The sequence below is a fragment of the Nocardioides sambongensis genome (assembly GCF_006494815.1).
Lineage (GTDB): Bacteria > Actinomycetota > Actinomycetes > Propionibacteriales > Nocardioidaceae > Nocardioides > Nocardioides sambongensis.
This window is the reverse complement of record NZ_CP041091.1, coordinates 1,262,501-1,320,171: the sequence shown is the minus strand read 5'-3', so window position 1 is coordinate 1,320,171 and position 57,671 is coordinate 1,262,501. Positions and strand designations below refer to the sequence as shown.

Below are 57,671 nucleotides of genomic sequence, written 5' to 3'. Positions count from 1 at the left end.
TGGGTGCGTTCGTCCGCTCCCAGGGCGACGCCCATTTCGACGTCCTCGCCTCCGACGAGCGCCCGGACGTCACCGGGGTGATCCACGCCAAGGACTTCGCCGAGGTGCATCAGCTGCTGGAGCGCTTCTACCGGGTGATCCTGGTCGACACCGGCAACAACATGCGCGCCGAGAACTGGCTCGCGGCGGCCGAGGCCGCCGACCTGCTGGTGGTGACCAGCACCGTGCGCGAGGACACCGGCTACAGCGGGCTGTGGATGCTCGACGCGCTGCAGGACGCCGGCTACGCGAACCTGAAGTACAAGACGATCACGGTGCTGTCCGACCCGAGCGACAAGGTGGACCCCCGGCTCGCCCAGGACCTCACCCAGGTCTACGAGCAGCGCACCCGCGGGGTCTACCGGGTGCCCTACGACCCGGTGCTGGTCGCCGGCTCCGTGGTGCCCTACCACCAGCTCTCGGCGGAGACGACCCGGTCCTGGCTCCGCGCCTGCGCCGGGATGGCCGCCGCCCTCTGAGGGCGCGCCCGGTTGCACCACGGTGCCGGTGAACAGGTAGGCTTCGCTGCAGTTTCGGACATCCTTTAACGAGCCGTCCCGTGAGGCGGAGAAGGAGGTCAGGCAGGCCCATGCCTACCCAGCCGCAGGTGCACGATCCCGGTCGCGTCGTTCTCGACGCCGGTGACATCCATCGGGCCCTGACCCGCATCTCGCACGAGATCCTCGAGCACAACAAGGGCGCCGACGACCTTCTGCTGCTCGGCCTGCACACCCGCGGCGTGCCGCTCGCGCACCGCCTCGCCGAGAAGATCGCCGAGGTCGAGGGGCGCGGCGTCGACACCGGCTCGCTCGACGTCACGATGTACCGCGACGACCTGCGCTCGCACCCCACCCGCGCTCCGCACAAGACGTCGCTGCCCGCCTCCGGCATCGACGGCAAGACGGTGGTGCTGGTCGACGACGTGCTCTACTCCGGCCGGACCATCCGCGCGGCGCTGGACGCGCTCTCCGACCTCGGGCGCCCCGCCGTGGTCCGCCTGGCCGTCCTGGTCGACCGTGGGCACCGCGAGCTCCCGATCCGCGCCGACCACGTCGGCAAGAACCTGCCCACCGCCCGCAGCGAGCGCGTCAGCGTCCGGCTCGCCGAGACCGACGGCGCCGACGAGGTACGGATCGGGGACCAGCCCGACCCGCCCGCACGCGTGGCACGCCGCGACCCGGAGGTGAAGGCATGACCCGCCACCTGCTCAGCATCGACGACCTCGACGCCGCGGACATCGCCGAGATCTTCGACACCGCGGCCGAGATGCACGACGTCCAGCGGCGCGCCGTGAAGAAGCTCCCGGCGCTGCGCGGGCGCACCGTGATCAACCTCTTCTTCGAGGACTCCACCCGGACCCGCTCCAGCTTCGAGATCGCGGGCAAGTGGCTCTCCGCCGACGTGATCAACCTGTCCGCCAAGGGTAGCAGCGCGAGCAAGGGCGAGAGCCTGCGCGACACCGTGCTGACCGTGACCGCGATGGGGGTGGACGGCCTCGTGGTGCGGCACGGTGCCAGTGGCGCCGCGCACCAGATCAGCCAGTGGGTCGACGTACCGGTGGTCAATGCCGGCGACGGGATGCACGAGCACCCGACCCAGGCTCTGCTGGACGCCTACACCCTCACCCGGCGGCTCGGGTCCCTGGAGGGCAAGCACGTCGCCATCGTCGGCGACCTGACGCACAGCCGGGTCTTCCGCTCCAACATCAAGTGCCTGCTCGCGCTCGGTGCCTCGGTGACCGCGGTGGCCCCGCCCACGCTGATGCCCGCCGGCGCCGGCGAGTGGGCCAAGTCGGCCGGCTTCGCCACCTCCTACGAGCTGGACCCCGTGCTGCCCGACGCCGATGCGGTGATGATGCTGCGGGTGCAGCGCGAGCGGATGAGCGGCGGCTACTTCCCGACCGCCCGCGAGTACACCGTCGGCTACGGGCTCACCCGCGACCGACTCGGCCTGCTCGGTGCCGACACCCCGATCCTGCACCCCGGCCCGATGAACCGCGGCCTGGAGATCTCCGCCGACGCCGCCGACTCCGTGGACCGCTCGGTGGTCCTCGACCAGGTCTCGGCCGGTGTCGCCGTCCGCATGTCCGTGCTCTACCACCTGCTCGCCGGGGAGGAGACCCGATGACCGACCCGACCGGCACCGCACCGGGCACCGTGCTGATCAAGGGAGCCAGCCTGCTCGGCGAGGCCACCGCCGACGTCCTCGTCGCCGAGGGCCGGATCCAGGAGGTCGGTACGACGCCGGGCGCGACCTCCGCCGCCGACCGCACGATCGACGCCGACGGCCTGGTCCTGCTCCCCGGTCTGGTCGACCTGCACACGCACCTGCGCGAGCCGGGGCGCGAGGATGCCGAGACCGTGCTGACGGGCTCCCGCGCCGCAGCCGTGGGCGGCTTCACCGCCGTCCTCGCCATGGCCAACACCAGCCCGGTGACCGACACCGCCGAGGCCGCCGAGCGGGTCCTCGACCTGGGTCGTGCGGCCGGGCTGGTCGACGTGCAGCCGGTCGGTGCGGTGACCAAGGCGCTGGCCGGCGCCGAGCTGGCCGAGCTCGGCCTGATGGCGCGCTCCCGCGCCCGGGTCCGGGTCTTCTCCGACGACGGCAGGTGCGTCCACGACGCCCGGGTGATGCGCCGGGCGCTGGAGTACGTGAAGACCTTCGGCGGCGTGATCAGCCAGCACAGCCAGGACCCGGCGCTGGCCGGACCGACCGCCTGCTGCCACGAGGGCGAGCTCTCCGGCCGCCTCGGCCTGCCCGGATGGCCCGGTGTCGCCGAGGAGGTCATCGTGGCCCGCGACGTGATGCTCGCCCGGCACACCGGCAGCCGGGTGCACGTCGCGCACGTCTCCACCGCGGGCAGCGTGGAGATGATCCGCTGGGCGAAGGCGCAGGGCATCGACGTGACCGCCGAGGTCACCCCGCACCACCTGCTGCTCACCACGGACCTGCTCGCCTCGGAGAACGGCGGCTACGACCCGACGTACAAGGTGAACCCACCGCTGCGACCGGTGGAGGACGTGGAGGCGCTGCGCGCCGCGCTCGCCGACGGCACCATCGACGCCGTCGCCACCGACCACGCCCCGCACGCGCGGCACGACAAGGAGCACGCCTTCGTGGACGCCGCGTTCGGCATGCTCGGCCTGGAGACCGCGCTGCCGCTGGTCGCGACCGTGATGGTCGGGTCCGGGCTGATGGACTGGGCCGGTGTCGCCCGGGTGATGAGCGCGGACCCCGCCCGGATCGCCGGCCTGAGCGAGCACGGACGGCCGCTGGCCGTCGGTGAGCCGGCCAACCTCACCCTGGTGGACCCGGCCGCCACGGTGACCATCGACCGCGAGGACTCGGTGTCGCTGTCCCGCAACAACCCCTGGCACGGACGGGCGCTGACCGGCGCCGTCCGCGCCACCCTGCTGCGCGGCCGTCCGACCGTGCTGGAAGGAGCACTCCAGTGAGCACCCCACGACCCGCTCTGCTCGTCCTCGAGGACGGCCGGGTCTTCCACGGCGACGCCTACGGCGCGGAGGGCCAGACCTTCGGCGAGGCCGTCTTCAACACCGGCATGACCGGCTACCAGGAGACGCTCACCGACCCCTCCTACCACCGCCAGATCGTGGTGATGACCGCGCCGCACGTCGGCAACACCGGCATGAACGACGAGGATCCGGAGTCGCGCCGGATCTGGGTCGCCGGCTACGTGGTGCGCGATCCCGCCCGACGCGCCAGCAACTGGCGTTCGCTGCGCAGCCTCGACGACGAGCTGCGCGAGCAGGGCGTGGTCGGGATCAGCGGCATCGACACCCGGGCGCTGACCCGGCACCTGCGCGAGCGGGGTGCGATGCGCGCGGCGATCTCCAGCACGGAGACCGACCCGCAGGCGCTGCTGGGCCGGGTGCGCGCCTCCGCCGAGATGGCCGGGGCCGACCTGGCCGCCGCGGTGACCACCGAGCAGGCCTACGTGGTGCCGGCCCGCGGCACCAAGCGCTTCACCGTCGCGGCCGTCGACCTCGGCATCAAGACGATGACGCCCCACCGGATGGCCGAGCGGGGCATCGAGGTGCACGTGCTGCCCGCCACCGCCTCGCTGGCCGACCTGCAGGCCGTCGGCGACGACGGCCCCGACGGCCTCTTCTTCTCCAATGGCCCGGGCGACCCGGCCGCCACCACCGGTCAGGTGGAGCTGCTGCAGGCGGCGTTGGCCGAGGGCATCCCCTACTTCGGCATCTGCTTCGGCAACCAGTTGTTCGGCCGGGCGCTCGGCTTCGGCACCTACAAGCTCAAGTACGGCCACCGTGGCATCAACCAGCCGGTGATGGACCGCACCACCGGCAAGGTCGAGGTGACCGCGCACAACCACGGCTTCGCCGTCGACGCCCCCCTCGACGGTCCCACCAGCACGCCGTACGGCGAGGCGAGCGTCAGCCACGTCTGCCTCAACGACGACGTGGTCGAGGGACTCGAGCTGCGGGAGGCCGGTGGCCGGCTCAAGGCGTTCTCCGTCCAGTACCACCCCGAGGCCGCCGCCGGCCCCCACGACGCGGCGTACCTCTTCGATCGGTTCGTCGACCTGATGGCGGCCCAGAAGGAAGGCCAGGCCTGACATGCCCAAGCGCGAGGACATCCGGTCCGTCCTGGTGATCGGCTCCGGCCCGATCGTCATCGGACAGGCGTGCGAGTTCGACTACTCCGGCACCCAGGCGTGCCGGGTCCTCAAGGAGGAGGGCCTGCGCGTGGTCCTGGTCAACTCCAACCCGGCCACGATCATGACCGACCCCGAGTTCGCCGACGCCACCTACGTCGAGCCGATCACCCTGGAGTTCGTGGAGAAGGTGATCGCCAAGGAGCGCCCCGACGCGCTGCTGGCGACGCTGGGCGGCCAGACCGCCCTGAACTGCGCGGTCGAGCTGGACGCCGCGGGCGTCCTGGACAAGTACGGCGTGGAGCTGATCGGCGCGTCGATCGAGGCGATCGACCGCGGCGAGAACCGTGAGCAGTTCAAGAAGATCGTCGCCGAGCTCGGCGGCGAGTCGGCCAAGTCGGTCATCTGCCACACCATCGACGACCTGCTCGCCGGGGCCGAGCAGCTCGGCTACCCGCTGGTCGTCCGCCCCTCGTTCACGATGGGCGGGCGCGGCTCGGGCTTCGCCTACGACGAGGACGACCTGCGGCGCATCGGCGGCGCCGGCCTGGACGCCAGCCCGACCACCGAGGTGCTCCTGGAGGAGTCGATCCTCGGCTGGAAGGAGTACGAGCTGGAGGTGATGCGGGACAAGGCCGACAACACCGTCATCGTCTGCTCGATCGAGAACCTCGACCCGATGGGCGTGCACACCGGCGACTCGATCACCGTCGCACCCGCGATGACCCTGACCGACCGCGAGTACCAGAAGCTGCGTGACCTGGCGATCGGCATCATCCGCGCGGTCGGCGTGGACACCGGCGGCTGCAACATCCAGTACGCGGTGAACCCCGCCGACGGCCGGATCATCGTCATCGAGATGAACCCGCGGGTCTCCCGCTCCAGCGCGCTCGCCTCCAAGGCGACCGGCTTCCCGATCGCCAAGATCGCGGCCAAGGTCGCCATCGGCTACACCCTGGACGAGATCCAGAACGACATCACCGAGGAGACCCCCGCCTCCTTCGAGCCGACCCTGGACTACGTCGTGGTGAAGGTGCCCCGGTTCGCCTTCGAGAAGTTCCCGGGCGCCGACAAGGTGCTGACCACCCACATGAAGTCGGTCGGCGAGGCCATGGCGATCGGTCGGAACTTCACCGAGGCGCTGCAGAAGGCGTTGCGCTCGCTGGAGTCGAAGTCCGCGCCGTTCGACTGGGACAAGGACTTCGTGGAGCTGGACAAGGCCGCGCTGCTGGAGGAGATCCGGGTCCCCACCGACGGTCGCCTCAAGCGGGTGATGGACGCCATCCGTGCCGGCGCCACGCCCGAGGAGATCCACGACGTCACCGGCATCGACCCCTGGTTCGTCGACCAGCTGATGCTGATCAACGAGGTCGCCGGCGAGCTCATCGCGGCCGCCGAGCTCTCCCCGGCGCTGCTCCGCAAGGCCAAGCGGCACGGCTTCTCCGACGTCCAGATCGGCAAGATGCGCGGGATGACCGCCGACGTGGTCCGCGGCGTGCGGCACGCGCTCGGCGTCCGGCCGGTCTACAAGACCGTCGACACCTGCGCGGCCGAGTTCGCCGCGCGGACGCCGTACCACTACTCCTCCTACGACGAGGAGACCGAGGTGGCGCCGCGCGAGCGGCCGGCCGTGATCATCCTGGGCTCGGGCCCGAACCGGATCGGCCAGGGCATCGAGTTCGACTACTCCTGCGTGCACGCCTGCCTGACCCTGTCCGAGGCCGGCTACGACACGATCATGGTCAACTGCAACCCGGAGACGGTCTCCACCGACTACGACACCTCCGACCGGCTCTACTTCGAGCCGCTCACCCTGGAGGACGTGCTCGAGATCGTGCACGCCGAGCAGCAGGCCGGCCCGGTCGCCGGAGTCATCTGCCAGCTGGGCGGGCAGACCCCGCTCGGTCTGGCCCAGGGGCTCAAGGACAACGGCGTGCAGGTCGTCGGCACCAGCCCCGAGGCGATCCACCTCGCCGAGGAGCGCGGCGCGTTCGGCCGGGTGCTGGCCGAGGCCGGCCTGGTCGCGCCGCAGCACGGCATGGCCACCTCGTTCGCGGAGGCCCGCGAGATCGCCTCCCGGATCGGCTACCCGGTCCTGGTGCGCCCCTCCTACGTGCTCGGCGGCCGCGGCATGGAGATCGTGTACGACGACGCCTCGCTGTCGGACTACATCTCCCGCGCCACCGAGGTCACCCCGGACCACCCGGTGCTCGTCGACCGCTTCGTGGACGACGCCGTGGAGATCGACGTGGACGCGCTCTACGACGGCACCGAGCTCTTCCTCGGCGGCGTGATGGAGCACATCGAGGAGGCCGGCATCCACTCCGGCGACTCCTCCTGTGCGCTCCCGCCGATCACCCTCGGCGAGCACGAGATCGGCCGGATCCGCGCGGCCACCGAGGCGATCGCCGAGGGCGTCGGCGTGCGCGGCCTGATCAACATCCAGTTCGCGCTCGGCTCGGACGTGCTCTACGTCATCGAGGCCAACCCGCGGGCCAGCCGCACGGTCCCGTTCGTCTCGAAGGCCACCGCCACCCCGCTGGCCAAGGCGTGCGCCCGGGTGATGCTGGGGGAGTCGATCGCCGAGCTGCGTGCGGCCGGCCTGCTGCCCGCCACCGGCGACGGTGGCCACCTGCCGCCGGAGCAGCCGATCGCGGTCAAGGAGGCCGTGATGCCGTTCAACCGGTTCCGTACCCCGGACGGCCAGCAGGTCGACACGGTGCTGGGCCCGGAGATGAAGTCGACCGGCGAGGTGATGGGCCTGGACGGTGACTTCGGTGCCGCCTTCGCCAAGGCCCAGGCCGGCGCCTTCGGATCGCTGCCGCTGGCCTCCCAGGAGGGTGGCGCCCGGGTCTTCGTCTCGATGGCCAACCGCGACAAGCGGCACATGATCTTCCCGATCAAGGTGCTCGCCGACCACGGCTTCGAGATCCTGGCCACCGCGGGCACCGCGGAGGTGCTGCGGCGCAACGGCGTGCGGGCCCGGGTCGTGCGCAAGCACTTCGAGGGCCCCGGCCCGGACGGCGAGCGGACCACCGTCGACCTGATCCTCGACGGCGAGGTCGACCTGGTGATCAACACCCCGCACGGCACCACCAGCGGCGGCTCGGCGCGGCTCGACGGCTACGAGATCCGGACCGCGGCGGTGCGCGGGAACATCCCGTGCATCACCACCGTCCAGGGCCTCGGCGCGGCGGTGCAGGGCATCGAGGCGATGGAGAAGGGTGAGATCGGGGTGCGCTCGCTGCAGGACTGGGCCCGCGCGCTCGAGGGCACGCGGTGACCGCTGCCGGTCCGGGACCGGGCGAGCGCGCCTACGACGCGCTCTTCCGGCACGTCCTGGTCCGGGTGGACCCGGAGCGGGCGCACCACCTGGCGTTCGCGGCGATCAGGGCGGCCGGCCCGCTGCTGCGGCGCCGCAGCCTGCCCGGCACGCCGGTCAGCGCGCTCGGGCTGACGTTCCCCAACGCGTTCGGGCTCGCCGCCGGGTTCGACAAGCAGGCCGTCGGGTACGACTCCCTCGCCGGCCTCGGCTTCGGCCATGTGGAGATCGGGACGGTGACCGGCCGCGCCCAGCCCGGCAACCCGGCCCCGCGCCTGTTCCGGCTGCCCGAGGACCGGGCCGTGGTCAACCGGATGGGCTTCAACAACGACGGCGCCCCCGCGGTCGCCCGTCGGCTGGCCGCCGCCGGCGCTGCCGACCGGGGCCCCGCCGACGGGACCCGGCCGGTGCTCGGCATCAACATCGGCAAGTCCAAGGTCGTCCCCGACGAGGACCAGTCCGCGGTCGAGGCCGACTACGAGACCTCCACCCGACTGCTCGCCCCGTTCGCCGACTACCTGGTGGTCAACGTCAGCTCTCCGAACACCCCCGGGCTGCGCAACCTGCAGGCGGTGGAGAAACTGGCGCCGCTGCTGCGCCACGTGCGCTCCGTGGCCGACGGTGTCGCGGTCCGGCGCCGGGTGCCGCTGCTGGTGAAGATCGCCCCGGACCTGGCCGACGAGGACGTGCGCGACGTGGCGGCGATGGCCACCGAGCTCCGCCTCGACGGTGTCATCGCGACCAACACCACGATCGGTCGTGACGGACTGCGCACGCCGCCCGCAACGGTGCGCGCGGCCGGCGCGGGCGGCCTCTCCGGCGCCCCCGTCCGCGACCGCGCCACCGCCGTGCTGCGGCTGTTGCGCGACGCGGTCGGGCCCGACCTGACCCTGGTCGGCGTCGGTGGGATCAGCACGGTCGAGGACGCCCGGGACCGTCTGGCCGCCGGCGCCACCCTGCTCCAGGCCTACACCGGGTTCATCTACGGTGGGGCCGGCTGGCCGGCCCGGATCGTCCGGGGATTGTGAGAGGAGCGCGCGATGGCGTTCGGTGACTACCAGATCGAGCTCTACCTCGGCGCCCTCGGCGGTGTGCTGCCCGCGCATCCGTTCGACCACGCCGAGCTGGAGCGCAACGCGCTGGCCGCGCTGCCCCCGGAGCTGCGTACCTATGTCGCCGGCGGCGCCGGGGACGAGAGCACGCAGCGGGCCAACGTGGAGGCTTTCTCCCGCTACGCACTGGTGCCGCGGATGCTGCGTGCCAGCGCCGAGCGCGACCTGTCCGTGGAGCTCTTCGGGCGCCGACTGGAGAGTCCGCTGCTGATGGCGCCGGTGGGCGTGATCGGGCTGTGCACCCCCGACCAGCACGGCGACGTGCATGCCGCCGAGGTCGCGGCCGCGACCGGGGTGCCGCTGATCGGCTCCACGTTGATGAGCGACCCGCTGGAGGAGGTGGCCGCCGCCACCGGCGAGACGCCGGCCTGGTTCCAGCTCTACACCCCGAAGAACCGCGAGCTCGCTGCCAGCCTGGTCCGCCGCGCCGAGCAGGCCGGCTACGAGGCGATCGTGGTCACCCTGGACACCTGGGTCCCCGGCTGGCGTCCGCGCGACCTGGCCTCCGGCAACTTCCCGCAGCTGCGGGGCAAGGCGTTGGCCAACTACACCTCCGACCCGGTGTTCGCCGAGATGACCGGGCCCGACCCCGACCCGGGCACCGTGGTGATGACCTGGGTCGGCACGTTCGGACACCCGGTCACCTGGGACGACCTGCCGTGGCTGCGGTCGCTGACCGACCTGCCGATCGTGCTCAAGGGCATCTGCCACCCCGACGACGCACGTCGCGCCCTGGACGCCGGCGCCGACGGCATCTACTGCTCCAACCACGGCGGCCGCCAGGCCAACGGCGGGGGAGCGGCCCTGGACTGGCTGCCGGAGGTCGTCGCCGCCGTCGACGACCGCGCCCCGGTCGTCTTCGACTCCGGTGTCCGCACCGGCGCGGACGTGGTCAAGGCACTGGCACTGGGCGCCACGGCGGTCGCCGTCGGCCGTCCCTACACCTACGCGCTCGCTCTGGGTGGAGTGCCGGGCGCGACCCACCTGCTGCGCAGCCTCCAGGCCGAGGCGGACCTGACCATGGCCGTGGACGGCTACCCGACGATCGCCGACCTGCGTCGCGACGCGCTGCGCCGCCTGAGCTGACCCCTGCCGAGAGGAACGACCGATGACCTTCGGAGCCCGCTACGACGCCGCCCTCCTCGACCGCGGCCGGCTCTGCGTCGGGGTCGACCCGCACGCCACGCTGCTGCGCGAGTGGGGCTACGGCGACGACGTCGCCGGCCTGGAGCGTTTCGCACGGGGTGCGGTGGAGGCGGTCGCACCCCTTGTCAGCGTGATCAAGCCGCAGTCCGCGTTCTACGAGCGGTTCGGCAGCGGTGGCGTGGCGGTGCTCGAGCGGGTGATCGCTGACGCCCGGGCGGCCGGCGCCCTGGTGCTGCTGGACGTGAAGCGCGGTGACATCGGCTCCACCTCCCAGGCCTACGCGGACGCCTACCTGGACCCGGCGTCCCCGCTGGCGGCCGACGCGATCACGGTGAGCCCCTACCTCGGCTTCGGGTCGCTGCAGCCCTTCGTGGAGACCGCCCGCCGCCACGATGCCGGGCTGTTCGTGCTCGCCGCGACCTCCAACAAGGAGGGCCCGGAGTTCCAGGAGGCGGTCACCACCGCCGAGTACGGCGGTCGCCCGGTCGCTGCGACCGTGCTGGACCACCTGCGTCGGCTCAACGACGGGGCCGCCCCGCTCGGCTCGTTCGGCGCGGTGGTCGGTGCCACCATCGACGGCTCCGGACTGGACTTCGACGTCAACGGTCCGATCCTGGCCCCCGGCTACGGGGAGCAGGGCGGCACCACCGCCGACATCGGCCGGATCTTCGGTGCCTCCGCGCGCCACGTGGTGGCCAGCTCCTCGCGCGGGGTGCTCCGGCTCGGACCCGACCCGCAGGCGATGCGGGACGCGGTGCGACGGGCCAACGAGGACCTGTCCGGTCTGCCCGGCTGATCACGATGGCCGACCGCTCCGCGACCCCGACGTCGGGTACGACGCCGGGGCGGCGTCGTACGGTGCTGCTGGTGCTGGCCGTGGTGGCCCTCGGCGTCCTCGGCGTCTCGGCCTGGCGGACCTTCGGCGGGGACGAGGACCCCTACGCCGACTACTGTGCGGTGGTCGAGCAGGAGCGCGCGCTGGTGGGCGCGGCGTTGGAGCAGGGGGCGGCGACCGGCCTGATCCGCGCGCTGCCGAGCTTCGAGCGACTGGCCGACCAGGCTCCCGAGGACCTCGCCGACGACTGGGAGCGGGTGATCAGCGGGGTCGAGCACCTGGAGCGCGTCCTCGACGACGCCGGCGCCGATCCGGCGACGTACGACCGGGACGACCCGCCCGAGACGGTGACCCGCGCCGAGCGCCAGGAGATCGATGCGGCGGCGGCAGCCCTCGGCGAGCCGGCGACCAGCGAGTCGATGAAGTCCGTCCAGCAGCAGGCCCTCGATGTCTGCGGCACGCCGCTGAACCTCTGATCCCGCGTGGATCCGGCGTGCGCGAGCGGTGACGTCCTGACCGGCACGGTGCCGGGAGAGCCCTCGCCGCGCGGGTTCCGCGGTCCCACGGGTGTCCCGCGTTGCCGGGTGCCGGAAGGTCTGGTTACTGTGACCGCGGAGCGGACCGACCGCGCCATCCACGACCGAAGGAACTCCGCCCGTGGCCCTGCCTCCTCTGACTCCCGAACAGCGTCAGGCCGCCCTCGAGAAGGCCGCGGCGGCCCGTCGCGAGCGCGCCGAGGTGAAGAACCGCCTGAAGAACTCCGGCGCCACCATCTCCGAGGTGCTGGCCCAGGGGCAGACCAACGAGGTCATCGGGAAGATGAAGGTCCTGGACCTGCTGCAGTCGGTGCCCGGCCTCGGGAAGGTCAAGGCGCGCCAGCTGATGGAGCGTCTCGCGATCGCCGAGTCCCGGCGGGTGCGCGGCCTCGGTGTGAAGCAGATCGCCGCGCTGGAGCACGAGTTCGCTGGTGACTGACCCGGCCCCGCGGCGCCTGGTCGTGATGGCCGGTCCGACCGCGGTCGGCAAGGGCACGGTCGCGGCCGCGGTCCGCGAGCAGCACCCCGAGGTCTGGATCTCGGTCTCCGCGACGACCCGGGCCCCCCGGCCCGGCGAGGTCGACGGCGTGCACTACCTGTTCGTCGACGACGCCGAGTTCGACCGGATGGTCGCCGACGGGGAACTGCTGGAGTGGGCCGTGGTGCACGGGCGACACCGCTACGGCACGCCGCGCCGACCCGTCGAGGCCGCTCTCGCCTCCGGCCGTCCGGCGATGCTGGAGATCGATCTCCAGGGTGCCCGCCAGGTGCGCGAGACCATGCCGGAGGCGCTCTTCGTCTTCCTGGCGCCTCCGTCCTGGGACGAGCTGGTGCGCCGGCTGGTCGGCCGGGGCACCGAGGGGAGGCCGAGCGGGAGCGCCGGCTGGCCACCGCCCGGCAGGAGCTGGCGGCGGAGGCCGAGTTCGATCGCACCATCGTCAACCACGAAGTTCTCGCTGCCGCCCGGGAGTTGGTAGCCTTGATGAGTTCCCCGACCACCGACCTGTGAGGCTATTGCGCGTGTCTGCCCCCAACATCGCCGCGGAGGGTGTCACCAACCCCCGATCGACGACCTCCTTTCCAAGACGGACAGCAAGTACAAGCTCGTCCTCTACAGCGCTCAGCGTGCCCGGCAGATCAACGCCTACTACTCCCAGCTCGGCGAGGGCCTGCTGGAGTACGTCGGCCCGCTGGTGGAGACGCACGTCCAGGAGAAGCCGCTGTCGATCGCGCTCCGCGAGATCAACGACGACCTGCTGACCTGCGAGGACATCGACCCCGCCGAGCTCGCTGCCGAGCAGGCCGCCGCCGCGGCTGCCGAGTCCGAGCCCACCGAGTGATCTGAGCCCCCTGGTGGGCGAGGAGCGCACACGACCCGGGGAGCGACCCCGGGTCGTCCTCGGTGTCGCCGGCGGCATCGCCGCCTACAAGGCCTGCGAGCTGCTCCGGCGGCTCACCGAGTCCGGTCACGACGTCACCGTCGTGCCGACGGCCGCGGCCCTGGAGTTCGTGGGCGCGCCGACCTGGGCGGCGCTCTCCGGCAAGCCGGTCTCCACCGACGTGTGGACCGGCGTGCACGAGGTGCCGCACGTCCGCCTGGGACAGGGCGCCGACCTCGTCGTCGTCGCCCCGGCCACCGCCGACCTGCTGGCGAAGGCCGCGCACGGCCTGGCCGACGACCTGCTCACCAACACGCTGCTCACCGCACGCTGCCCGGTGGTGCTCGCCCCGGCGATGCACACCGAGATGTGGGAGCACCCGGCCACGGTGGCCAACGTGGCCACCCTGCGGTCGCGCGGGGTGGTCGTGGTCGAGCCCGCCGAGGGGCGGCTGACCGGCGTGGACACCGGCAAGGGCCGGCTTCCCGAGCCGGTGGAGATCTTCCACCTCTGCAGCGACGTGCTCGCGCACGGCGCACCGAGCCCGGACCTGGCCGGACGTCGCGTCGTGGTCTCCGCGGGCGGCACCCGGGAGCGGCTGGACCCGGTCCGCTTCCTCGGCAACCGCTCCTCGGGGCGGCAGGGCTACGCGCTCGCCCAGGCCGCCGCGGCGCGCGGCGCCGAGGTCACCCTGGTCGCCGCCAACGTCACGCTGCCCGACCCGGCCGGCGTCAAGGTGGTGCGGGTCGAGACGACCGGCGAGCTCCGCGACGCCGTGCTGTCCGCGACGACCGGCGCGGACGCCGTGGTGATGGCGGCGGCGCCCGCGGACTTCCGCCCGGTCGCCGAGTCGGACGTGAAGATCAAGAAGGCGGAGGACGGCTCGGCTCCGACCATCGAGCTGGAGCAGAACCCCGACATCCTCCGCGAGCTCGCCGCCACCCGGGCCGCCGACGTGGTGGTCGGCTTCGCGGCCGAGACCGGCGACGCGCACGGCAGCGTCCTGGACCTGGCCCGCGCCAAGCTGGCCCGCAAGGGCTGCGACCTGCTGGTCGTGAACGACGTCAGCGGTGGCGCGGTCTTCGGCGCCGAGGAGAACGAGGCGGTGATCCTCGCCGCCGACGGCGCCTCCGTCGAGGTGCCCCACGGCACCAAGGCGGCCCTGGCCCACGTCATCTGGGACCAGGTCGCGTCCCGGATGACCCCGAGGAGCTGAGCCACCCGTGCCGTCGCCCCGCGGAGTCGTGAGACATCGAGGGCCGGTGGCGCACGACCCGTATCGTTGGAATCATCACCACACCCCAGCCGACCCGCGTGACCGCGCGTGTCCGACCCCGCAGGAGCCTCAACCCGTGACTGGACGCCTGTTCACCTCCGAGTCCGTGACCGAGGGTCACCCGGACAAGATCGCCGACCAGATCAGCGACACCGTCCTGGACTACCTGATCGCGAACGACCCCGACCGGGAGAACCTCAGGGTCGCCGTCGAGACGCTGCTGACCACCGGCCTGGTGGTGGTGGCCGGTGAGGTCCGCACGGGCGCCTACGCGCCGGTCGCCGACCTGGTCCGCGCCAAGATCCTGGAGATCGGCTACGACTCCTCCGAGAAGGGCTTCGACGGCTCGACCTGCGGGGTCCAGGTCGCGATCGGTGGGCAGTCCGCCGACATCGCCCAGGGCGTCGACGACGGGCACGAGGCCCGGGTGGGCTCCAGCGTCGACGCGCTCGACAAGCAGGGCGCCGGCGACCAGGGCCTGATGTTCGGCTACGCCTGCGACGACACCCCGGAGCTGTTCCCGCTGCCGATCAAGATCGCGCAGACCCTCTCCGAGCGCCTCTCCGCGGTCCGCAAGGACGGCACGCTGCCCTACCTGCGCCCCGACGGCAAGACCCAGGTCACCATCGAGTACGACGCCGACAACCGCCCGGTCCGCGTCGACACCGTGGTGCTCTCCACCCAGCACGCCGACGACATCGACCTCGACAAGACGCTGACGCCGGACATCACCAAGCACGTGATCGAGCCGGTCCTCGAGCAGTTCAAGGACTCGGTGCCGTCCGAGGGCTACCGCCTGCTGGTCAACCCGACCGGTCGCTTCGTGGTCGGTGGCCCGATGGGCGACGCCGGTCTGACCGGCCGCAAGATCATCGTCGACACCTACGGCGGCATGGCCCGCCACGGCGGTGGCGCCTTCTCCGGCAAGGACCCGTCGAAGGTCGACCGCTCCGCCGCCTACGCGATGCGCTGGGTCGCCAAGAACGTCGTCGCCGCGGGCCTGGCCCGCCGCTGCGAGGTGCAGATCGCCTACGCCATCGGCAAGGCCGCTCCGGTCGGCGTCTTCATCGAGACCTTCGGCACCGGCGTGGTCCCGGACGAGCAGATCCAGCAGGCCGTGCTCGAGGTGTTCGACCTGCGGCCGGCGGCCATCGTGCGCGACCTGGACCTGTTGCGGCCGATCTACGCGACCACGGCCGCCTACGGTCACTTCGGCCGCGAGCTGCCGGAGTTCACCTGGGAGCGGACCGACCGCGCCGACGCGCTCAAGGCCGCCGCGGGACTCTGAGACCCGCCCGGTCGGGTTCGATCGGGGGCCGCTGGTAGAACTGCCGCCATGCGCCCCGCCGACGAGCCTGCCCTGGAGCTCCCCGGGCTGGTCCGTGACCGGGCCGCCGAGGGGCGCGCCAAGGCCGCGCGCACCCGTGCGCGCAACCTGGCCGAGGCGGAGATCGTAGAGCGGGACCCGGTCGTCGGGGTGCTGCTGGACCTCGCGCCGGCCCACCTGGACCGCGAGTTCGACTACGCGGTCCCGGCGGCGATGTCCGACGGGGTGGCGCCCGGCGTCCGGGTGAAGGTCCGGTTCGCCGGCCAGGACGTCGACGGGTTCGTGGTGCGGCGCGGCGACTCGACCCGCCACGACGGTGCCCTGGCCCCGGTGCGTCGCCTGGTCAGCGCCGAGCCGGTGCTCACCGAGAGCGTGCGCGACCTGTGCGACCGGGTCGCTGCCCGCTACGCCGGCACCTCCGCCGACGTACGACGCCTGGCGATCCCGCCGCGGCACGCCGGTGTGGAGAAGGAGCCGTCGCCCCCCGAGCCGCCGCTGCGGTCGGACCAGGGGTGCTCGAGCCGTGGGCGGCGTACCCGGCCGCGGACGCCTTCTGGCGCCATGTCGCCGCGGGCGAAGCGCCGCGCGGGGTGTGGGCGGCTGCGCCCGGGGAGGACTGGCCCGCCCTGCTGGCCGCCGCCGCCGCGCACACGCTGGCCGCCGGCCGGGGCAGCGTCCTGTGCCTGCCCGACCACCGTGACGTGACCCGGGTGGACGCGGCGCTCACCGCCCTCCTGGGCCCCGACCATCACGTGACGCTGCATGCCGAGCCCGGGCCCGCCCGGCGCTATCGGGACTTCCTCGCGGTCGCCCGCGGTGCCCGGCGGATCGTGGTCGGGACCAGGTCCGCCGCGTTCGCGCCGGTCCGCGACCTCGGGCTGGTCGTGATCTGGGACGACGGTGACGAGCTGCACGCCGAGCCCCGCGCGCCCTACCCGCACATCCGGGAGGTGCTCGCGCTGCGCTCGGAGGGGGAGGGCGCGGCCTACCTGCTCGGCTCGTTCGGGCGCAGCGTGGAGGCCCATCAGCTGCTCAGCAGCGGGTGGGCCCACGAGATCGCGCTGCCCCGGGAGGCGGTTCGTGCCCGGGTGCTGGTCGGTGTGAGCGGCGCCTCCGAGCACGCGCTGCGACGCGACCGCTTCGCCGGCACCGCGCGGATCCCCAAGGAGGCCCAGGAGGCGGTCCGGTGGGGGCTGGAGCAGGGCCCGGTGCTGGTCCAGACGCCCCGGGTGGGTTATGTGCTCCGCCTGGCCTGTGAGCGTTGCCGGGAGCCGGCCCGGTGCTCGGCGTGCACCGGGCCGCTCAGCCTGTCCGGGCCGAGCGAGCCGCCGCGGTGCCGCTGGTGTGCCACGCCGGCGCCGGAGTGGTCCTGCCCCGAGTGTGGGGCGCGCGGGTTGCGCGCCCCCGTGCTGGGCGATGCCCGCACCGCCGACGAGCTCGGTCGGATGTTCCCCCAGGTGCCGGTGCTCACCTCCTCCGGAGACCGGATCCGTGACCGGGTCGACCCGACGGCCCGGATCGTGGTCGCCACCCCCGGCGCCGAGCCGGTGGCCGACGGCGGCTTCGCGGTCGTGGTCCTGCTGGACGCCTGGCTCGCGTTGGCCGGCGACCGGCTGCGGACCGCGGAGGAGGCGGTGCGCCGCTGGAGCAACGCGGTCGGGCTGGTGCGGCCCGGTGGTCGCGCACTCGCGGTCGGCGACCCGGGACACCCGGCGCTGCAGGCGCTGGTCCGGTGGGACCAGGAGGGCTTCGCGGCACGGGAGGCGGCCGAGCGGCGGGAGGCCCGGCTGCCACCGGCCGCCCGGATCGCGACCCTGACCGGGCGGCCGGGCGCGGTCGACGACCTGGTCACACTGCTCGAACTGCCGTCCTCGGCCGAGGTGCTCGGACCGCTGCCCCCGGACGCGGCCCGCCCCGGGGCGGAGGACACCGAGGTCCACCGGATGCTGCTGCGGGTCCCGCGGGGGGACGGCGAGGCGCTGGGATCGGCCATCCAGGAGGCTCAGCGTCTGCGGTCGGCACGGCGTCTCGACCCGGTCCGTGTCCAGGTGGATCCGGCCCAGATCTGAGGCCCGCTCCGCCGTCCGTGGGCCGGAGTGCGACGGAGATCACCCGCCGGGAAGCGGGCCGGGATTCGGTGGGCGGTGGAGGGCCGCCTACCGTCGATGGCTGCGTTGCGCACCCGTCGGTGGCGGTCACAGGACCATGACCCGGCACGGCGTCGCGCCGTGTGTGACCGCCCAGTGCGTGGTCCCGCGGCATCCGGCGCCGATCGCGCGGCCGCGCGCCAGCCCCGGTGTGGCCCATCTCCCACCTGGTGGCGACGTGCTTCGTCCTGCCCTGGCCACGGCCGCGGGCACCCACCGAGTGAAGGAAGAACGCGACGTGAGCATGCGTACCGTCACCCGCGCCGTGCGAGGCGGCGCCACCACCATCGTCGTCGGCGCCGTCTTGGCCGGCGTCGGCATCACCTCCGCCGGCGCCGCGTCGGCAGCGGAGGAGTCCGGCGTCACCGACGGGTCGGGAGTGACCGACTCGACCGACTCGACCGACGAGGTGCCTGCGGCGCCGGCGCCGACCACCACCACCGTCCGGCTCAAGGTCGGCACCCGCGACACGCGGCGGATCACCACCGAGGCGCGACGGCCGCTGTGGCTGGTCGAGAAGCGCGGCATCCGGGTCGACCGCAACGACAAGGTCCTCCTGGTCCGCAACGGCCGCAAGGTCCGCGAGCACGACCGTCGGGTGCTGCGCGACCGCGACCTGGTCCGGGTCGTCCGGGTGCGGACCGCGGTCCGCACCCACCGCCGCACCATCGAGCGTCCGGTCCGGATCCGCAAGGTGAGCACGCTGCAGCCGGGCGTCCGCAAGGTGCTGCGCCCCGGTCGGGCCGGTGTGCGCCGGATCCGGGTCCACCTGGAGTGGCAGAACGGGGAGCGGGTGCGTCGCGACGTGCACCGCTCGGTGGTCCGCAAGCCTCGTCCGCGCGTCGTCGCGGTGGGTCGCAGCGTGCGCAGCGTTCCCGGCACCGCCCACCTGAACTGGGCAGCCCTGGCCCGCTGCGAGTCCGGCGGCAACCCGCGTGCGGTCAACCCGGCCGGCTACTACGGCCTCTACCAGTTCAACGTCGCCACCTGGCGCAGCGTCGGCGGCTCCGGCATGCCGCACCTCGCGTCGTCGGCGGAGCAGACCTACCGGGCGAAGAAGCTGTACGCCCAGCGCGGCCGCTCGCCCTGGCCGCACTGCGGGCGCTACCTCTGACCCGGGCGCCCGGTCGCGTGGTCGCCGGTCACTAGGATCTGGCTGTGGCCATCCGACCCATCCGTCTCTTCGGTGATCCGATCCTGCGCAAGCCGGCGATCGAGGTCGTCGACTACGACGCAGAGCTGCGCCAGCTGGTGACCGACCTGACCGACACCATGCTCGAGGCGCCCGGCGCCGGGCTGGCCGCCCCGCAGATCGGGGTGGGCCTGCGCGTCTTCACCTGGAACGTCGACGGCGAGGTGGGCCACCTGATCAACCCCACGCTGGCGCTGTCGGAGGAGATCCAGGACGGCCCCGAGGGATGCCTCTCGCTGCCGGACCTCACCTTCGACTGCCGCCGGGCCCTCTCCCTGGTCGCCTCCGGCTTCAACATGCACGGTGACCCGGTGCAGATCTCCGGATCCGACCTGCTGGCCCGGGCGATCCAGCACGAGACCGACCACCTGGACGGGATCCTGTTCATCGACCGTCTCGACGACGCCGCACGGAAGGCAGCCATGAAGGAGATCCGCGAGTCCGAGTGGTTCGGGCTGGAACGTCCCACGATCAAGGTGTCTCCGCACCGCACCCACGGGTTCGGCCGCTGATGCGGGTGGTCTTCGCCGGCACCCCCGAGGTCGCCGTGCCCGCCCTGGACGCGATCGCCGCCTCCGACCACGAGCTGGTCGGCGTGGTCACCCGACCCGACGCACCCGCAGGTCGCGGCCGCCGGCTCACCCCGAGCCCGGTCGGGCTGCGGGCCGAGGAGCTCGGGGTCCCGGTGCTCAAGCCGACGCACCCCAAGGAGCCCGAGTTCCAGGAGCGGCTGCGCGAGCTGCGGCCCGACTGCTGCCCGGTGGTGGCCTACGGAGCCCTGATCCCGCAGTCGGCGCTGGACATCCCTGCGCACGGGTGGGTCAACCTGCACTTCTCGCTGCTGCCCGCCTGGCGCGGGGCGGCGCCGGTCCAGCACTCGATCTGGGCGGGCGACGAGGTCACCGGTGCGACCACGTTCCGCATCGTCAAGGCGTTGGACGCCGGCCCGACCTTCGGGGTGATGACCGAGGCGATCCGCGCCACCGACACCTCCGGTGACCTGCTGGATCGCCTCGCCGAGGGCGGCGCGGGGCTCCTGGTCGCCACGCTCGACGGGATCGAGGACGGATCGCTGGAGGCCCGGGAGCAACCCGCCGACGGCGTCAGTCTGGCCCCCAAGATCAGCGTCGACGACGCCCGGGTCGAGTGGACCGAACCCGCCCAGGCGATCGACCGCCGGGTGCGGGCGTGCGCCCCGTTCCCCGGGGCGTGGACCGAGTTCGAGGGCGAGCGGGTCAAGCTCGGGCCGGTGACGCCGGTCGCCGCGTCGGCCGACAGCCCGGCGCCCGGCGTGCTGGTGGTGGGCAAGAACGAGGTGCTGGTGGGGACCGGGTCGGGACCGGTCCGACTCGACCGGGTCAAGGCCTTCGGCAAGAAGGAGATGGGCGCGGCGGACTGGGCACGCGGAGCCCGGCTGGCTGACGGAGCGACCTTCCGGTGAACCGGGCGCGGCCCGGCTCGCGAGCAGCCGGCGCGGCCTCCCGCCGCGTCGACCGACCGCGCGCCGCCGCCCTCGCGGTCCTCACGGCGGTCCGCGCCGAGGACGCCTACGCCAACCTGGTGCTGCCCGGGATCCTCGCCCAGTACCGGCTGACCGGTCGCGACGCCGCGTTCACCACCGAGCTCGTCTCCGGCACGATCCGGCGGCGCGGGACCTACGACGCGATCCTGGCGACCTGCATCGACCGCGGTCTGCGCAAGGTGGAGGCCGGCGTCCTCGACGTGCTCCGGCTGGGGTGCCACCAGCTGCTCTCGATGCGGGTCCCGGCCCACGCCGCGATCAGCACGAGCGTGGATCTGGTGCGCAGCACCACCGGCCCCGGCGCCGCCGGCTTCGCCAACGCGGTGCTGCGCTCGGTGGCCCGCCAGGACCTCGAGGCCTGGATCGCACAGCTGACCCCCGACACCCTCCCGGACGACGAGCGAGCCGCCATCGCGCACAGCCACCCGGTCTGGGTGGTCGACCAGCTGCGCGCCGCGGCGCCCGAGGACGACCTGGACGCGGTGCTCGCGGCCAACAACGTCCCGCCCCGGGTGACCCTGGTCGCCCGACCCGGCCTGGCCACCCGGGACGAGCTCCCGGGCACGCCGACCCGCTACTCGCCGTACGGCGTGGTCGCCGAGCCGGGTGACCCCTCCGACGTGCCGGCCGTCGCCGAGCGGCGGGCCGGGGTCCAGGACGAGGGCTCGCAGCTGGTGGCCCACGCGCTTGCCTCCGCGCCGCTGGAGGGTCCGGACCGACTCTGGCTGGACCTCTGTGCCGGTCCCGGCGGCAAGGCCGCCCTGCTGGCCGCTCTGGCCGCCCAGCGCGGAGCGCGCCTGGTAGCCGTCGAGCAGCACCTGCACCGGGCGCGCCTGGTGGAGCGGGCGCTGAGCGGCCTCGCCGCCTCCGGGACGGCGTCCGCGCACCCGCCGGTCGTGCTCAACGCCGACGGCACCGCGGCGCCGTTGCGCCCGGCCGGCTTCGACCGGATCCTGCTCGACGCGCCCTGCTCGGGACTGGGTGCCCTGCGCCGGCGTCCCGAGGCGCGCTGGCGTCGCTCGGCCGACGACCTGGTGGGCCTGGTGATGCTGCAGCGCCGTCTGCTGCGCTCCGCGCTCGACCTGGTGCGGCCCGGCGGCGTGGTGCTCTACGCGACCTGCTCGCCGGTCCGGATCGAGACCGGTGAGGTGATCTCCTCGGTCGTCCGTGGCGTCGCGGACGTGAGCGTGGAGGACGTCCGCGGCCTGCTGCCCGGCGTGGAGGATGCCGACGGGCCCGTGGCCGGGACCGCCCAGCTGTGGCCGCACCGGCACGGCACCGACGCGATGTTCCTCGCGCTCCTGCGCAAGCAGGGCTGACGCCGACGCCCGGCGCCCGGCCGCTGACGTCCGGCCCCTGACCTGGGCCGGAGCAGAGGGAATGAACCGGGCCGGGCCGACCTTGGACCGGGCATGAAGAAGATCGGCTTCCTCTCCTTCGGACACTGGTCGACGGCGCAGGGCTCGCAGACCCGCACCGCCGCCGACGTGCTGCAGCAGTCCATCGAGCTGGCGGTCGCCGCCGAGGAGGTCGGCGCCGACGGCGCCTACTTCCGCGTCCACCACTTCGCCCGCCAGCTGGGGAGCCCGTTCCCCCTGCTCGCCGCCGCCGGCGCGCGGACCTCACGGATCGAGCTGGGCACCGGGGTGATCGACATGCGCTACGAGAACCCGCTGATGATGGCCGAGAACGCCGGCGCGGCGGACCTGATCGCCGGGCAACGCCTCCAGCTGGGGATCTCCCGCGGCTCACCGGAACAGGTGGTCGACGGGTGGCGCTACTTCGGCTACCGGCCCGGAGAGGGGGAGACCGACGCCGACCTGGCCAGGCGGCACACCGAGGTCCTGCTCGAGGTGCTCGAGGGCAAGGGCTTCGCCCAGCCCAGCCCGCGCCCGATGTTCGCCAACCCGCCGGGGCTGCTGCGCCTCGAGCCGCACTCCGAGGGCCTGGGCAAGCGGCTCTGGTGGGGCGCCGCCTCCAACGCGACCGCGCGCTGGGCGGCCGGCCTGGGGATGAACCTGATGAGCTCGACGCTGAAGGAGGACGAGTCCGGCAAGCCGTTCCACGTCCAGCAGGCCGAGCAGATCCAGGAGTTCCGCGAGGCCTGGGACGCGGCCGGCTGGGACCACCCGCCACGGGTCTCGGTCAGCCGGTCGATCTTCCCCCTGGTGACCGCTCAGGACCACGCCCTGTTCGGTGGCAGCGCCGACAGCGACGACCAGGTCGGCCAGATCGACAACATGCGTGCCGTGTTCGGGCGCTCCTACGCCGCGGAGCCGGACGCGCTGATCACCCAGCTCGCGGCCGACGAGGCGATCGCGGCCGCCGACACGCTGCTGCTCACCGTGCCCAACCAGCTCGGCGTCGACTACAACGCCCACCTGCTGGAGTCGGTGCTGACCCACCTGGCTCCGGCGCTCGGCTGGCGCTGACGCCACGACCGGGTACACCTAGAGTCGCCCCATGGCGACCCCCGCGATCGAGATCGACGTTCCGGCCCAGGGTCCGGACCAGGAGGACCGCACGATCCGGGTGAGCAACCCCGACCGGATCTACTTCCCGCAGATCGGGGCCACCAAGCTCGACCTGGTGCACTACTACCTCGCGGTGGGGCCGGGGATCGTCAACGCGCTGCGCGAGCGGCCGTGCATGCTGCACCGCTTCCCGAAGGGGCTGGCCGGCGACAAGGTGCACCAGAAGCGGCTCCCCGCCGGCGCGCCGCCGTGGGTGGAGACGGTCCGGCTCTTCTTCCCGCGGTGGTCGCGCACCGCCGACGAGCTCTGCGTGACCGAGCTGGGTGCGGTGATCTGGGCGGTGCAGATGTCCACCGTCGAGTTCCACCCGTGGAACAGCCGCCGCGGTCACGTCGAGCAGCCCGACGAGTGGCGCATCGACCTCGACCCCGGCCCGCTCGCCGACTACGACGCGGTACGACGCACCGCCGGCGTCGTACGGGAGGTGCTCGACGAGCTGGGGGCCGTCGGCCACCCCAAGACCAGCGGCAGCAAGGGGCTGCACGTCTACGTGCGGATCCGGCCCGACCACGACCACAAGGCGGTGCGTCGCGCCGCCTGGGCGTTCGCGCGCGAGGTGGAGCGCCGGGCACCCGACGACGTCACCACCACCTGGTGGAAGAAGAACCGCGACCCGCACCACGTCTTCGTCGACTACAACCAGAACGCACGCGACCACACCATCGCCGCGGCGTACTCGGTGCGGGGACTGCCCGACGGTCGGGTCTCGACGCCGGTGCGGTGGGAGGAGATCGCGGACGCGGACCCGCGCGACTTCACGCTGCGCACGGTGCCGCGCAGGTTCGGCGAGATCGGTGACCTGCACGCCGACATCGACGACCACGTCTTCGACATCGCCCCGCTGCTCGAGGCGGCGGACGCCGAGGACGCCGAGGACGCCGAGGACGAGGCACCGGCCGGCGACGAGTGAGCCGCAATGGCCGGGACCGCCTAGGATCGGGGCCCGTGGGCATCCAGATCACGCCATCCATCCTCAACGCCGACTTCACCCGCCTGGGGGAGGAGGTGGCCCGGATCCCCAGTGCCGACTGGGTGCACGTCGACGTGATGGACAACCACTTCGTGCCCAACCTGACCTTCGGTCCGACCATGGTCGAGGCGCTCGCCCGCAGCACCGAGACCCCCCTGGACGCCCACCTGATGATCGCGGACGTCGACCGGCACGCCGTCACCTACGCCGAGGCCGGCTGCGGCTCGGTGACCTTCCACGTGGAGGCGGCCCAGGCCCCGGTCCGTCTCGCCCGGGAGATCCGCGCCGCCGGCGCCCGCGCCTCGATGGCGCTGCGTCCGGCCACGCCGATCGAGCCCTACGAGGACCTGCTGCCCGAGCTGGACATGCTGCTCGTGATGACCGTCGAGCCGGGATTCGGCGGTCAGAAGTTCCTCGACCTCTGCCTGCCGAAGATCCGTCGGGCCCGCGCCCTGATGGAGCGGCACGGGGTGCAGACGTGGCTCCAGGTCGACGGCGGTGTCTCCCTGGAGACCATCGAGCGGTGCGCGGAGGCGGGCGCCGACGTCTTCGTCGCCGGCTCGGCCGTCTACTCCGCTGACGACCCGGACGCCATGGTGACCGCGCTGCGCGAGCGTGCGGCGGCTGCCGCCGGAGTCCACTGAGCGGCACGGATGCGGTCGCCCCGTTGCGGCTGTGTCACCATGGAGGTCAAGAGCTTGCGTGCTCTGGGGTCGGTGAAAATCCGAGCCGGCGGTGACGGTGGCGAAGCACCTCGCTTCACTCCGAAGTCCGCGACCCGTCCACAGCCAGTGGCCGGTTGACCAGGTGGAACTCCTGGACCGACGGTCAAAGTCCGGATGGGAAGTGCACGCCAGCGTCGGTGAGCCGGTCAGCCGAGCCACCGCACGCCGTACGTCCCCTCGCCCCGGAGCCGATCAGGCCGGAGCAGAGGAGAGGACATCGAGGTGAACACCACCTTCACCGGCGAGTACGACGCGATGCGGCGTGCCCTCGCGCTCGCCGCGTCCCCCGGCGTGCCGTTGCACCCGAACCCCCGCGTCGGCTGCGTGCTCCTCGCGCCGGACGGCACCACCGTGGGGAGGGATACCACCAGGGTGCCGGGACGCCGCACGCCGAGATCGCCGCCCTGCGGGCCGCGGGCGAGCGGGCCCGGGGCGCGACCGCGGTGGTCACCCTCGAGCCCTGCAACCACACCGGCCGGACCGGACCGTGCGCACGCGCGCTGGTCGAGGCGGGCGTGGCCCGGGTGGTGGTCGCGCAACAGGACCCCAACCCGGTGGCGCAGGGCGGTCTGGAGACGCTGACCGCTGCCGGCATCACCGTCGACCAGGGGCTCCTCGAGGAGGACGCGCGCGACCTGAACCGTGCCTGGACGTTCGCCCACGAGCACGGTCGGGCCTTCGTGACCTGGAAGTTCGCCACCACGCTGGACGGGCGCAGCGCCGCCGTCGACGGCACCAGCCGGTGGGTCAGCAGCCCGGCCGCCCGTCGTGACACCCACGCGCTGCGTGCCCTGTGCGACACGATGCTGGTCGGCACCGGCACCGTCCTGGCCGACGACCCGCAGCTGACCGTACGCGACGACGAGGACCGGCCGCTGCCCACCCAGCCGCTGCGGGCGGTGCTGGGGGAGCGCGACCTCCCGCCGGGCAGCCGGGTGCTCGACGACGCGGCGCCGACCCTGCAGCTGCGCGGGCGGGACCCGCTCTGGGCCCTGCAGGCGCTGTACCGCGACCACGGACGCCAGCACGTCTTCTTCGAGGGCGGTCCGACCGTCGCCGCCGCCTTCCTCACCGCCGGCGTCGTCGACGAGGTGATCGTCTACGTCGCGCCGATGCTGCTCGGCTCCGGCCTGAGCGCCGTGGGGACCTCGGCATCACCACCGTCACCGACGCGCTCGGGCTCGAGCTCGTCGCCACCACCGTCGTCGGGGAGGGCGCCGAGGCCAATGTCCGGCTGGTGCTCGAGCCCCGGAGGAAGGACACCTGATGTTCACCGGGATCGTCGAGGAGCTGGGCACCGTCGAGGCGGTCGAGGACCAGGGCGACGCCGTACGGATCACGATCGCCGCCGACCTGACGCTGTCCGACGCCGGACCGGGCGACTCGATCGCGGTCAACGGCGTCTGCCTCACCGTGGCCGAGCGCACCGAGCGGAGCTGGACCGCGGACGTGATGGCCGAGACGCTGGCCAAGACCAGCACCGGCCGGCTGCGCGCCGGCGACCGGGTCAACCTGGAGCGGGCGGTCACCGCGGAGAAGCGGCTCGGCGGGCACATCGTCCAGGGCCACGTCGACGGCGTCGGCGAGGTCGTCGCCCGCACGCCGAGTGAGCACTGGGAGGTCGTCGAGATCACCCTGCCCGCCGACCTCGCCCGCTACCTGGTGGACAAGGGATCGATCACCGTCGACGGCACCTCGCTGACCGTCGTGGAGGCCGGGGAATCCTCCTTCACGGTCAGCCTGATCCCGGAGACCCTGGCCCGGACCACCCTCGGGTTCCGGGCCGCCGGCGACCCGGTCAACCTCGAGGTGGACGTCCTCGCCAAGCACGTGGAGAAGCTCGTGCGCGCCTACACGCGCGCCGACAACGAGAAGCAGGAGAACTGAGCATGTCCGTCCGACTGGACCCCGTCGAGCGTGCGATCGCCGACATCGCCGCGGGCAAGGCCGTCATCGTCGTCGACGACGAGGACCGGGAGAACGAGGGCGACATCATCTTCGCCGCCTCCAAGGCGACACCGGAACTGATGGCGTTCACGATCCGGCACTCCAGCGGCGTCATCTGCGTGCCGATGCCGGGCACGATGCTGGACCGGCTCGAGATCCCGCTGATGACCCCGCACAACAAGGACGCCTACCGCACGGCGTACACGATCTCGGTGGATGCCCGCGACGGCGTCTCCACCGGCATCTCCGCGGCCGACCGGGCCCACACCGCCCGGGTGCTGGCCGACTCGGCGACCGAGCCGTGGGAGATCACCCGACCGGGGCACGTCTTCCCGCTGCGCTACCGCGAGGGCGGCGTGCTGGTGCGCCGCGGCCACACCGAGGCCGCCGTCGACCTGGCCCGGCTGGCCGGTCTCACCCCGGCCGGCGTGCTGGTCGAGGTCGTCAACGAGGACGGCACCATGAAGCGGGCCCCGGAGCTGCGGGCCTTCGCCGACGAGCACGACCTGGCGATGATCTCCATCGAGGACCTGGTCCGCTACCGCCGGCGGACCGAGGTGCACGTGGTGCGCGAGGCGGAGACCAGCCTGCCCACCAGCCACGGCGACTTCACCGCCATGGGCTACACGATCACCGTGGACGGCAGTGAGCACGTGGCCCTGGTCTACGGCGACCCGGCCGACCTGACCGACGGGACGCCGGTGCTCACCCGGGTGCACTCGGAGTGCCTGACCGGCGACGTCTTCGGCTCCAGCCGGTGCGACTGCGGACCGCAGCTCGACGAGGCGATGGACCGGATCGTCGCCGAGGGCCGTGGCGTGGTGGTCTACCTGCGCGGCCACGAGGGTCGCGGGATCGGCCTGGTCGCCAAGCTGCAGGCCTACCAGCTCCAGGACGGCGGCCGCGACACCGTGGACGCCAACCTCGACCTCGGCCTGCCCGCGGATGCTCGCCACTACGGCGCGGCCACCCAGATCCTGCGCGACCTCGGTGTCGCCGAGGTGCGGCTGCTCACCAACAACCCGGACAAGATCTCCGACCTGGAGGACTACGGGATCAAGGTCACCGAGCGGGTGCCGCTGACCCCGCGTCCCAACGGGCACAACCTGACCTACCTGCTGACCAAGCGCGACCGGATGGGTCACGACCTGCCCAACCTGGTCGCGGACGCCGAAGGAGCGAACTGAGATGGCCGGACACGGCGCCCCCGACGTCGAGCCCGTCGACTGCCACGACCTACGGGTCGCGGTCGTCGCGGCCAGCTGGCACACCGAGGTGATGGACGGCCTGCTCGACGGAGCGCACCGCGCCCTGGCCGACCACCGGGTCGTGGACCCGCTGGTGGTCCGGGTCCCCGGCACCTTCGAGCTGCCCGTCGCGGCCGCGGCGCTGGCCGACTCCCACGACGTGGTGGTGGCACTCGGTGTGGTGATCCGCGGCGGCACTCCGCACTTCGAGTACGTCTGCAGCGCGGCGACCGACGGGCTGACCCGGGTCTCGCTCGACGCCCGGGTGCCGGTGGGCTTCGGCGTGCTGACCTGCGACACCGAGCAGCAGGCGCTGGATCGTGCCGGGCTCGAGGGGTCGGCGGAGGACAAGGGCTACGAGGCCTCCGCGGCGGCGCTGCAGACCGCCCGGACCCTGCGCCGGCTCACCCGCTCGGCCTGACTAGGCTGGGCACCGTGAAGACGTTCGACGCCCTGTTCGCCGAGCTCACCGAGACGGCTCGGACCCGTCCCGAGGGATCCGGCACCGTCCGTGCCCTCGACGCGGGCGTCCATGCGATCGGGAAGAAGCTGGTCGAGGAAGCCGCCGAGTCCTGGATGGCCGCCGAGCACGAGGGCCCGGAGCGGACCGCGGAGGAGATCAGCCAGCTGCTCTACCACGCCCAGGTCCTGATGCTCGCGAGCGGACTCTCGCTCGAGGACGTCTACACCCACCTCTAGGAAGACCCCTCATGCCTGACCAGCCGCAGCTGCTCCGCGTCGCGGTGCCCAACAAGGGCGCCCTCTCGGAGGCCGCCTCGACCATCCTGCGCGAGGCGGGCTACGCCCAGCGCACCGACAGCAAGCAGCTCACCAAGATCGACCCGGACAACCAGGTCGAGTTCTTCTACCTCCGCCCCCGCGACATCGCGCTCTACGTCGGCGAGGGCACCCTCGACGTCGGCATCACCGGCCGCGACCTGCTGCTCGACTCCGGGGCGCAGGCCACCGAGACCCTGCAGCTCGGGTTCGGACGATCGACGTTCCGGTTCGCCGCGCCGGTCGGCACCATGTCCGGCGGGGCCGACCTCGCCGGCAAGCGGATCGCGACGTCGTACGACGGCATGCTGTCGACGTACCTCTCCGAGAAGGGGATCGACGCCACCGTCGTCCGGCTGGACGGCGCGGTGGAGAGCAGCATCCAGCTCGGCGTCGCCGACGTCATCGCGGACGTGGTCGAGACCGGGAGCACGCTGCGCGCCGCCGGCCTCGAGGTCTTCGGTGAGGTGATCCAGAGCTCCGAGGCGGTGCTGATCACCGGACCGGAGCGCAAGCCCGCCGGGATGGAGGTCTTCCTGCGCCGGCTGCAGGGCGTCCTGGTCGCCCGCACCTACGTGATGATGGACTACGACATCCGAGCCGAACGGGTGGAGGAGGCCGTGGCGCTGACGCCCGGCATCGAGAGCCCCACCGTGAGCCCGTTGCATCGCGAGGGGTGGGTCGCCGTGCGTTCCATGGTGCCGCGGCAGCGCGCCCAGCGGGTGATGGACGAGCTCTTCGACCTCGGCGCGCGCGGCATCCTGACCACCGATATCCACGCCTGCCGGCTGTGACGCGGCCCGAGACGAGACCATGACGGTGACCTCCGACGTGACCACACCCACCCTGCCCCGCACCTGGCGCCCGTTCGGGCCGCGGCTCGCCGCGCCGGTCTTCGCGCTGTTCCTGGTCGGCGCCTTCGCCTGGCTGTGGCTCAGCTTCGACCAGCAGACCCGGGACGCGATCAACGTGATCGAGCGCGGGACCGTGATCGCGATCGTCGGCGTCGGCGTGGCGCTGCTCTACGCGATGGCCCGCTCCCGGGTCACGGTGACGGAGGACGGGATCACCCTCGTCAACGGCTACCGGCGCCGTGACTTCGCCTGGGCGGAGATCGAGAAGGTGCGGATGCCGCTCGGGGCGCCGTGGCCGAACCTGGACCTGGCCGACGGCCGCACCATCCCCATGCTGGGGATCCAGGGCTCCGACGGAGGCCGGGCCAAGACGGCGGTGCGCGAGGTCAAGGCCCTCGTCGCCGCCCACCGACCCTGACGGCTCAGCGACGGGCGAGCGCGGTGCCGGTCGAGGTGTCGTAGCGCAGTCCTGCGCGCTCCCGGGCGCGGTGCACCCGGTGGTGGGCGGCCTCGTCGTCCGCCCAGGTCGCCCAGTGCCCGCGCAGCACCTCGCCGTCGCGGTCGATCCACCGGTCGCGCCGGACGGTGCGCTCGGCCTCGACCCAGACGGTCAGGCTGACCAGGTCGGCGATCTCGTTGGCGCAGGAGCCGACGCCCTCCAGGACCAGCAGCGCGACCGGATCGACCCGGTGCTCCTCGGCCCACTCGCCGGTCAGCCAGTCCCAGCGCCGCCACCGTCCCGGACGTCCCGCCGCGAGCGGCCGGAGGAGACGGTCCAGCGTGACGCCGAGGCCCGGCAGCCCCGACCAACCGTGCAGCATGTCGTCGGTGGCGAACACCAGCGCATCGGGGCGCAGCCGGCCCACGGCTGTGGCCAGCGTCGACTTGCCGGCACCGGCCAGGCCGTCGATGCAGACCAGGCGGGTCCCGCCCAGTCGGGGCTCGGCCTCCTCGGCCGCGGCGACGATCCGTGCGGCCGCGCCCGGAGGCTCAGAAGGCAACGCCGTGCCCGCGATAGCTCGGCACGTGGTCCACGAACCCGTCGCCCTGGAGCAGGTGGACGGTGGTGCCGTGCTCGAACGGCTCACCGGACTTGGCGTGCCGGAACCAGACCAGGTCGCCGACGGACATCCCGCCGGTGCCGCTCCCGGTCAGCGGCGTCTGCACCTCACCGGCGCCCTCCAGACCGGTGAGGGCGAGACCCGCCGGCGCCCACGGGGTCGGAGCGCGGTCGGCCCCGGTCGGCCCCGAGGCGATCAGGCCGCCGCCGTGCACCGTGACGATCCCCGGCGCCGGCACCCGGGTGACCCGTAGTCCGAAGAACGCGGCCGGCAGCGGCTCGAAGCTGCGGTAGTGGTCGAAGAGCGTCGGCACCAGGAGCCCGGAGCCGGCAGTCACCTCGGTCACCACGGGGTCGGCGGCCGAGGACTCGATCGAGCCCGAGCCGCCGGCGTTGAAGAAGGCGTCCTCGGGCAGGTAGGGGCGCAGCGCGTCGAGGATCGCGGCACGTCGTACCAGCAGCTGCTCGACCGACTTCTCCTTGATCTTGCGCACCACCAGCGACTTGGCCCGCGCGGTGGGAACGTCGTCGGGCACGCCTGCGACCTGCCCTTCGTAGGTCATCACCCCGACCAGGCGGAATCCCTTGCGCCGATCCACCTCGCGCGCCAGAGCGGCGACCGAGCCCACGTCGAAGAGCGGCGAGCGCTTGGGCCCGACCGCCTGGCCGCCCCAGCGCAGGCCCGCGTCGATGTCGATGGCCACCTTGATCGGCACCGCGGTCGAGGAGCGCAGCGCGGAGATCACGTCGAGGTGGGCGACGTCGTCGATCATCACCGTGATCCGCGACGCCGCGCGCGGGGAGGCGACGAGGGCGCTCAGGGCACGCTCGTCGACGCTCGGGTAGGCGACCACCAGGTCGTCGTTGACGTCGTGCTCCTCCAGCCACAGGGCCTCGGCCAGGGTGTAGCAGAGCACGCCGGCGAACCCGGGTCGCTCCAGCGCGCGGCGGATCAGCGCCGGCACCCGCAGTGACTTGGACGCGACCCGGATCGGGGTGTCGCCGGCACGCCGGACCAGGTCGGCGGCGTTGGTGTCGAAGGCGTCCAGGTCGACGACGAAGATCGGGGTGCCCAGCGGTTCGCGCTCGGCCCGGACGGCCCCGTTGAGTCGTTGGGCGAGACGGTTGCGAGCGACGTGGTCGCCGGGCTTCGGGTGCAGCACCCGGTCATGGTTCCACGGATGCGATGATCGGGACGTGAACGAACCGCGGGTGGATGGTCGGCGCCTCCAGGGATCGGAGTACGTCGGGGACGACGGCTCCGCCGATCCGGGCCTGGTGCGGGCGCTCCACGGCCACGCCGCCGGTACGACGCACTACCCGGTCGCGCTGGCCGCGCTGGCCCCCGCCCGGGTGCTGGTCCCGGTGGTCGCGGTCCTCGGCGAGGTCGAGTACGACGACGCCGGGCTGGCCCGGGACAAGAGCAGCGACATGGCCGCGGTGCTGCTGACCGGGGCCGACGGTCGCCGGGCGCTGCTCGCCTTCACCTCCACCGAGAGCCTCGCCGCCTGGGACCCGCAGGCGCGTCCGGTGCCGGTGGCCGCCCACCTGGCGGCCGCGACCGCGGTCCAGGAGGGCGCGGCGGCCTTGGTCGTCGACGTCGCCGGACCCGCGACGTTCGTGCTGGAGGGGGAGGACCTGCACCGGGTGGCGGCCGGCTGGCGACCGGTCCGGCTCTCCGACGGTGGCTGGGGCTGGCTGGGACAGGACCCCGCCGCGGGCGACGGCGTCGACGACGATTCGGCCGAGCGGGAACAAACCCGCTAGAGTGTGGTGTTGACCGATGCGTCGATCCACGGGAGTGGAGCGACACATCCACAAGCGGGGTTCAGACGAGACGTCGACTCCCACCCGCATCGACCGCCAGCACCACAGGTCGTCGGGTCCGGTCCCTGACGACACAGGACGTGCGTGGCACTCACGCACAGAAGGTGTCACGACTGGCCTCCGCTTGCACAGCGGGGGCCTTCTCGCTTTTCCACCGCCGCGTGGTGGAGCTGGAGGCTTCTGACCGAACGAGTTGGGAGGACACATCAGCACCGAGCTGCGCATCAACGACCGGATCCGGGTACCCGAGGTCCGGCTCGTGGGACCCAACGGCGAGACCGTCGGCATCGTCCCCACCGACCAGGCGCTCAAGCTGGCCACCGAGGCCGACCTGGACCTGGTCGAGGTGGCCCCGATGGCACGCCCGCCCGTCTGCAAGCTCATGGACTACGGGAAGTTCAAGTACGAGAACGCCCAGAAGGCCCGTGAAGCACGACGGAACCAGACCAACGTCATCATCAAGGAGATGAAGCTCCGGCCGAAGATCGACCAGCACGACTACGAGACCAAGAAGGGTCACGTCGTGCGGTTCCTCAAGGCCGGTGACAAGGTCAAGATCACGATCATGTTCCGTGGTCGCGAGCAGCACCGCCCCGAGCTCGGGTTCCGGCTGCTGCAGCGGCTCGCCGAGGACGTCGAGGACCTCGGGTTCGTGGAGTCGAACCCGAAGCAGGACGGCCGCAACATGGTCATGGTCCTCGGTCCGCACAAGAAGAAGTCCGAGGCCAAGGCCGAGGTGAAGGCTGCGAAGGAGTCGGCCGCCGAGGCGCGCGCCGCCGAGCAGGCGGAGGAGCGCGCAGAGCGCACCGCCACGCAGCCGTCGGGTCAGAAGAAGGCCAAGCGGGCCAACGAGGCCCTCGACCCCGACATCGACCTGTAAGAGAAACCCGCGGTCCCGGTGGCGCGTCGCGCCACCGGGAAGCGAGACGAGAGAGAAGTTTCAGATGCCGAAGAACAAGACCCACTCCGGTGCCAGCAAGCGCTTCCGCGTGACCGGTTCCGGCAAGATCCTCCGGGAGAAGGCCGGCAAGCGCCACAACCTGGAGAAGAAGGCCTCGAAGGTGACCCGGCGGATGTCCGGCACCACCGAGGTGGCCAAGAACGACGTCCCCCGCGCGAAGAAGATGCTCGGTCGCTGACGCGTCCTGCACCACATTCGGCATCGAGTTTCGAGGAGTAAGAAATGGCACGCGTCAAGCGCGCAGTGAACGCTGCGAAGAAGCGTCGGACCACCCTGGACCGGGCGAGCGGCTACCGCGGACAGCGGTCGCGCCTCTACCGCAAGGCCAAGGAGCAGGTCACCCACTCGCTGGTCTACAGCTACAACGACCGGCGCAAGAACAAGGGCAACTTCCGCCGCCTGTGGATCCAGCGGATCAACGCGGCCGCCCGCGCCGAGGGGATGACCTACAACCGCTTCATCCAGGGCCTGAACCTGGCCGGCGTCGAGGTCGACCGGAAGATCCTGGCCGACCTGGCCGTCAACGAGCCGGCCGCCTTCTCGGCCCTGGTCGCCCAGGCCAAGGCCGCGCTGCCCGAGGACGTCAACGCGCCCAAGGCCAACGCCTGAGCCACGTGACGACCCCTCTGACCGCGGGCAACGCCCGCGTCAAGGAAGCACGCAAGTTGAGCCGCCGCTCGGTCCGCGCCGAGCGGCGGCTCTTCCTCGTCGACGGCCCGAAGGCGGTCGGGGCGGCGCTCGCCGCCGGCGCCGGGGTGCGCGAGGTCTTCGCCACCCCCACCGCCACGGATCGGTACGACGACCTGGCCGCCGCCGCACGCCGGTCCGGTGCCGCCTGGACCCTCGTCGACGACCGCGCCCTGGCTTCGCTCAGCGACGCGGTCACGCCGCCCGGCGTGGTGGGTGTCTGCGACCTGGTCGACGTCCCGCTGGAGTCCGTGCTCTCCGACGCCGGTCCGTCCGGGGCGTCGACCGTGGTGATCTGCGCCGACGTCCGCGACCCGGGCAACGCAGGCACCATCATCCGTACCGCGGACGCGGCCGGCGCCGCCGCCGTCGTGCTGGCCGGTCACAGCGTCGACCCGCACAACGCGAAGACCGTGCGCGCCACGGTCGGATCGCTCTTCCACCTGCCGGTCGCGCTCACCGCCGACGTGGCTGGCGCGGTGGCCGCCGCCCAGGCGGCCGGACTGCTGGTGCTCGCCGCCGACGGAGCGGGGGAGACCGACCTGTTCGACGCCGACCCACTGCTCGGCGGCCGGGTCGCCTGGCTCTTCGGCAACGAGGCGTGGGGCCTGCCGGCCGAGCTGGCCGAGCTCGCCGACCACCGGGTCCGGATCCCGATCCGGGGAGCGGCCGAGAGTCTCAACCTCGCCACGGCCGCCGCCGTCTGCCTCTTCGCCGGCGCACGCGCCCAACGACCCTGACCTCCCGCCCGGCGAGTGGCGCGCCACTAGCATCGGCGAGCATGGAGGCCGACCCGATCGAGCTGCTGCCCGACGGCGCCGTGGTGGCCGGGGCCGACGGCCGGGTGCTGGCCTGCAACGCGGTGGCCCGCCGGATGCTCGGCATCGCACCCGACGCCGCTGCGGTCGGCCGGTCGCTCCCGGACGTCCTCGCCCTGGTCGACCAGGACGGACGGACCTGGTCCGAGGTCAATCGTCCGTTCGCGGGGCTCGGCGCGCGCACCGGGATCCCCGAGCAGCCGTGGTGGCTGCCCGACGGCACCGAGGTGCTGGTGGCTGCCCGGATCCACCGCGCCGACCGGCACCAGCCGCCGGAGCGGGTCGCGGTCAGCCTGCGCTCGGGCAGGGGTCGCGCCCGTCTGGACCGGGAGCGGTCCGACCTGGTGGCCACGGTGGCCCACGAGCTGCGCTCACCGCTGACCGGGCTGAAGGGCTTCGTCGGGGCGCTGCTGCACCGCTGGGACGAGCTGGACGACCCGCAGCGCCAGCTGATGTTGACCACGGTCAGTGCGGACGCGGACCGGCTCAGCCGGCTGATCACCGAGCTCCTCGACGTCGCCCGGATCGACACCGGCCGACTGCAGCTGCACCGGCGCCCGACGGACGTGGTCCGGCTCGCCGAGCGGGTCGTGGACTCGGTCCAGGTCTCCACGGCGCGCCGCATCGAGCTCGCCGCGCAGGGGCGTCCGATCCTCGACGCGGATCCGGACAAGGTGCTCCAGGTGCTCACCAACCTCGTCGAGAACGGGGTGCGGCACGGTGAGGGCGCGGTGCGGGTGACGGTCTCACCGGCGGACGGACACAGCGCGCTGATCGTGGTGACCGACGAAGGCGAGGGGATCCCGGCCGAGCTGCGCGCCCGCGCGTTCACGAAGTTCTGGACCGGTGGCGGCGGCGGTGGGTCCGGGCTCGGGCTCTACATCGTCAACGGTCTGGCCCGCGCGCACGGCGGGAGCGTGGCGATCGCGGACGCACCGGCGGGCGGCGCCGAGGTCCGGGTCACCTGGCCGCTCGTCTCGGCCGACTCCGGATCCCCAGCAGGGTGAAGACCAGGGCGCCGGCGGCGACCAGGCAGAGGAGCAGCAGTCCGATGGTGTAGCTGTGCTCGGCCTCGTTGTAGGTGGCTCCCATCACCAAGGGCGGGAAGAAGCCGCCGAGCCCGCCGGCCGCACCCACGATGCCCGTCACCGCGCCGACCCGCTCTGGCGGCGACAGTTGTGCCACCCAGGTGAAGACGGCACCAGTGCCGATCCCGAGGAAGCCGGCCATCAGCACGAAGGAGAGCCCGGCCGGGATCTCCGTCGGCGGCTGGAAGGTGAGCACCACCGCCATCACCGCAGCCCCGGCGAAGGCGACCGCGGCGACCACGCGCGGACCCACCTTGTCGGCGAGGACCCCGCCGATCGGGCGGCAGACGACGGCCGCGATCGCGAAGCCCGAGGTGCGGGTCCCGGCCTCGGTGAGCCCGAAGTCGTAGACGTCCTTGAGGTAGGTCGGCAGATAGGTCGAGAAGGCGACGAAGCCGCCGAAGGCGACCGCGTAGAGGAAGGACATCTGCCAGGTCACCGGCAGTCGGGCGGCAGCCGCGAGCTTCGGCACCACCGGGTCGTTGTTGGGCGACCAGGCCGGTGAGTCGGTCATCGCCACCCGGACCAGACCCGCCGTGGCGACCAGCGCGACGGCGACGAGCACGTGGGTCGTCGTGTAGCCCCACCAGTCCACCATCCGCGGCGTGAAGAAGGCCGACAACGCCGTACCGCCCATGCCGGCACCGAACACGCCGGTGGCGAAGCCTCGTCGGTCCTTGGTGAACCAGGCGTTCGCGAACGGGATGCCGACCGCGAACGTGGTGCCGGCGATGCCGAGGAAGAAGCCGAAGAGCAGCAGCAACGGGAACGATTCCATGTTGCCGGCGACCGCGACCAGGACGACGAACGGAGCGGAGGCCACCAGTAGGATCGGGAACATCACCCGGCCGCCGTAGCGGTCGGTGAGGGCGCCGGTGACGATCCGGCCGACCGAGCCGACGATCACCGGGACCGCCACCAGCACGGACTTCTCGGTGGAGGAGAGGTCCAGGATCTCGGTGTAGCGGACGCCGAGCGGGGCGATCATGTTCCAGGCCCAGAAGCTGATCGCGAAGGCCCACGTCGCCAGCAGCAGGTTCTTCGTCTGGCCGGTCAGGTCCACGGCGGTGGTGGTGGGTGTCGTCACGATCGCCTCACTTGTTGCGGTCTCGGGTCCCCACCGGCGTCCACCCCGGCCGCGGGGACCGGGCCCCGGTGCCGGCCGGGAGGTCCCGGCTGCGATAGACGATGTAGGGGCGGAACAGGTAGTGCAGCGGAGCGGTGAAGGCGTGGACCAGTCGGGTGAACGGCCACACGGTGAACAGCAGCAGCGCCACCAGCACGTGCAGGTGGAACTGGATCGGCGCCGCCGCCATCGCGTCGATGTCGGGTTGGAGCACGAAGAGCGAGCGGAACCACGGCGAGACCGTCTCGCGGTAGTCATGGGCGTCATGTCCGGCCCCGACCGCGACCAGCGTGGTCCACAGTCCCAGTACCAGCGCGCCCACCAGCAGCACGTACATCGCCTTGTCGTTGGTGGTGGTGGCCATGAAGACCGGTCCGGTGGTACGCCGTCGGTAGATCAGGATGGCCAGGCCCGACAGCGTCGCGACACCGGCGATGGTGCCGAAGAAGAGCGCGTTGAAGTGGTACAGGTCCTCGCTCACGCCGAGTGCCTCGGTCCACGACTTGGGGATCACAAGTCCGCCGATGTGGCCGATCACCACGATCAGGATGCCGAAGTGGAACAGCGGCGAGCCGATCCGCAGCAAGCGGGACTCGTAGAGCTGCGAGGAGCGGGTGGTCCACCCGAACCGGTCGTAGCGGTAGCGCCAGATCGTCCCCGTCACCAGGACCACCACCGACAGGTAGGGCAGCACACCCCACAGCACCACGTCCATCAGCGCACCTCCGCCGGCCGCAGCGTCGGGTAGGGGAGCGGCTCCAGCCCGACGGTCTCGCTGGGCGGCCCGGTCCGGGCCAGGGCCATCGCACTGGCGCGGTCCTGCGGCGATGCCCCGGGGAGGGTGGCGCAGACGGCGGACAGCACGGCGGCGTACGGCGACGAGCGCTCGACCAGCGCGATCCGGATCAGCTCGAGACTGGCCCGGTAGTCCTGCAGCAGCTCCCGTCCGTCCCGGGGATCGGCGAGTGCGGCGTACTCCAGCACCATCGGGAGGTAGTCGGGCAGCTCGCCGTGGGTGTCGACCAGCATGCCCGCCGCGCGGTACCGCTGCTTGAATGCGGCCAGCGTCTCGCCGCGGCGTCGGGTGTCGCCGTCGGTCCAGTAGGAGAGGTAGAGGGCCTGCTTGCTGCTCATGTCGAAGACCTCCACGTAGTCGCGGACCAGCCGTTCCGGTGCGCTGCCCGCCAGGTGGTCGACGAACCCGAGCAGCGCCTGCACGGCAGGGGAGGCGGGCTGCTCGGTGAGCGCGTGGTGCAGCACCGGCAGGCGCGCGAGCAGGTCGGGGTCCGGGTAGCCGAGGCACCAGGCGGCCACCTGGTGCACCACCCGCGTCGTCTCCCCGCCGATCCCGCCGGCCCCGGTGGACCGGGCACTGCGCCGGCGGCTCACGAGCGTCGCTCCGGGAAGAGACCGTCGGGCCGTCCGTTACCGTCCCAGTTCAGCAGGTTGACCCGGCCGCGCAGGCTCTCCTCGGACGCCGCATCGCCGCTGGTCTGACGCTGCCGCAACGCGTGGAAGGTCTCCACCGCGACTGGTGCCGGGCGCCCGCTGGCCTCGCCGAGTGGCCCGCTGGCGTACATGCCCGGCCCTTCGTCGTAGTCGAGGGAGCAGCCCATCTCCTCGAGGTCGTGGGCCTGCTCCACGTGTGCCGTCGGGATCACGTACCGCTCCTCGTACTTCGCGATCGCCATCAGCCGGTACATCTCGTAGAGCTCCTCCCCCGACATGCCGACGGACTCCGGGATGGAGTCGTCCGGATCGCGGCCCAGGGTGATGTCGCGCAGGTAGGCGCGCATGGCGGCGAGCTTGCGCAGCACCCCGTCGACGACCGCCGTGTCGCCGGCGGTGAACAGTTCGGCCAGGTACTCCACCGGAATCCGGAGCGCCTCGATCGCTCCGAACAGGGTCGCGCTGGACTCGGCGTCGTGACCCTGCTCGGTGAGCAGGTCGATCACCGGCGACAGCGGCGGGACGTACCAGACCATCGGCATCGTGCGGTACTCCGGATGCAGCGGCAGGGCGACCCGGTACTTCTTCGCCAGCGCGTAGACCGGTGAGCGCCGGGCCGCGTCCAGCCAGTCCTCGGGGATTCCCTGCTCGCGCGCCGCCCGGAGCACCTCGGGATCCTCGGGGTCCAGCAGCAGGTCCATCTGCGCCTGGTACAGCTGCTCCTCCGGGACGCTCGCGGCCGCGGTCACGGCGTCTGCGTCGTAGAGGAAGAGCCCCAGATAGCGCAGCCGGCCGACGCAGGTCTCCGAGCAGACCGTCGGCAGGCCCACCTCCACCCGGGGGTAGCAGAAGGTGCACTTCTCGGCCTTGCCGGACTTGTGGTTGAAGTAGATCTTCTTGTACGGGCAACCGGTGATGCACTGCCGCCAGCCGCGACAGCGGTCCTGGTCGACCAGGACGATCCCGTCCTCGCTGCGCTTGTAGATGGCGCCGGAGGGGCACGAGGCCATGCACGAAGGGTTCAGGCAGTGCTCGCAGATCCGCGGCAGGTAGAACATGAAGGTCTGTTCGAACTCGAACTTGATCTTCTCGTTCGACTGCGCCCGCAGCCGCTCCACGATCGGGTCGTTCGGACCGTGCTCGGGGCCGCCGCCGAGGTTGTCGTCCCAGTTCGCCGACCAGGTCACCTTGGTGTCCTCGCCGGTGATCAGCGACTTCGGTCGGGCCACCGGGAAGTCGTCGCCCAGCGGTGCGTCGATCAGCGTCGAGTAGTCGTAGGTCCAGGGCTCGTAGTAGTCCTTGATCTCCGGCTGCACCGGCGAGGAGAAGATGGTCAGCAGCTTCTTGAGCCGTCCCCCCGCCTTGAGCCGGAGCCGTCCCCGACCGTCGAGGGTCCAGCCCCCGCGCCACCTCTCCTGGTCCTCGTGGCGTCGTGGATACCCGAGTCCCGGGCGGGTCTCGACGTTGTTGAACCACACGTACTCGGTGCCGGCCCGGTTGGTCCACGCCTGCTTGCAGGTCACCGAGCACGTGTGGCACCCGATGCACTTGTCCAGGTTCATCACCATGCCCATCTGGGCCATCACGCGCATCAGTAGGTCACCTCCTGCGACCGCTTGCGGATCGTCGCGACGATGTCGCGCTGGTTGCCGGTGGGTCCGAGGTAGTTGAACGCGTAGGACAGTTGCGCGTAGCCGCCGATCAGGTGCGTCGGCTTCACCAGCACCCGGGTGACGCTGTTGTGGATGCCGCCGCGCCGTCCCGTCGCCTCCGACTTGGGTACGTCGATGGTGCGCTCCTGGGCGTGGTGCACGAAGGTCACGCCCTGCGGGATCCGGTGGCTCACGATGGCGCGCGCCACGAAGACGCCGTTCGCGTTGGTGCACTCGATCCAGTCGTTGTCGCGCACCGAGATCGCGGCGGCGTCGGCCGGGCTCAGCCAGGCCGAGGTGCCGCCCCGGGAGAGGGAGAGCATGAACAGGTTGTCCTGGTACTCGGAGTGGATCGACCACTTCGAGTGCGGGGTCAGGTAGCGGACGGTGATCTCGGCGGCGCCGTCGGAGCCCAGCCTGGGCTCACCGAAGAGCCGGTTCATGTCCAGCGGTGGTCGATAGATCGGCAGCGACTCGCCCAGGTCGCGCATCCAGTCGTGGTCGAGGAAGAAGTGCATCCGTCCGGACAGCGTGTGGAACGGCTTGAGCCGTTCGATGTTCACGGTGAACGGTGCGTAGCGGCGTCCGCCGGTCTCCGAGCCGGACCACTCCGGGGAGGTGATCACCGGCACCGGCGCGGCCTGGGTCTGGGCGAACGTGATCCGTTTCTCCGTCGATCCCTCGGCCAGGTCGGCCAGTGGCTTGCCGACCCGGCGCTCAAGGGTGCGGAAGCCCTGGGCGGCCAGCTCGCCGTTGGTGGTGCCGGAGAGGGTCAGGATCGCCTCCGCGAGCTTGGCGTCGGTGTCGATGGCGGGTCGCCCGGCCCCGGCGCCGGAGTCCATCACTCCGCCCGACCCGGCCAGGATCTCGAGCGCCTCGCCCAGGTCGAAGGTGACGTTCTTGACGCCGAAGCCGAGTCGGTCCGCCAACGGCCCGATGGTGGCCAGCTTGTCCGCGATGGCGGTGTAGTCGCGCTCCACCACCTGCAGCACCGGCATCGTCCTGCCCGGCACCGGATCGACGTCGCCGCGTCTCCAGTCCAGCACCACGCCTCCGGGTTGCGCGGTCTCGCCCGGGGTGTCGTGCTGCAGCGGCACCGCGACGATGTCCTTGCGCACGCCGAGGTGGTCGCGCGCCAGCTCCGAGACCCGACGCGCGAAGAGGTGGAACATCTCGAAGTCGGTGCGTGCCTCCCACGGCGGGTCGATCGCCGGGGTGAACGCGTGCACGTAGGGGTGCATGTCCGTGGAGGACAGGTCGTGCTTCTCGTACCAGGTGGCCGCCGGCAGCACCACGTCGGAGAGCAGGGTGGTCGAGGTCATCCGGAAGTCGGCGGAGACCAGCAGGTCGAGCTTGCCCTCCGGAGCCTCCTCGCGCCAGGCGACGTCGCGTGGCCGGACGTCCGGCGCGCCGTCCTCGGCGCGGGCATTGGTGTGGGTGCCGAGGAGGTGCTTGAGGAAGTACTCGTTGCCCTTCGCCGAGGAGCCGAAGAGGTTCGACCGCCACAGGGTCAGGGTGCGCGGCCAGTTCTCCGGCGCGTCGACGTCCTCGATGGCGAACTTCAGGCTGCCGTCCTTCAAGCGCTGCACCACGTACTCGTTGACGTCCCCGGCCTCGCCGGCCGCGACGGCGGCCTCCGCCTCGTCGGCCAGGTCGAGCGGGTTGCGGTCGAACTGCGGGTAGAACGGCATCCACCCCAGCCGATTCGACTGCGCGATGGTGTCGGCGGTGTGCATCCCGGCCAGGTGTCCCTCGGCGAGTGGCGAGGCCAGTGCGTCCGCGCGGTAGCCGTCGGTGCGCCACTGGTCGGTGTGCATGTACCAGTAGGCGGTGCCGATCATGGTCCGCGGCGGTCGGCTCCAGTCCAGGTTGTTGGCCAGCGAGATCCACCCGGTGATCGGCCGGCACTTCTCCTGGCCGACGTAGTGCGCCCAACCGCCGCCGTTGCGGCCCATGCTCCCGGTCAGCAGCAGCAGCGAGAGGATCGACCGGTACGTCGCGTCCGCGTGGAACCACTGGCACACGCCGGCCCCGAGGATGATCATCGACCGGCCGCCGGACTCCTCGGAGTTGCGGGCGAACTCCCGTGCGATCCGCACGCACTGCTCGGCGGGGACCGAGGTCACCTCCGCCTGCCAGGCGGGTGTGTACGGCGCCGACGCGTCGTCGTACCCGGTCGGCCAGTCGCCGGGGAGGTCGGGGCGCCCGACGCCGTGCTGGGCGAGCATCAGGTCGAAGACCGTGGTGACCAGACGGCCCCCGACCCGGGTGACGGGCACGCCGCGGCGCAGCACCTCCCCGTCCCCGATGGGACCCGCATAGGAGGGCAGCAGGACCTCGGCGGCCTCGGGCTCGACCTTGGCGTCGCGCAGCGACAGTGCCGGCACCACGCCCTCCAGGTCCAGGTTCCACCGTCCCTCGCCCGACGGGGCGTACCGGAACCCCATCGAGCCGTTCGGCACCACCGGCGCTCCGCTCGCGGCGTCGAGGAGGACCGTCTTCCAGGCCGCCTCGGCCGCCTCGTCGCCGAGGTCCCGGGCGGTGAGGAACTTGCCGGGCACCAGACCGCCGTGCTCCTGGTTGCGGTCGAGGGTGATCAGGAAGGGCAGGTCGGTGTACTGGCGCACGTACTCGATGAAGAACGGCACCCGCCGCTGGACGAAGCACTCGGTGAGGATCACGTGGGTCATCGCCATCGCCAGTGCCGCGTCGGTGCCGGCCTGGGCCGGGATCCACTCGTCGGCGAACTTCGTGTTGTCCGCGTAGTCCGGGCTGACCGTGACCACCTTGGTCCCGCGGTAGCGGACCTCGGCCATCCAGTGCGCGTCCGGGGTCCGGGTGACCGGCACGTTCGACCCCCACATCATCAGGTACGTCGCGTCCCACCAGTCCCCGGACTCGGGGACGTCGGTCTGGTCGCCGAAGACCTGCGGGCTGGCCACCGGGAGGTCGGCGTACCAGTCGTAGAACGACGTCATCGCTCCACCGAGCAGATGGGTGAATCGCGCACCGACCGCATGCGAGACCATCGACATCGCAGGGATCGGGCTGAACGTGGCGATCCGGTCCGGCCCGTGCGTCCTGATCGTGTGCACCTGCGCCGCGGCGACGATGTCGACCGCCTCGGACCAGCTGATCCGGACCAGCCCGCCCTTGCCGCGGGCCCGCTGGTAGCGCCGTCGCCGCTCGGGGTCGGCCTGGATGTCCGCCCAGGCGAGGACCGGGTCGCCGCCGACGCGTTCGCGGGCCTCGCGGAACATCTCCACGAGCACGCCGCGGGCGTAGGGGAAGCGCACCCGGGTGGGGGAGTAGGTGTACCAGGAGAAGGCAGCCCCGCGCGGGCAGCCGCGGGGCTCGTACTCGGGACGGTCGGGGCCGACCGAGGGATAGTCGGTCTGCTGGGTCTCCCAGGTGATCACGCCGTCCTTCACGTACACCTTCCACGAGCACGATCCGGTGCAGTTCACGCCGTGCGTGGAGCGCACCACCTTGTCGTGGCTCCACCGGTCCCGGTAGAAGACGTCCCCGGCGCGCCCGCCCTCCCGGAAGACCGCCCGGCCGTCGTCGGTGCCGTCCCACCGCGTGAAGAACCGGCCCGCCTTCAGCAGCAGGTCGGATGCGGTCGAGTCGATCCGTGGGTGCTGGTCGTCCTGCGAACGTGACACGGTGCCGCCCATCCCCGGCCGGGGTGTCGCGCAGTGACCGTCCGGCCGACTCCAGTGACTGTGGTGCGGATCACTATTGCCACTCGCGCCGCGCGCTGGCAAGGACTTCCGGCCCTGGCGCGACGCGGTGCGGCTAGGATGTGGGCGTGGCGAAGCGCATCCGGCGATTTCTGAGCCCCGGACCGGTCGGCGGTCCGGGGGCGCGGCGCGCGGCCTGATCCGCGCCCCACTTCCGGGCGTCACCGGGTCCGGGGAGGACACCACCCCCACCCACTCCTAGAATCTGCGGCGTCCTGATCTGCCGCTTGGAAAGGGAGCCATGTCCGGCCCCAACACCGATTACGACCCGTCGAGGTCACCCCGCTGCAGGCCGCCGAGGTCGAGCGGATGCGTGAAGAGGCGCTCGCGGCGATCGCGGCCGCCGCCGACCTCGAGCAGCTCAAGCAGGCCCGGCTCGACCACGCCGGCGACCGGTCGCCCCTGGCGCTGGCGAACCGGGAGATCGGTGCCCTGCCGCCGCAGGCCCGCAAGGAGGCCGGCCAGCGGGTCGGCCAGGCACGCGGGGCCGTCAGCACGGCGCTCGCCGAGCGCCAGGCCGTGCTCGAGGCCGAGCACGAGGAGCGGATGCTGGTCACCGAGACCGTCGACGTGACGCTGCCGGTCGACCGGTCGCGGGTCGGCTCGCGGCACCCGATCACGCTGCAGTCGGAGCTGATCGCCGACATCTTCGTCGCGATGGGTTGGGAGATCGCCGAGGGCCCCGTGGTCGAGGCCGAGTGGCTCAACTTCGACGCGCTCAACCTCGGGCCCGACCACCCGGCCCGGACGATGCAGGACACCTTCTGGACCGAGCCGGCCGACCACCACGTGGTGCTGCGCACCCAGACCTCGCCGGTGCAGGCGCGCACCATGCTGACCCGCAAGCCGCCGATCTACGTCGCCTGCCCCGGGCGGGTCTTCCGCACCGACGAGTACGACGCGACGCACAGCCCGATGTTCCACCAGGTGGAGGGCCTCGTGGTCGACGAGGGCATCACCATGGCGCACCTCAAGGGCTCCCTGGACCACCTCGCGGCCCGGCTCTTCGGCGACGGCATCGACACCCGGTTCCGTCCCTCCTACTTCCCGTTCACCGAGCCGTCGGCCGAGGTCGACGTACGGTGCTTCGTCTGCCGGGGCGAGGACAGCGACGCCTGCCGCACCTGCAAGGGCGAGGGCTGGATCGAGTGGGGCGGCTGCGGCGTGGTGAACCCCGCGTCCTGGTCGCCTGCGGCGTGGACCCCGAGGTCCACTCAGGGTTCGCGTTCGGGATGGGCATCGACCGGTCCTTCATGTTCCGGCACAACCTGGGCGACCTGCGACCGCTGTTCGAGGGCGACGCACGCTTCTCGTCCGCCTTCGGCACCGAGATCTGAGGAGAGAGATGAAGGCCCCGCTGTCCTGGATCAAGGAGTACGTCGACGTCCCCGCCGACGTGACCACCGACGAGCTGACCCGTCGGCTCACGCTCACCGGCCTCAAGCTCGAGGGCATCGACAGCCCCGGCGCCCAGATCACCGGTCCGCTGGTGATCGGCCGGGTGCTCACCAAGGAGCCCGAGCCGCAGAAGAACGGCAAGACGATCAACTGGTGCACGGTCGACGTCGGCGACGCCAACGGCACTGGTGAGCCGCAGGGCATCGTCTGCGGTGCCCACAACTTCGAGGTCGACGACCTGGTCGTGGTGGTGCTCCCCGGCGGCGTGCTGCCCGGCGGGTTCGAGATCTCGGCCCGCAAGACCTACGGCCACGTCTCCGCCGGGATGATCTGCTCCTCCCGCGAGCTGGGTCTGGGGAGGACCACGACGGCATCGTCGTGCTGCCCGCCGACGCCGGCGCGCCGGGCGAGGACGTCCGCGCGGTGCTGGGGCTGGACGAGGAGATCATCGAGTTCGAGATCAACCCCGACCGTGCGTACGCGCTGTCGCTGCGCGGCATCGCCCGCGAGGTCCTGGTCTCGGTGGAGGGCGCCACGAACTTCCGCGACCCTGCGCTGCGGGACACCCCGGCGGCCGACGACCACGGCCACCCGGTCGTGCTGGAGGACCCCACCGGGTGTCCGGTCTTCGTGGCCCGCACCGTCAGCGGCTTCGACCCGACGGCGGCCACCCCGACTTCATCGTGCAGCGGATCACCGCGGCCGGCATGCGACCGATCTCGCTCGCCGTCGACGTCACCAACTACGTGATGCTCGAGACGGGCCGGCCGATCCACGGCTACGACCTGGACAAGCTCCAGGGTCCGATCGTGGTCCGGCGGGCCCGTGACGGGGAGCGGCTGACCACCCTGGACGGCACGGAGCGGACCCTGACCGGCGAGGACCTCGTGGTCACCGACGACTCCGGGATCATCGGTCTCGGCGGCGTGATGGGCGGCGAGACGACCGAGATGTCGGAGACGACCACCCGGATCCTGGTCGAGTCGGCCCACTGGGACGCGGTCGCTATGTTCCGCACCGGCAAGCGGCACCGGATCACCTCCGAGGCCGGCCGGCGCAACGAGCGGGGCGTCGACCCCACCATCTGTGCGGCCGCCGCGGACCGGGTCGTCGAGCTGCTCACCACCTACGGCGGCGGCACCGCCGACCCGGGGGTCACCGAGGTCGGTGCCGCGCCGGCCCCGGCCTCGATCCGGGTGGCGGCCGACCGCGCTGCTCGGGTGGCCGGCCTCGACATCGCCGAGGAACGCGTGGTGAAGACGCTCCAGGCGGTCGGCTGCACCGTGACCGGCGCCGGCACCGGGACGCTCGAGGTCGTCCCGCCGCCGTGGCGGCCCGACCTGACCGACCCTCAGGACACCACCGAGGAGGTCATCCGGCTGGTCGGCTACGACACGATCCCCTCGGTGCTGCCCGCGGCGCCCGCGGGACGCGGCCTGACCCGGGAGCAGCAGCTGCGCCGGCGAATCGGCCGGACCGCGGCCGCGGTCGGGTACGTCGAGGTCGTCTCGTTCCCGTTCGTCGGCGAGGCGGACCTGGACGCGCTGGGTCTCCCGGCGGACGACGCCCGCCGCACCACCCTGCGGCTGTCCAACCCGCTCAGCAGCGAGGCGCCCTCGATGACGACGACGCTGCTGCCCGGGCTGCTCCGCTCCGCCGCCCGCAACGTCGGGCACGGCAGCGGCTCGGTCGCGCTCTTCGAGGCCGCGACCGTCACCCTCCCCGGGAGCGGGGAGGCCGCTCCGATCCTGCCGGTCGACCGGCGGCCCACCGAGGCCGAGTTCGCCGCCCTGACCGGGGCACTGCCCGACCAGCCGCTGCACCTGGGCCTGGTCGCCACCGGCGAGGCCGAGGCCGCCGGGTGGTGGGGCGCCGGACGGCCGGTGGCGTGGTCCGACGCGGTGCACGCCGTCCGGAGCGTCGCGGACGCGCTGGGCGTGGACCTCACCGTCGAGGCGGCCGCCGTCGCTCCGTGGCACCCGGGTCGGTGTGCAGCGCTGCTGCTGGAGGGCAGGGTCGTCGGGCACGCCGGCGAGCTGCACCCGCGGGTCTGTGCCGCGTTCGGCCTGCCGGCCCGCAGCGTCGCTGCGGAGGTCGACGTCGATGCCCTGATCGGCGCGGCGGTGCACCTGCGTCCCGCCCCGCTCTTCTCCGCCTACCCGGTCGCGAAGGAGGACGTGGCGCTCGTGGTCGCCGACGACGTGCCGGCCGCGTCCGTCGAGGCCGCGCTCCGGGAGGGCGCGGGGGAGTTGCTGGAGTCGGTCCGGCTCTTCGACGTCTACACCGGTGACCAGGTCGCCGGGGGGCACAAGTCGCTGGCGTACGCGCTGCGGTTCCGCGCCGCGGACCGCACGCTGGCGGAGGGCGAGGCGGCCCGGGCGCGGGACGCTGCGGTGGCCCGCGCCGGCGAGCTGACCGGCGCCGTGCAGCGCTGAGTCCGCGACGACGCTAGGCTGGCGACGGCAACCCGCTTCACATGAATATGCAGCTCGATGTATAGTCATGCATATGACACAGGTTCGTGTTGCCGTCGCCGGAGCGAGTGGGTACGCCGGGGGTGAAGTCCTCCGCCTCCTGCTGGGCCACCCCGACGTCGAGATCGGCGCGCTGACCGCGGGAAGCAACGCCGGCCAGCGCCTCGGGCCGCTGCAGCCCCACCTGCTGCCGCTCGCCGACCGGGTGCTCGCACCGACCACCGTCGAGGTCCTCGCCGGTCACGACGTCGTGTTCCTGGGTCTTCCGCACGGGCAGTCCGCGGCCGTCGCCGAGCAGCTCGGCGACGACACCGTGGTGATCGACTGCGGCGCGGACTTCCGCCTCGAGGACGCCGAGGAGTGGGAGCGGTACTACGGCGGGGACCACGCCGGCACCTGGCCCTACGGCCTGCCCGAGCTCCCCGGTCGCCGCGAAGCGCTCCGCGGGTCCAAACGGGTCGCCGTCCCCGGTTGCTACCCGACCATCTCCTCGCTCACCATCGCCCCGGCCGTCGCGCACGGCATCGTCGAGCCCGACGTGGTCGTCGTCGCCGCCAGCGGCACCAGCGGAGCGGGGAAGGCGGCCAAGCCGCACCTGCTCGGCAGCGAGGTGATGGGCAACGCGACGGCGTACGGCGTCGGCGGCGTGCACCGGCACACCCCCGAGATCACCCAGAACCTCGGCCGGCTCACCGACAAGGACGTCGCCGTCAGCTTCACCCCGATGCTGGTGCCGATGGCGCGCGGCATCCTGGCGACTTGCTCGGCGCCGCTCGCGGGCACCTGGGCCACCGACGCGGCCCACGCCGTCTACGCCGAGGCCTACGAGGACGAGCCCTTCATCCACGTCCTCCCCGAGGGGCAGTGGCCCCAGACCCAGTCCGTGATCGGGTCCAACGCCGTCCAGATCCAGGTCGCCGTCGACCCGATCGCCGGTCGGCTGGTCGCGGTCGGCGCCATCGACAACCTGGCCAAGGGGACCGCCGGCGCCGCGGTGCAGTGCATGAACCTCGCCCTCGGCCTCCCCGAGGTCGCCGGCCTCAGCACCGTAGGAGTGGCACCGTGAACGAGAGCGCACCCAGCACCCAGCACCTGCTCCGGTATCCCGAGACCATCGCCGTGGTGCGGCTCGGGCCGGGCGCCGACGTCCCGGCCTGGGCCGAGTCCTCCTCGGTCTTCGCGGTCACCGCGACCGCCACCGAGACCACGGTGATCTGCGCCGGGCGGAACGTCCCCAAGAAGATGCCGCACCACAAGCCGCTCACCGGGTTCCGGATCGACGGCAGCCTCGATCTCGCCCGCAGCGGCGTGCTGATCTCGGTGCTGGCGCCCCTCGCCGAGGCGGGGATCGGCGTCTTCACCGTCTCGACGTACGACGGGGGCTGGGTCCTCGTGCCGTCGGCCGAGGCCGACGCCGCCGAGGAGGCGTGGCGACGAGCGGGGCACACCACCGCCGTCGCCACCCCCGCCTGACCTCCCGCACGAAGGAGCACCATGAGCATCACCCAGCCCAGCGGCTTCCGCGCCGCCGGCACCGCGATCGGCCTCAAGTCCACCGGCGCGAAGGACCTCGCGCTCGTCGTCAGCGACGGTCCTCGCTACGACTCGGCCTCCGTCTTCACCAGCAACCGTTGCAAGGCCAACCCCGTGCTGTGGAGCGAGCAGGTCGCGCGGGACGGCGTCGTCCGTGCCGTCGTCCTCAACTCCGGGGGCGCCAACTGCTACACCGGACCCGAGGGCTTCGGGACCACCCACGCGGTCGCCGAGCGTGTCGCCGAGCGGATCGGTGTCGGCGCCGGGGACGTGATCGTCTGCTCGACCGGGCTGATCGGCCTCACCAACGACCGGCAGCAGCTCCTCGACGGCGTCGACGCCCTGCACCCCCTGCTCTCCGACGACGGCGGCAACGACGCCGCCGAGGCGATCATGACCACCGACTCGGTGAGCAAGCAGGCCGTGCACCACGGCGACGGCTGGAGCATCGGTGCGATGGCCAAGGGCGCCGGCATGCTGGCACCCGCGCTGGCCACCATGCTCGTGGTGATCACCACCGACGCCGAGGTGCCGGCCGCCGACCTCGAGCGCGCGCTGCGCGCGGCGACCCGGGTCTCCTTCGACCGCCTCGACTCCGACGGCTGCCAGTCGACCAACGACACGGTCACCGTGCTCGCCAACGGCGCCAGCGGCGTCGCCCCGGACCTCGCCGACTTCACCGCCGGGCTCACCGAGGTGTGTGTGTCGCTGGCCAAGCAGCTGCTGGCCGACGCCGAGGGCGCCGACCACGAGATCGCCATCCTGACCCGCAACGCCGCCACCGAGGACGACGCGGTCGCGGTCGGACGCAGCGTCGCCCGCAGCAACCTGTTCAAGGCCGCCGTCTTCGGCAAGGACCCCAACTGGGGCCGGGTGCTGGCCTCGATCGGCACCACCGACGCCGCCTTCGACCCGGCCGACCTCGACGTCGCGATGAACGGCGTGTGGGTGTGCCGCAACTCGACGCCGGCCGAGGACCCCGCAGGCGTCGACCTCTCCGACCGGTCGGTGACGGTGACCATCGACCTCAAGGCCGGTGACGCCGAGGCGACCGTCTGGACCAACGACCTGACCCACGCCTACGTGCACGAGAACAGCGCGTACAGCTCCTGAATGCCGAGGCCCCACCGATGAACACCGAGAACCAGGACACCCCGGACCCGGCCCGGCCGGATCCCAAGAAGGCCGCCACCCTCGCCGGCGCCCTGCCGTGGCTGAAGGCCTACCACGGCAAGATCATCGTGGTGAAGTACGGCGGCAACGCGATGACGGACGAGACCCTGAAGCGGGCCTTCGCCGAGGACATCGCCTTCCTGCGCTTCGCCGGCTTCCGCCCGGTCGTGGTGCACGGCGGCGGCCCGCAGATCTCCCAGATGCTCGACCGGCTGGGCATCGAGTCCGAGTTCCGCGGCGGCCTGCGGGTGACCACTCCCGAGGCGATGGACGTGGTCCGGATGGTGCTGGTCGGCCAGGTGCAGCGCGAGCTCGTCGGCCTGATCAACGAGCACGGTCCGCTGGCGGTCGGCCAGTCCGGCGAGGACGCCGGTCTCTTCACCGCCGAGGCCACCGGCACCGTGGTGGACGGCGAGGAGGTCGATCTCGGCCTGGTCGGCGAGGTCAGCGAGGTGCGACCCGAGGCGGTGCTGGACCTGATCGAGGCGGGCCGGATCCCCGTGGTCTCCAGCGTGGCCCCCGACGTCGACGGCACGGTCCACAACGTCAACGCCGACGCCGCCGCGGCCGCGCTGGCCGTCGCGCTCGGTGCCGAGAAGCTCCTGGTGCTCACCGACGTCGAGGGGCTCTACCTCGACTGGCCCGACCCCGAGGAGGTCATCGGCGAGATCAGCCCGGAGGCCCTCGAGGTGATCCTCCCGACGCTGGCCAGCGGCATGATCCCGAAGATGGGTGCCTGCCTGCAGGCCGTGCGCGGTGGCGTGCAGCGCGCCACCGTGGTGGACGGACGCCAGCCCCACGCCGTACTGCTCGAGCTGTTCACCCACGAAGGTGTCGGCACCCAGGTGCTTCCCGGCGTGGAGACCAAGACGCGGAAGGCGCGTGACTCATGAGCAACCAGAGCTGGACGCAGCGCTACTCGGCCGCGCTGATGAACACCTTCGGACCGCCCAAGCTGGTGCTCGAGCGCGGCGAGGGCTGCCGGGTGTGGGACGTCGAGGGACGCAGCTACGTGGACTTCCTCGGCGGCATCGCGGTCAACACGCTCGGCCACGGCCACCCCGCCCTGGTCGGGGCGGTCACCGAGCAGCTGAACACCCTCGGCCACATCTCGAACTTCTTCGCGAGCACGCCGCAGATCGAGCTGGCCGAGCGGCTCCTGGCGATCACCGCCCCCGACGCCGACGGCCGGGTCTTCTTCTGCAACTCCGGTGCCGAGGCGAACGAGGCGGCCATCAAGCTCACCCGCCGGACCGGTCGGACCCATCTGGTCGCGATGGAGGACGCCTTCCACGGTCGCACCATGGGCAGTCTCGCGCTGACCTCCAAGGAGGCCTACCGCACCCCGTTCGAGCCACTGCCCGGCGACGTCACCTGGGTCCCGTACGGCGACGTCGACGCACTCGCCGCGGCGGTCACCGACGCGACGGCCGCGGTCGTCATCGAGCCCCTCCAGGGCGAGGCCGGCGTCAACGTGGCCTCCACCGAGTTCCTCACCGCGGCCCGTCGGATCGTCGACGAGCACGGCGCGCTGCTGTGGTTCGACGAGATCCAGAGCGGCATGGGCCGCACCGGGCGGTGGCTGGCCAGCCACGCGGCAGGGGTCGTTCCGGACATCGTCACCCTCGCCAAGGGTCTGGCCGGCGGGATCCCGATCGGGGCCTGCATCGGCTTCGGTGCCGCCGGGCAGCTCTTCGAGCCGGGCAACCACGGCACCACCTTCGGCGGCAACCCGGTCGCTGCGGCAGCCGCTCTCGCCGTGATCGAGACCATCGAGAAGGACGGCCTGCTCGACCACGCGGTGGCGATCGGTGAGCGGCTGCGTGCCGGGGTCGCCGCGGATGATCGTGTGACCGAGACCCGGGGGACCGGAGTGCTGGTGGGCCTGACCCTGACGGGTGTGCAGGCTCCCGCTGTGGTGGCCGCCGCCCAGGACGCCGGCTGGATCATCAACGCCACGGGGCCCGACCGGGTGCGTTTCGCGCCTCCGCTGGTCGTGTCGGTCGACGACGTCGACGCGTTCGTGGCCGCGTGGTCCTCGATCCTCGACACGGCCCAGGGGAGCGCCGCATGACCCGCCACCTGCTGCGCGACGACGACCTGACCCCCGCCGAGCAGGCGGAGATCCTCGGGCTGGCCGCCGCCATGAAGGCCGACCCGTTCGGCCTCCTCGACGGTGGCGTCGGCAAGCCGCTGGCCGGGCCGCACACCGTCGCGATGATCTTCGACAAGGCAACGCTGCGCACGCAGTCCTCCTTCGCCGCCGGCATCGCCGAACTGGGCGGCAACCCGCTCGCGGTGGACGGCATGCTGGCCGGCATCGGCAAGCGTGAGTCGGTGGCCGACGTGGCCCGGGTGCTCGGCCGCCAGGTCTCCGCGATCGTGTGGCGGACCTACCACCAGGCCGACCTCGAGGAGATGGCCGCGATGGCCGGCATCCCGGTGGTCAACGCGCTCACCGACGACTTCCACCCCTGCCAGCTCCTCGCCGACCTGCTCACCATCCAGGAGCACAAGGGCCGGCTGAGCGGGCTGCGCGTCGCGTTCCTCGGTGATGCCGCCTGCAACATGGGCAACTCGTGGGCTTTGGCCGGCGTCATGGCGGGGATGGAGGTGGTCTTCGGGTGTCCCGAGGGCTACGGGCCGGCCGAAGACGTGCTGGAGCGGGTCACCCACCTGCCCGGAGGAGGCGTCCGGGTCACCGACGACCCGATCGCGGCCTCCGAGGGCGCCGACGTGGTGGTGACCGACACCTGGGTGTCGATGGGTCGCGAGGACGAGGCCGAGGCGCGTCGCCGGGTCTTCGCGCCCTACGCCGTCACCGAGGACCTCCTCAAGCACGCGGATCCGGACGCGGTCGTGCTGCACTGCCTGCCGGCGTACCGCGGTTCCGAGATCTCCGCGGAGGTGCTCGAGGGGCCGCGCAGCCTCGTGTGGGACGAGGCGGAGAACCGTCGCCACGTCCAGAAGGCCGTGCTGGCGTGGTTGCACGAGCGGCGTGGGCGGTGACCACGATGTCCGAACGCGCGATCACGCCGGTCACCAAGAGCGCCCGCCAGCAGCTGATCATCGACCTCGTCGGCAGCCGCGAGATCCACTCGCAGCAGGAGCTGGCCGCGCTGCTCGCTGCGCGGGGTGTGCACGTCACCCAGGCCACCCTGAGCCGGGACCTGGTCGAGCTCGACGCTCTCAAGATCCGGCTCGCCTCCGGCGCGCTCGTCTACGCGGTGCCCGCCGAGGGCGGCGACCGGATCCCGATCGCCGCCGAGAGCGCGGCGGCCGCCAACCGGCTGTCCCGGCTGGCCTCCGAGCTGCTGGTCAGCGCCGAGGCCAGCGCCAACCTGGTGCTGCTCCGGACCCCGCCGGGGGCCGCGCAGTTCCTCGCCAGCGCGATCGACAAGGTCGAGTTCGGCGACATCCTGGGGACCATCGCCGGCGACGACACGGTCGTGGTGATCAGCCGCGACCCGGTCGGCGGCGAGTCCCTGGCCCACAAGTTCACCTCCCTTGCCGAAAGGAACGAAGTCAGTTGAGCAAGGTCCTGACCTCCCTGCCCACCGGAGAACGTGTCGGAATCGCCTTCTCCGGCGGCCTGGACACCTCCGTCGCCGTCGCCTGGATGCGCGACAAGGGCGCGGTGCCCTGCACCTACACCGCCGACATCGGTCAGTACGACGAGCCGGACATCTCCGGCGTTCCGGACCGTGCCCTGCAGTACGGCGCGGAGATCGCCCGCGCCGTCGACTGCCGCCTCCCCTGGTGGAGGAGGGCCTGGCGGCGCTGGCCTGCGGTGCCTTCCACATCCGCTCGGGCGGTCGTGCCTACTTCAACACCACCCCGCTCGGCCGTGCGGTGACCGGCACGATGCTGGTGCGCGCGATGCACGAGGACGACGTCAACATCTGGGGCGACGGGTCGACCTTCAAGGGCAACGACATCGAGCGCTTCTACCGCTACGGCCTGCTCGCCAACCCCGACCTGCGGATCTACAAGCCGTGGTTGGACGCCGAGTTCGTCACCGAGCTCGGCGGCCGGACCGAGATGAGCCAGTGGCTCACCGAGCACGGCCTGCCCTACCGGGACTCCGCCGAGAAGGCCTACTCGACCGACGCCAACATCTGGGGCGCCACCCACGAGGCCAAGACGCTGGAGCACCTCGACGTCTCGCTGGAGACGGTCGAGCCGATCATGGGCGTCAAGTTCTGGGACCCCAGCGTCGCCATCGAGACCGAGGACGTCACCATCGGCTTCGTCGCCGGCCGCCCGGTCTCCATCAACGGCAAGCGCTACGACGACGGCTCGTCCAACGACATGGTGGCCCTGGTGATGGAGGCCAACGCCATCGGCGGACGGCACGGACTGGGGATGAGCGACCAGATCGAGAACCGGATCATCGAGGCGAAGTCGCGCGGCATCTACGAGGCGCCGGCGATGGCGCTGCTCTGGATCGCCTACGAGCGGCTGCTCAACGCGATCCACAACGAGGACACCATCGCCAACTACCACCTCGAGGGACGCAAGCTCGGCCGGCTGCTCTACGAGGGCCGGTGGCTGGACCCGCAGGCGCTGATGCTGCGCGAGTCGATCCAGCGCTGGATCGCCTCGCTGGTCACCGGTGAGGTCACCGTGCGGCTGCGCCGGGGCGAGGACTACTCGATCCTGCGCACCGACGGGCCCACCTTCTCCTACCACCCGGAGAAGCTGTCGATGGAGCGCACCGAGAACGCCGCGTTCGGGCCGACGGACCGGATCGGCCAGTTGACCATGCGCAACCTCGACATCGCCGACTCGCGCTCCAAGCTCGAGCTCTACGCCAACCAGCCGCTCGACCAGGGCCAGGTCCTGGTCGAGAACGGCACGCTGTTCGGTGAGCTGCCCGCCGGCGGCTACGACCGGATCACCACGAATCCGGCCGCAGCGACGGTGGACAGCGAGGACGACGCCCTCGACGCGGCCGCGATGGAGTTCGGCGCCGACTGATCCCACTCGGGGTCCCAGCAGAAGATGACGGCGGCCGCCGGGCCGTGGACGAAGGAGCAGCGTGAGCACCGAGAGCACCAAGGGTGAGGGCACGAACACCGGAAAGCTGTGGGGCGGCCGGTTCGCCGGCGGTCCGTCGCCGGAGCTCGAGGCGCTGTCCCGCTCGACCCACTTCGACTGGCGGCTCGGCCGCTACGACATCGCCGGGTCGCACGCCCACGCCAAGGCGCTGGGTGCCGCGGGACTGCTGAGTCCCGCGGAGGAGGCCGAGCTGCACCGCGGTCTCTCCGTGCTGGAGGAGCGGTTCACCGACGGTTCCCTGCGACCCTCGCCGGGGGACGAGGACGTGCACGGAGCCCTCGAGCGGTTGCTGATCGAGGAGGTCGGACCGGAGGTCGGAGGCAAGCTGCGTGCCGGCCGCTCGCGCAACGACCAGATCGCGACGCTCTTCCGCAGCTACCTGCTGGACCATGCGGCGGCGATCTCCGAACTGGTGCTGGACCTGGTCCAGGCGCTCGCCGTGCAGGCGGAGGCACACCTGGGGGAGGAGCCGGCGATCATGCCGGGGCGCACCCACCTTCAGCACGCGCAGCCCGTGCTCCTCTCGCACCACCTCCTCGCCCACGCCTGGCCGCTGCTGCGTGACGTCGGTCGGCTCGCCGACTGGCGGCGGCGGGTGGAGTGCGACTCGCCGTACGGCTCCGGTGCGCTGGCCGGCCAGAGCCTCGGCCTCGATCCCGAGCTCGTCGCCGGTGAGCTCGGCTTCACCGGCTCGACGGCGAACTCGATCGACGGGACGGCCTCGCGCGACTTCGTCGCCGAGTTCGCCTTCGTGACCGCGCAGATCGGAGTGGACGTCAGCCGGATCGCAGAGGAGGTGATCGTGTGGGCGACCAAGGAGTTCGACTTCGTGACGCTGCACGACTCCTGGTCGACCGGCTCGAGCATCATGCCGCAGAAGAAGAACCCCGACATCGCCGAGCTGGCCCGGGGCAAGACCGGACGACTGGTCGGCAACCTGACCGCGGTGCTGACCACCCTCAAGGCGCTTCCGCTCGCCTACAACCGCGATCTCCAGGAGGACAAGGAGCCGGTCTTCGACTCCGTGGACACGCTGGAGGTGCTGCTGCCCGCGTTCACCGGTCAGATCGCGACCCTGGTGTTCAACACCGCTCGGATGGCCGAGCTGGCCCCGCAGGGCTTCTCGTTGGCGACCGACATCGCCGAGTGGCTGGTCCGGCAAGGGGTGCCCTTCCGGGTGGCGCACGAGGTGGCCGGCAGCTGCGTGCGCCGGTGCGAGGAGCTCGGCATCGAGCTCGACGAGCTCACCGACCAGCAGTTCGCGGAGATCTCCGAGCACCTGAGCCCCGCGGTTCGCGACGTCCTCACCGTGCGCGGGTCGGTGGACTCGCGCGACGGCCGCGGAGGTACGGCGCCCATCCGTGTTCGCGAGCAGCTCGCTGACCTGCGTGAACGCGCTGCGGGCCACCGTTCGGCCGGATGAGGGACACCCCGATTTGGCACGCCTGAAACGGTGCCGTAATGTTCTCTCCGTCGCGGCAAGCGGCAAGGCCCCGAAGGGAAACCCCGGGGCCTGATGCTTGCCAGGACGGTCCGCTCGGCGGACCTCCGGATTCGGCCGACAAGGCGAGTTGACGGAGGGAAGCGGAAGGACTAACGTTTCACAGGTTGCCCCGCCAAAGGGCGCCGGGTCACCGGCGACACCAGGCTGGTGCGTGTGATGTTTGAGAACTCAACAGTGTGTCATGCAAGTTATGGTTTGTTGTGAATTTTGTTTGTGCGCGCCTGCCGGCTTTTGGTTGGTGGGTGTGTGGTTTTCGGCAGATCGATGATTGATGTTTTTGTCAGTTGTTGTGTTGCTGGGTATCGAGTTTTCTTATGGAGAGTTTGATCCTGGCTCAGGACGAACGCTGGCGGCGTGCTTAACACATGCAAGTCGAGCGGAAAGGCCCTTTCGGGGGTACTCGAGCGGCGAACGGGTGAGTAACACGTGAGTAATCTGCCTCTGGCTCTGGGATAGCTTCGGGAAACCGAAATTAATACCGGATATGACAGCTCCCTGCATGGGGTGGTTGTGGAAAGTTTTTTCGGCCAGGGATGTGCTCGCGGCCTATCAGCTTGTTGGTGGGGTAATGGCCTACCAAGGCTTTGACGG

At 72.1% G+C, this 57,671-nt stretch carries 52 protein-coding genes, 1 rRNA gene, 5 pseudogenes and 1 riboswitch (2 of these 59 running past the window's edge); of the genes and pseudogenes, 51 read left to right on the top strand and 7 right to left on the bottom strand.

What is annotated here, in order from left to right:
• The 31 genes and pseudogenes from FIV43_RS06145 to FIV43_RS06000 form a co-directional block, all read left to right on the top strand.
• Positions 1-518: the 3' portion of a MinD/ParA family ATP-binding protein gene (locus tag FIV43_RS06145; protein ID WP_231123768.1), read on the top strand. It extends 415 nt beyond the left edge of the window; the window shows 518 of its 933 coding nt (coding positions 416-933); the start codon falls outside the window, past its left edge; it ends in the stop codon at positions 516-518.
• Positions 519-628: 110 nt separating this feature from the next.
• Positions 629-1,234 carry a bifunctional pyr operon transcriptional regulator/uracil phosphoribosyltransferase PyrR gene (pyrR, locus tag FIV43_RS06140; protein ID WP_141013417.1) on the top strand — a complete coding sequence of 202 codons (606 nt, stop codon included), beginning with the start codon at positions 629-631 and terminating at the stop codon, positions 1,232-1,234.
• Positions 1,231-2,166, top strand: a complete 936-nt coding sequence (locus FIV43_RS06135) for an aspartate carbamoyltransferase catalytic subunit (protein ID WP_141013416.1) — start codon at positions 1,231-1,233, stop codon at positions 2,164-2,166. Before pyrR ends, FIV43_RS06135 begins: the two co-directional genes overlap by 4 nt.
• On the top strand, positions 2,163-3,494 hold the full coding sequence (locus FIV43_RS06130; RefSeq protein WP_141013415.1) for a dihydroorotase: 1,332 nt from the start codon (positions 2,163-2,165) through the stop codon (positions 3,492-3,494). The genes FIV43_RS06135 and FIV43_RS06130 overlap by 4 nt, the downstream gene beginning before the upstream one ends.
• On the top strand, positions 3,491-4,639 hold the full coding sequence (gene carA / locus FIV43_RS06125; RefSeq protein WP_141013414.1) for a glutamine-hydrolyzing carbamoyl-phosphate synthase small subunit: 1,149 nt from the start codon (positions 3,491-3,493) through the stop codon (positions 4,637-4,639). Before FIV43_RS06130 ends, carA begins: the two co-directional genes overlap by 4 nt.
• Position 4,640: 1 nt before the next feature.
• A complete protein-coding gene (gene carB, locus FIV43_RS06120) occupies positions 4,641-7,961 on the top strand; it encodes a carbamoyl-phosphate synthase large subunit (RefSeq protein ID WP_141013413.1) in 3,321 nt (1,106 codons plus the stop codon).
• Positions 7,958-9,028 (top strand): quinone-dependent dihydroorotate dehydrogenase, encoded by a 1,071-nt coding sequence (locus FIV43_RS06115; protein ID WP_141013412.1) that lies wholly within the window; start codon positions 7,958-7,960, stop codon positions 9,026-9,028. Before carB ends, FIV43_RS06115 begins: the two co-directional genes overlap by 4 nt.
• A gap of 12 nt (positions 9,029-9,040) precedes the next feature.
• Positions 9,041-10,198, top strand: a complete 1,158-nt coding sequence (locus FIV43_RS06110) for an alpha-hydroxy-acid oxidizing protein (RefSeq protein WP_141013411.1) — start codon at positions 9,041-9,043, stop codon at positions 10,196-10,198.
• 22 nt (positions 10,199-10,220) lie between these two features.
• Positions 10,221-11,054: an orotidine-5'-phosphate decarboxylase gene (gene pyrF / locus FIV43_RS06105; protein WP_141013410.1), complete on the top strand. Its 834-nt coding sequence runs from the start codon at positions 10,221-10,223 to the stop codon at positions 11,052-11,054.
• A 5-nt stretch (positions 11,055-11,059) separates the two neighbouring features.
• Positions 11,060-11,569: a hypothetical protein gene (locus tag FIV43_RS20875; RefSeq protein WP_181407699.1), complete on the top strand. Its 510-nt coding sequence runs from the start codon at positions 11,060-11,062 to the stop codon at positions 11,567-11,569.
• Positions 11,570-11,750: 181 nt separating this feature from the next.
• A complete protein-coding gene (gene mihF / locus FIV43_RS06095; protein WP_141013409.1) occupies positions 11,751-12,068 on the top strand; it encodes an integration host factor, actinobacterial type in 318 nt (105 codons plus the stop codon).
• A gap of 25 nt (positions 12,069-12,093) precedes the next feature.
• A pseudogene (gene gmk / locus FIV43_RS06090) lies at positions 12,094-12,638 on the top strand (guanylate kinase).
• Positions 12,639-12,642: 4 nt separating this feature from the next.
• Positions 12,643-12,969 (top strand): DNA-directed RNA polymerase subunit omega, encoded by a 327-nt coding sequence (gene rpoZ, locus FIV43_RS06085; protein ID WP_141013408.1) that lies wholly within the window; start codon positions 12,643-12,645, stop codon positions 12,967-12,969.
• Positions 12,970-12,982: 13 nt separating this feature from the next.
• Positions 12,983-14,224 (top strand): bifunctional phosphopantothenoylcysteine decarboxylase/phosphopantothenate--cysteine ligase CoaBC, encoded by a 1,242-nt coding sequence (gene coaBC / locus FIV43_RS06080; RefSeq protein ID WP_141013407.1) that lies wholly within the window; start codon positions 12,983-12,985, stop codon positions 14,222-14,224.
• 136 nt (positions 14,225-14,360) lie between these two features.
• Positions 14,361-15,572 (top strand): methionine adenosyltransferase, encoded by a 1,212-nt coding sequence (metK, locus tag FIV43_RS06075; protein ID WP_141013406.1) that lies wholly within the window; start codon positions 14,361-14,363, stop codon positions 15,570-15,572.
• 48 nt (positions 15,573-15,620) lie between these two features.
• Complete coding sequence (locus tag FIV43_RS22040; RefSeq protein ID WP_231123767.1) at positions 15,621-16,316, top strand: primosomal protein N' family DNA-binding protein; 696 nt, start codon at positions 15,621-15,623, stop codon at positions 16,314-16,316.
• On the top strand, positions 16,202-17,680 hold the full coding sequence (locus tag FIV43_RS06070; RefSeq protein WP_231123766.1) for a primosome assembly protein PriA: 1,479 nt from the start codon (positions 16,202-16,204) through the stop codon (positions 17,678-17,680). The genes FIV43_RS22040 and FIV43_RS06070 overlap by 115 nt, the downstream gene beginning before the upstream one ends.
• Positions 17,681-18,002: 322 nt before the next feature.
• Positions 18,003-18,872 carry a resuscitation-promoting factor gene (locus tag FIV43_RS23110; RefSeq protein WP_269204082.1) on the top strand — a complete coding sequence of 290 codons (870 nt, stop codon included), beginning with the start codon at positions 18,003-18,005 and terminating at the stop codon, positions 18,870-18,872.
• A gap of 44 nt (positions 18,873-18,916) precedes the next feature.
• Entirely contained in the window at positions 18,917-19,462 is a 546-nt protein-coding gene (gene def, locus FIV43_RS06060) for a peptide deformylase (RefSeq protein WP_141013404.1), read from the top strand.
• Positions 19,462-20,391 carry a methionyl-tRNA formyltransferase gene (gene fmt / locus FIV43_RS06055; protein ID WP_141013403.1) on the top strand — a complete coding sequence of 310 codons (930 nt, stop codon included), beginning with the start codon at positions 19,462-19,464 and terminating at the stop codon, positions 20,389-20,391. Before def ends, fmt begins: the two co-directional genes overlap by 1 nt.
• Positions 20,388-21,791: an RsmB/NOP family class I SAM-dependent RNA methyltransferase gene (locus tag FIV43_RS06050; protein WP_141013402.1), complete on the top strand. Its 1,404-nt coding sequence runs from the start codon at positions 20,388-20,390 to the stop codon at positions 21,789-21,791. The genes fmt and FIV43_RS06050 overlap by 4 nt, the downstream gene beginning before the upstream one ends.
• A 93-nt stretch (positions 21,792-21,884) precedes the next feature.
• On the top strand, positions 21,885-22,904 hold the full coding sequence (locus FIV43_RS06045; protein ID WP_141013401.1) for an LLM class flavin-dependent oxidoreductase: 1,020 nt from the start codon (positions 21,885-21,887) through the stop codon (positions 22,902-22,904).
• Between the two features lie 31 nt (positions 22,905-22,935).
• Entirely contained in the window at positions 22,936-23,916 is a 981-nt protein-coding gene (gene ligD / locus FIV43_RS06040; protein WP_141013400.1) for a non-homologous end-joining DNA ligase, read from the top strand.
• Positions 23,917-23,951: 35 nt separating this feature from the next.
• Positions 23,952-24,620, top strand: coding sequence for a ribulose-phosphate 3-epimerase (gene rpe, locus FIV43_RS06035; protein WP_141013399.1), 669 nt, complete (start codon positions 23,952-23,954; stop codon positions 24,618-24,620).
• A 54-nt stretch (positions 24,621-24,674) separates the two neighbouring features.
• A riboswitch (FMN riboswitch) is annotated at positions 24,675-24,832 on the top strand.
• Between the two features lie 6 nt (positions 24,833-24,838).
• A pseudogene (gene ribD / locus FIV43_RS06030) lies at positions 24,839-25,783 on the top strand (bifunctional diaminohydroxyphosphoribosylaminopyrimidine deaminase/5-amino-6-(5-phosphoribosylamino)uracil reductase RibD); the annotation flags it as partial.
• 184 nt (positions 25,784-25,967) lie between these two features.
• Positions 25,968-26,588 (top strand): riboflavin synthase, encoded by a 621-nt coding sequence (locus FIV43_RS06025; protein WP_141013398.1) that lies wholly within the window; start codon positions 25,968-25,970, stop codon positions 26,586-26,588.
• Between the two features lie 2 nt (positions 26,589-26,590).
• Complete coding sequence (locus tag FIV43_RS06020) at positions 26,591-27,835, top strand: bifunctional 3,4-dihydroxy-2-butanone-4-phosphate synthase/GTP cyclohydrolase II (protein WP_181407698.1); 1,245 nt, start codon at positions 26,591-26,593, stop codon at positions 27,833-27,835.
• Position 27,836: 1 nt separating this feature from the next.
• Positions 27,837-28,316, top strand: a complete 480-nt coding sequence (ribH, locus tag FIV43_RS06015) for a 6,7-dimethyl-8-ribityllumazine synthase (RefSeq protein WP_141013396.1) — start codon at positions 27,837-27,839, stop codon at positions 28,314-28,316.
• 14 nt (positions 28,317-28,330) lie between these two features.
• The gene (locus tag FIV43_RS06010; RefSeq protein WP_141013395.1) at positions 28,331-28,594 is read left to right on the top strand and encodes a phosphoribosyl-ATP diphosphatase; all 264 of its coding nucleotides are present in this window, start codon (positions 28,331-28,333) and stop codon (positions 28,592-28,594) included.
• Between the two features lie 11 nt (positions 28,595-28,605).
• Positions 28,606-29,466, top strand: a complete 861-nt coding sequence (gene hisG / locus FIV43_RS06005; protein ID WP_231123765.1) for an ATP phosphoribosyltransferase — start codon at positions 28,606-28,608, stop codon at positions 29,464-29,466.
• 19 nt (positions 29,467-29,485) lie between these two features.
• Complete coding sequence (locus tag FIV43_RS06000; protein ID WP_141013394.1) at positions 29,486-29,944, top strand: PH domain-containing protein; 459 nt, start codon at positions 29,486-29,488, stop codon at positions 29,942-29,944.
• 4 nt (positions 29,945-29,948) lie between these two features.
• Here the strand turns inward: FIV43_RS06000 and FIV43_RS05995 are convergent, their stop codons facing one another.
• Complete coding sequence (locus FIV43_RS05995; protein WP_141013393.1) at positions 29,949-30,527, bottom strand: uridine kinase family protein; 579 nt, start codon at positions 30,525-30,527, stop codon at positions 29,949-29,951.
• Positions 30,517-31,749, bottom strand: coding sequence for an amino acid deaminase/aldolase (locus FIV43_RS05990; protein WP_196780990.1), 1,233 nt, complete (start codon positions 31,747-31,749; stop codon positions 30,517-30,519). Before FIV43_RS05990 ends, FIV43_RS05995 begins: the two co-directional genes overlap by 11 nt.
• 34 nt (positions 31,750-31,783) lie before the next feature.
• Here FIV43_RS05990 and FIV43_RS05985 point away from each other — a divergent pair, with 34 nt between their 5' ends.
• From FIV43_RS05985 to FIV43_RS05960, 6 genes are all read left to right on the top strand, one after another.
• Positions 31,784-32,353, top strand: coding sequence for an SseB family protein (locus FIV43_RS05985; RefSeq protein WP_231123764.1), 570 nt, complete (start codon positions 31,784-31,786; stop codon positions 32,351-32,353).
• Positions 32,354-32,606: 253 nt separating this feature from the next.
• Complete coding sequence (gene infC, locus FIV43_RS05980; protein ID WP_141013392.1) at positions 32,607-33,293, top strand: translation initiation factor IF-3; 687 nt, start codon at positions 32,607-32,609, stop codon at positions 33,291-33,293.
• Between the two features lie 64 nt (positions 33,294-33,357).
• The gene (gene rpmI / locus FIV43_RS05975; protein WP_141013391.1) at positions 33,358-33,552 is read left to right on the top strand and encodes a 50S ribosomal protein L35; all 195 of its coding nucleotides are present in this window, start codon (positions 33,358-33,360) and stop codon (positions 33,550-33,552) included.
• 44 nt (positions 33,553-33,596) lie between these two features.
• Complete coding sequence (gene rplT, locus FIV43_RS05970; protein WP_141013390.1) at positions 33,597-33,983, top strand: 50S ribosomal protein L20; 387 nt, start codon at positions 33,597-33,599, stop codon at positions 33,981-33,983.
• A 5-nt stretch (positions 33,984-33,988) separates the two neighbouring features.
• Complete coding sequence (locus FIV43_RS05965; protein WP_141013389.1) at positions 33,989-34,801, top strand: TrmH family RNA methyltransferase; 813 nt, start codon at positions 33,989-33,991, stop codon at positions 34,799-34,801.
• A gap of 41 nt (positions 34,802-34,842) precedes the next feature.
• On the top strand, positions 34,843-35,886 hold the full coding sequence (locus FIV43_RS05960; RefSeq protein WP_141013388.1) for an ATP-binding protein: 1,044 nt from the start codon (positions 34,843-34,845) through the stop codon (positions 35,884-35,886).
• Here the strand turns inward: FIV43_RS05960 and FIV43_RS05955 are convergent.
• The 5 genes from FIV43_RS05955 to FIV43_RS05935 are packed head-to-tail and all read right to left on the bottom strand — an operon-like array spanning position 35,840 to position 43,871.
• A complete protein-coding gene (locus FIV43_RS05955; protein WP_231123763.1) occupies positions 35,840-37,054 on the bottom strand; it encodes an MFS transporter in 1,215 nt (404 codons plus the stop codon). The genes FIV43_RS05960 and FIV43_RS05955 overlap by 47 nt on opposite strands.
• A gap of 7 nt (positions 37,055-37,061) precedes the next feature.
• The gene (narI, locus tag FIV43_RS05950) at positions 37,062-37,808 is read right to left on the bottom strand and encodes a respiratory nitrate reductase subunit gamma (protein ID WP_141013387.1); all 747 of its coding nucleotides are present in this window, start codon (positions 37,806-37,808) and stop codon (positions 37,062-37,064) included.
• Positions 37,808-38,482, bottom strand: a complete 675-nt coding sequence (gene narJ / locus FIV43_RS05945) for a nitrate reductase molybdenum cofactor assembly chaperone (RefSeq protein WP_231123762.1) — start codon at positions 38,480-38,482, stop codon at positions 37,808-37,810. The genes narI and narJ overlap by 1 nt, the downstream gene beginning before the upstream one ends.
• On the bottom strand, positions 38,479-40,134 hold the full coding sequence (narH, locus tag FIV43_RS05940; protein WP_141013386.1) for a nitrate reductase subunit beta: 1,656 nt from the start codon (positions 40,132-40,134) through the stop codon (positions 38,479-38,481). The genes narJ and narH overlap by 4 nt, the downstream gene beginning before the upstream one ends.
• Entirely contained in the window at positions 40,134-43,871 is a 3,738-nt protein-coding gene (locus tag FIV43_RS05935; protein WP_141013385.1) for a nitrate reductase subunit alpha, read from the bottom strand. Before FIV43_RS05935 ends, narH begins: the two co-directional genes overlap by 1 nt.
• 307 nt (positions 43,872-44,178) lie before the next feature.
• Here FIV43_RS05935 and pheS point away from each other — a divergent pair.
• From pheS to FIV43_RS05875, 14 genes and pseudogenes are all read left to right on the top strand, one after another.
• A pseudogene (gene pheS / locus FIV43_RS05930) lies at positions 44,179-45,274 on the top strand (phenylalanine--tRNA ligase subunit alpha).
• 8 nt (positions 45,275-45,282) lie between these two features.
• A pseudogene (locus FIV43_RS23460) lies at positions 45,283-45,621 on the top strand (phenylalanine--tRNA ligase subunit beta); the annotation flags it as partial.
• A 92-nt stretch (positions 45,622-45,713) separates the two neighbouring features.
• Positions 45,714-46,085 carry a hypothetical protein gene (locus FIV43_RS23455; RefSeq protein ID WP_331251082.1) on the top strand — a complete coding sequence of 124 codons (372 nt, stop codon included), beginning with the start codon at positions 45,714-45,716 and terminating at the stop codon, positions 46,083-46,085.
• Complete coding sequence (locus FIV43_RS05925; RefSeq protein ID WP_331251051.1) at positions 46,043-47,770, top strand: phenylalanine--tRNA ligase subunit beta; 1,728 nt, start codon at positions 46,043-46,045, stop codon at positions 47,768-47,770. The genes FIV43_RS23455 and FIV43_RS05925 overlap by 43 nt, the downstream gene beginning before the upstream one ends.
• Positions 47,771-47,837: 67 nt before the next feature.
• On the top strand, positions 47,838-48,875 hold the full coding sequence (gene argC / locus FIV43_RS05920; protein WP_141013384.1) for an N-acetyl-gamma-glutamyl-phosphate reductase: 1,038 nt from the start codon (positions 47,838-47,840) through the stop codon (positions 48,873-48,875).
• Positions 48,872-49,282 carry an ACT domain-containing protein gene (locus FIV43_RS05915; protein WP_141013383.1) on the top strand — a complete coding sequence of 137 codons (411 nt, stop codon included), beginning with the start codon at positions 48,872-48,874 and terminating at the stop codon, positions 49,280-49,282. Before argC ends, FIV43_RS05915 begins: the two co-directional genes overlap by 4 nt.
• 21 nt (positions 49,283-49,303) lie before the next feature.
• A complete protein-coding gene (argJ, locus tag FIV43_RS05910; protein ID WP_141013382.1) occupies positions 49,304-50,455 on the top strand; it encodes a bifunctional glutamate N-acetyltransferase/amino-acid acetyltransferase ArgJ in 1,152 nt (383 codons plus the stop codon).
• Positions 50,456-50,472: 17 nt separating this feature from the next.
• Positions 50,473-51,408, top strand: coding sequence for an acetylglutamate kinase (gene argB / locus FIV43_RS05905; protein WP_141013381.1), 936 nt, complete (start codon positions 50,473-50,475; stop codon positions 51,406-51,408).
• Positions 51,405-52,589, top strand: a complete 1,185-nt coding sequence (locus FIV43_RS05900; protein ID WP_141013380.1) for an acetylornithine transaminase — start codon at positions 51,405-51,407, stop codon at positions 52,587-52,589. Before argB ends, FIV43_RS05900 begins: the two co-directional genes overlap by 4 nt.
• Positions 52,586-53,524 (top strand): ornithine carbamoyltransferase, encoded by a 939-nt coding sequence (gene argF, locus FIV43_RS05895; protein WP_141013379.1) that lies wholly within the window; start codon positions 52,586-52,588, stop codon positions 53,522-53,524. The genes FIV43_RS05900 and argF overlap by 4 nt, the downstream gene beginning before the upstream one ends.
• A 5-nt stretch (positions 53,525-53,529) precedes the next feature.
• Complete coding sequence (locus FIV43_RS05890) at positions 53,530-54,048, top strand: arginine repressor (protein WP_141015772.1); 519 nt, start codon at positions 53,530-53,532, stop codon at positions 54,046-54,048.
• A pseudogene (gene argG / locus FIV43_RS05885) lies at positions 54,045-55,495 on the top strand (argininosuccinate synthase). Before FIV43_RS05890 ends, argG begins: the two are co-directional and overlap by 4 nt.
• 61 nt (positions 55,496-55,556) lie before the next feature.
• Positions 55,557-56,999 (top strand): argininosuccinate lyase, encoded by a 1,443-nt coding sequence (argH, locus tag FIV43_RS05880; protein ID WP_141013378.1) that lies wholly within the window; start codon positions 55,557-55,559, stop codon positions 56,997-56,999.
• A gap of 392 nt (positions 57,000-57,391) precedes the next feature.
• Positions 57,392-57,671 (top strand): 16S ribosomal RNA (locus FIV43_RS05875) (it continues 1,247 nt past the right edge of the window).

Coding starts and splice junctions, on each gene's coding strand:
- pyrR (WP_141013417.1), top strand. CDS start 629: ATGCCTACCCAGCCGCAGGTGCACGATCCCGGTCGCGTCGTTCTCGAC.
- FIV43_RS06135 (WP_141013416.1), top strand. CDS start 1,231: ATGACCCGCCACCTGCTCAGCATCGACGACCTCGACGCCGCGGACATC.
- FIV43_RS06130 (WP_141013415.1), top strand. CDS start 2,163: ATGACCGACCCGACCGGCACCGCACCGGGCACCGTGCTGATCAAGGGA.
- carB (WP_141013413.1), top strand. CDS start 4,641: ATGCCCAAGCGCGAGGACATCCGGTCCGTCCTGGTGATCGGCTCCGGC.
- FIV43_RS06110 (WP_141013411.1), top strand. CDS start 9,041: ATGGCGTTCGGTGACTACCAGATCGAGCTCTACCTCGGCGCCCTCGGC.
- pyrF (WP_141013410.1), top strand. CDS start 10,221: ATGACCTTCGGAGCCCGCTACGACGCCGCCCTCCTCGACCGCGGCCGG.
- FIV43_RS20875 (WP_181407699.1), top strand. CDS start 11,060: ATGGCCGACCGCTCCGCGACCCCGACGTCGGGTACGACGCCGGGGCGG.
- FIV43_RS22040 (WP_231123767.1), top strand. CDS start 15,621: ATGCGCCCCGCCGACGAGCCTGCCCTGGAGCTCCCCGGGCTGGTCCGT.
- FIV43_RS23110 (WP_269204082.1), top strand. CDS start 18,003: ATGCGTACCGTCACCCGCGCCGTGCGAGGCGGCGCCACCACCATCGTC.
- fmt (WP_141013403.1), top strand. CDS start 19,462: ATGCGGGTGGTCTTCGCCGGCACCCCCGAGGTCGCCGTGCCCGCCCTG.
- FIV43_RS06045 (WP_141013401.1), top strand. CDS start 21,885: ATGAAGAAGATCGGCTTCCTCTCCTTCGGACACTGGTCGACGGCGCAG.
- ligD (WP_141013400.1), top strand. CDS start 22,936: ATGGCGACCCCCGCGATCGAGATCGACGTTCCGGCCCAGGGTCCGGAC.
- FIV43_RS06025 (WP_141013398.1), top strand. CDS start 25,968: ATGTTCACCGGGATCGTCGAGGAGCTGGGCACCGTCGAGGCGGTCGAG.
- FIV43_RS06020 (WP_181407698.1), top strand. CDS start 26,591: ATGTCCGTCCGACTGGACCCCGTCGAGCGTGCGATCGCCGACATCGCC.
- ribH (WP_141013396.1), top strand. CDS start 27,837: ATGGCCGGACACGGCGCCCCCGACGTCGAGCCCGTCGACTGCCACGAC.
- hisG (WP_231123765.1), top strand. CDS start 28,606: ATGCCTGACCAGCCGCAGCTGCTCCGCGTCGCGGTGCCCAACAAGGGC.
- FIV43_RS06000 (WP_141013394.1), top strand. CDS start 29,486: ATGACGGTGACCTCCGACGTGACCACACCCACCCTGCCCCGCACCTGG.
- rpmI (WP_141013391.1), top strand. CDS start 33,358: ATGCCGAAGAACAAGACCCACTCCGGTGCCAGCAAGCGCTTCCGCGTG.
- rplT (WP_141013390.1), top strand. CDS start 33,597: ATGGCACGCGTCAAGCGCGCAGTGAACGCTGCGAAGAAGCGTCGGACC.
- FIV43_RS05960 (WP_141013388.1), top strand. CDS start 34,843: ATGGAGGCCGACCCGATCGAGCTGCTGCCCGACGGCGCCGTGGTGGCC.
- narI (WP_141013387.1), bottom strand. CDS start 37,808: ATGGACGTGGTGCTGTGGGGTGTGCTGCCCTACCTGTCGGTGGTGGTC.
- narH (WP_141013386.1), bottom strand. CDS start 40,134: ATGCGCGTGATGGCCCAGATGGGCATGGTGATGAACCTGGACAAGTGC.
- FIV43_RS05935 (WP_141013385.1), bottom strand. CDS start 43,871: ATGGGCGGCACCGTGTCACGTTCGCAGGACGACCAGCACCCACGGATC.
- FIV43_RS05925 (WP_331251051.1), top strand. CDS start 46,043: ATGCGACCGATCTCGCTCGCCGTCGACGTCACCAACTACGTGATGCTC.
- argC (WP_141013384.1), top strand. CDS start 47,838: ATGCATATGACACAGGTTCGTGTTGCCGTCGCCGGAGCGAGTGGGTAC.
- argJ (WP_141013382.1), top strand. CDS start 49,304: ATGAGCATCACCCAGCCCAGCGGCTTCCGCGCCGCCGGCACCGCGATC.
- argB (WP_141013381.1), top strand. CDS start 50,473: ATGAACACCGAGAACCAGGACACCCCGGACCCGGCCCGGCCGGATCCC.
- FIV43_RS05900 (WP_141013380.1), top strand. CDS start 51,405: ATGAGCAACCAGAGCTGGACGCAGCGCTACTCGGCCGCGCTGATGAAC.
- argF (WP_141013379.1), top strand. CDS start 52,586: ATGACCCGCCACCTGCTGCGCGACGACGACCTGACCCCCGCCGAGCAG.
- FIV43_RS05890 (WP_141015772.1), top strand. CDS start 53,530: ATGTCCGAACGCGCGATCACGCCGGTCACCAAGAGCGCCCGCCAGCAG.